The 55,129-nt window shown below is 59.1% G+C and carries 56 protein-coding genes and 4 tRNA genes (2 of these 60 cut by a window edge); 27 read left to right on the top strand and 33 right to left on the bottom strand.

The genetic code is table 11. The features are described from left to right. Positions 1-895, top strand: partial view of a LysR substrate-binding domain-containing protein gene (locus AC2CGQ_RS10820; RefSeq protein ID WP_033633413.1) — the 3' portion only. Its footprint begins 35 nt before the window's first position; only the last 895 of its 930 coding nucleotides appear in the window; the start codon falls outside the window, past its left edge; it ends in the stop codon at positions 893-895. Positions 896-902: 7 nt separating this feature from the next. Here the strand turns inward: AC2CGQ_RS10820 and soxR are convergent, their stop codons facing one another. Further along, complete coding sequence (soxR, locus tag AC2CGQ_RS10815) at positions 903-1,373, bottom strand: redox-sensitive transcriptional activator SoxR (protein WP_033633412.1); 471 nt, start codon at positions 1,371-1,373, stop codon at positions 903-905. A gap of 144 nt (positions 1,374-1,517) precedes the next feature. Here soxR and AC2CGQ_RS10810 point away from each other — a divergent pair, with 144 nt between their 5' ends. The 3 genes from AC2CGQ_RS10810 to AC2CGQ_RS10800 are packed head-to-tail and all read left to right on the top strand — an operon-like array spanning position 1,518 to position 6,119. Then, positions 1,518-1,946: a DoxX family protein gene (locus AC2CGQ_RS10810; protein ID WP_033633411.1), complete on the top strand. Its 429-nt coding sequence runs from the start codon at positions 1,518-1,520 to the stop codon at positions 1,944-1,946. Next, on the top strand, positions 1,943-3,028 hold the full coding sequence (locus AC2CGQ_RS10805) for an efflux RND transporter periplasmic adaptor subunit (RefSeq protein ID WP_336954835.1): 1,086 nt from the start codon (positions 1,943-1,945) through the stop codon (positions 3,026-3,028). The genes AC2CGQ_RS10810 and AC2CGQ_RS10805 overlap by 4 nt, the downstream gene beginning before the upstream one ends. A 10-nt stretch (positions 3,029-3,038) precedes the next feature. Continuing rightward, a complete protein-coding gene (locus AC2CGQ_RS10800) occupies positions 3,039-6,119 on the top strand; it encodes a MexW/MexI family multidrug efflux RND transporter permease subunit (protein ID WP_004928056.1) in 3,081 nt (1,026 codons plus the stop codon). Between the two features lie 49 nt (positions 6,120-6,168). Here the strand turns inward: AC2CGQ_RS10800 and AC2CGQ_RS10795 are convergent, their stop codons facing one another. The 5 genes from AC2CGQ_RS10795 to AC2CGQ_RS10775 all read right to left on the bottom strand — a co-directional run bounded on the left by AC2CGQ_RS10795 (position 6,169) and on the right by AC2CGQ_RS10775 (position 10,560). Next, the gene (locus AC2CGQ_RS10795) at positions 6,169-6,969 is read right to left on the bottom strand and encodes a DNA/RNA non-specific endonuclease (protein WP_015377376.1); all 801 of its coding nucleotides are present in this window, start codon (positions 6,967-6,969) and stop codon (positions 6,169-6,171) included. Positions 6,970-7,122: 153 nt separating this feature from the next. After that, positions 7,123-8,583 carry a TrkH family potassium uptake protein gene (locus AC2CGQ_RS10790; RefSeq protein ID WP_033633682.1) on the bottom strand — a complete coding sequence of 487 codons (1,461 nt, stop codon included), beginning with the start codon at positions 8,581-8,583 and terminating at the stop codon, positions 7,123-7,125. A 131-nt stretch (positions 8,584-8,714) separates the two neighbouring features. Next, on the bottom strand, positions 8,715-9,029 hold the full coding sequence (locus tag AC2CGQ_RS10785) for a hypothetical protein (protein WP_004928047.1): 315 nt from the start codon (positions 9,027-9,029) through the stop codon (positions 8,715-8,717). A 235-nt stretch (positions 9,030-9,264) separates the two neighbouring features. Then, the gene (gene wrbA / locus AC2CGQ_RS10780; RefSeq protein ID WP_015377377.1) at positions 9,265-9,864 is read right to left on the bottom strand and encodes an NAD(P)H:quinone oxidoreductase; all 600 of its coding nucleotides are present in this window, start codon (positions 9,862-9,864) and stop codon (positions 9,265-9,267) included. 78 nt (positions 9,865-9,942) lie between these two features. Beyond that, a complete protein-coding gene (locus tag AC2CGQ_RS10775; protein ID WP_076740359.1) occupies positions 9,943-10,560 on the bottom strand; it encodes a LysE family translocator in 618 nt (205 codons plus the stop codon). A gap of 68 nt (positions 10,561-10,628) precedes the next feature. On the opposite strand from AC2CGQ_RS10775, the gene AC2CGQ_RS10770 reads away from it, so the two are divergent. Next, positions 10,629-11,552, top strand: coding sequence for a LysR family transcriptional regulator (locus AC2CGQ_RS10770; RefSeq protein ID WP_088381451.1), 924 nt, complete (start codon positions 10,629-10,631; stop codon positions 11,550-11,552). Here the strand turns inward: AC2CGQ_RS10770 and AC2CGQ_RS10765 are convergent. Together AC2CGQ_RS10765 and AC2CGQ_RS10760 are read right to left on the bottom strand one after the other, a co-directional pair. Next, the gene (locus AC2CGQ_RS10765; RefSeq protein ID WP_033633407.1) at positions 11,536-12,006 is read right to left on the bottom strand and encodes a helix-turn-helix domain-containing protein; all 471 of its coding nucleotides are present in this window, start codon (positions 12,004-12,006) and stop codon (positions 11,536-11,538) included. The two genes, AC2CGQ_RS10770 and AC2CGQ_RS10765, sit on opposite strands and share 17 nt — an antisense overlap. A 117-nt stretch (positions 12,007-12,123) precedes the next feature. Continuing rightward, the gene (locus AC2CGQ_RS10760; RefSeq protein WP_015377381.1) at positions 12,124-12,699 is read right to left on the bottom strand and encodes a helix-turn-helix domain-containing protein; all 576 of its coding nucleotides are present in this window, start codon (positions 12,697-12,699) and stop codon (positions 12,124-12,126) included. A gap of 67 nt (positions 12,700-12,766) precedes the next feature. On the opposite strand from AC2CGQ_RS10760, the gene AC2CGQ_RS10755 reads away from it, so the two are divergent. Next, positions 12,767-13,690, top strand: coding sequence for a DMT family transporter (locus AC2CGQ_RS10755; protein WP_484593663.1), 924 nt, complete (start codon positions 12,767-12,769; stop codon positions 13,688-13,690). A gap of 49 nt (positions 13,691-13,739) precedes the next feature. Here the strand turns inward: AC2CGQ_RS10755 and cycA are convergent, their stop codons facing one another. Next, complete coding sequence (gene cycA, locus AC2CGQ_RS10750) at positions 13,740-15,140, bottom strand: D-serine/D-alanine/glycine transporter (protein WP_021504871.1); 1,401 nt, start codon at positions 15,138-15,140, stop codon at positions 13,740-13,742. A 350-nt stretch (positions 15,141-15,490) separates the two neighbouring features. Here cycA and AC2CGQ_RS10745 point away from each other — a divergent pair. Then, a tRNA-Lys gene (locus AC2CGQ_RS10745) sits at positions 15,491-15,566 on the top strand. 220 nt (positions 15,567-15,786) lie between these two features. Here AC2CGQ_RS10745 and AC2CGQ_RS10740 read toward each other — a convergent pair. Next, positions 15,787-16,290, bottom strand: coding sequence for a DedA family protein (locus AC2CGQ_RS10740; RefSeq protein WP_015377384.1), 504 nt, complete (start codon positions 16,288-16,290; stop codon positions 15,787-15,789). Between the two features lie 74 nt (positions 16,291-16,364). Then, the gene (locus AC2CGQ_RS10735; protein ID WP_484593720.1) at positions 16,365-17,603 is read right to left on the bottom strand and encodes an MFS transporter; all 1,239 of its coding nucleotides are present in this window, start codon (positions 17,601-17,603) and stop codon (positions 16,365-16,367) included. A gap of 453 nt (positions 17,604-18,056) precedes the next feature. Here AC2CGQ_RS10735 and AC2CGQ_RS10730 point away from each other — a divergent pair, with 453 nt between their 5' ends. Continuing rightward, positions 18,057-18,359 (top strand): putative quinol monooxygenase, encoded by a 303-nt coding sequence (locus tag AC2CGQ_RS10730; RefSeq protein ID WP_044032099.1) that lies wholly within the window; start codon positions 18,057-18,059, stop codon positions 18,357-18,359. Positions 18,360-18,470: 111 nt separating this feature from the next. On the opposite strand, the gene AC2CGQ_RS10725 is transcribed toward AC2CGQ_RS10730, so the two are convergent. The 7 genes from AC2CGQ_RS10725 to AC2CGQ_RS10695 all read right to left on the bottom strand — a co-directional run bounded on the left by AC2CGQ_RS10725 (position 18,471) and on the right by AC2CGQ_RS10695 (position 25,563). Next, a complete protein-coding gene (locus AC2CGQ_RS10725; RefSeq protein ID WP_484593662.1) occupies positions 18,471-19,031 on the bottom strand; it encodes a hypothetical protein in 561 nt (186 codons plus the stop codon). Beyond that, positions 19,015-19,581 carry a GNAT family N-acetyltransferase gene (locus AC2CGQ_RS10720; protein WP_015377388.1) on the bottom strand — a complete coding sequence of 189 codons (567 nt, stop codon included), beginning with the start codon at positions 19,579-19,581 and terminating at the stop codon, positions 19,015-19,017. The genes AC2CGQ_RS10725 and AC2CGQ_RS10720 overlap by 17 nt, the downstream gene beginning before the upstream one ends. Positions 19,582-19,704: 123 nt before the next feature. Beyond that, positions 19,705-20,424 carry an enoyl-CoA hydratase-related protein gene (locus tag AC2CGQ_RS10715; protein WP_004928009.1) on the bottom strand — a complete coding sequence of 240 codons (720 nt, stop codon included), beginning with the start codon at positions 20,422-20,424 and terminating at the stop codon, positions 19,705-19,707. Then, positions 20,417-21,589: an MFS transporter gene (locus AC2CGQ_RS10710; RefSeq protein WP_015377389.1), complete on the bottom strand. Its 1,173-nt coding sequence runs from the start codon at positions 21,587-21,589 to the stop codon at positions 20,417-20,419. The genes AC2CGQ_RS10715 and AC2CGQ_RS10710 overlap by 8 nt, the downstream gene beginning before the upstream one ends. Beyond that, positions 21,586-22,797, bottom strand: coding sequence for a 5-aminolevulinate synthase (gene hemA, locus AC2CGQ_RS10705; protein WP_088381459.1), 1,212 nt, complete (start codon positions 22,795-22,797; stop codon positions 21,586-21,588). The genes AC2CGQ_RS10710 and hemA overlap by 4 nt, the downstream gene beginning before the upstream one ends. Positions 22,798-22,812: 15 nt before the next feature. Continuing rightward, entirely contained in the window at positions 22,813-24,024 is a 1,212-nt protein-coding gene (locus AC2CGQ_RS10700) for an acetyl-CoA C-acyltransferase (protein ID WP_033633400.1), read from the bottom strand. 9 nt (positions 24,025-24,033) lie between these two features. After that, positions 24,034-25,563, bottom strand: a complete 1,530-nt coding sequence (locus tag AC2CGQ_RS10695) for a 3-hydroxyacyl-CoA dehydrogenase NAD-binding domain-containing protein (RefSeq protein ID WP_033633399.1) — start codon at positions 25,561-25,563, stop codon at positions 24,034-24,036. A gap of 335 nt (positions 25,564-25,898) precedes the next feature. Between AC2CGQ_RS10695 and AC2CGQ_RS10690 the strand changes: the two genes are divergently transcribed. The 3 genes from AC2CGQ_RS10690 to AC2CGQ_RS10680 all read left to right on the top strand — a co-directional run bounded on the left by AC2CGQ_RS10690 (position 25,899) and on the right by AC2CGQ_RS10680 (position 28,082). Then, entirely contained in the window at positions 25,899-26,615 is a 717-nt protein-coding gene (locus AC2CGQ_RS10690; protein ID WP_484593661.1) for a LuxR family transcriptional regulator, read from the top strand. 180 nt (positions 26,616-26,795) lie between these two features. Continuing rightward, a complete protein-coding gene (locus AC2CGQ_RS10685; protein WP_004927993.1) occupies positions 26,796-27,224 on the top strand; it encodes a universal stress protein in 429 nt (142 codons plus the stop codon). A gap of 177 nt (positions 27,225-27,401) precedes the next feature. Further along, positions 27,402-28,082 (top strand): hypothetical protein, encoded by a 681-nt coding sequence (locus AC2CGQ_RS10680; RefSeq protein WP_004927990.1) that lies wholly within the window; start codon positions 27,402-27,404, stop codon positions 28,080-28,082. Positions 28,083-28,127: 45 nt separating this feature from the next. Here AC2CGQ_RS10680 and AC2CGQ_RS10675 read toward each other — a convergent pair whose 3' ends face one another. From AC2CGQ_RS10675 to AC2CGQ_RS10660, 4 genes are read right to left on the bottom strand one after another with little or no spacing between them, the layout of a single operon-like run. After that, positions 28,128-29,141 (bottom strand): Ldh family oxidoreductase, encoded by a 1,014-nt coding sequence (locus AC2CGQ_RS10675; RefSeq protein ID WP_031300116.1) that lies wholly within the window; start codon positions 29,139-29,141, stop codon positions 28,128-28,130. A gap of 19 nt (positions 29,142-29,160) precedes the next feature. Then, positions 29,161-30,726 carry an APC family permease gene (locus tag AC2CGQ_RS10670; protein ID WP_015377394.1) on the bottom strand — a complete coding sequence of 522 codons (1,566 nt, stop codon included), beginning with the start codon at positions 30,724-30,726 and terminating at the stop codon, positions 29,161-29,163. A gap of 44 nt (positions 30,727-30,770) precedes the next feature. Then, positions 30,771-32,387: an aldehyde dehydrogenase (NADP(+)) gene (locus tag AC2CGQ_RS10665; protein WP_484593660.1), complete on the bottom strand. Its 1,617-nt coding sequence runs from the start codon at positions 32,385-32,387 to the stop codon at positions 30,771-30,773. Between the two features lie 54 nt (positions 32,388-32,441). Next, positions 32,442-33,362: a dihydrodipicolinate synthase family protein gene (locus AC2CGQ_RS10660; RefSeq protein ID WP_015377396.1), complete on the bottom strand. Its 921-nt coding sequence runs from the start codon at positions 33,360-33,362 to the stop codon at positions 32,442-32,444. Between the two features lie 29 nt (positions 33,363-33,391). On the opposite strand from AC2CGQ_RS10660, the gene AC2CGQ_RS10655 reads away from it, so the two are divergent. Next, positions 33,392-33,538 carry a hypothetical protein gene (locus tag AC2CGQ_RS10655; protein ID WP_154612852.1) on the top strand — a complete coding sequence of 49 codons (147 nt, stop codon included), beginning with the start codon at positions 33,392-33,394 and terminating at the stop codon, positions 33,536-33,538. A gap of 31 nt (positions 33,539-33,569) precedes the next feature. On the opposite strand, the gene AC2CGQ_RS10650 is transcribed toward AC2CGQ_RS10655, so the two are convergent. After that, positions 33,570-34,424, bottom strand: coding sequence for an AraC family transcriptional regulator (locus tag AC2CGQ_RS10650; RefSeq protein ID WP_015377397.1), 855 nt, complete (start codon positions 34,422-34,424; stop codon positions 33,570-33,572). A gap of 389 nt (positions 34,425-34,813) precedes the next feature. On the opposite strand from AC2CGQ_RS10650, the gene AC2CGQ_RS10645 reads away from it, so the two are divergent. From AC2CGQ_RS10645 to AC2CGQ_RS10630, 4 genes are read left to right on the top strand one after another with little or no spacing between them, the layout of a single operon-like run. Next, a complete protein-coding gene (locus AC2CGQ_RS10645) occupies positions 34,814-35,761 on the top strand; it encodes a 4-hydroxyproline epimerase (RefSeq protein ID WP_015377398.1) in 948 nt (315 codons plus the stop codon). Further along, positions 35,761-36,885, top strand: coding sequence for an NAD(P)/FAD-dependent oxidoreductase (locus AC2CGQ_RS10640; RefSeq protein ID WP_484593659.1), 1,125 nt, complete (start codon positions 35,761-35,763; stop codon positions 36,883-36,885). The genes AC2CGQ_RS10645 and AC2CGQ_RS10640 overlap by 1 nt, the downstream gene beginning before the upstream one ends. Next, complete coding sequence (locus AC2CGQ_RS10635; protein WP_075684801.1) at positions 36,882-37,142, top strand: (2Fe-2S)-binding protein; 261 nt, start codon at positions 36,882-36,884, stop codon at positions 37,140-37,142. The genes AC2CGQ_RS10640 and AC2CGQ_RS10635 overlap by 4 nt, the downstream gene beginning before the upstream one ends. Further along, entirely contained in the window at positions 37,135-38,403 is a 1,269-nt protein-coding gene (locus AC2CGQ_RS10630; RefSeq protein WP_015377400.1) for an FAD-dependent oxidoreductase, read from the top strand. The genes AC2CGQ_RS10635 and AC2CGQ_RS10630 overlap by 8 nt, the downstream gene beginning before the upstream one ends. 40 nt (positions 38,404-38,443) lie before the next feature. On the opposite strand, the gene AC2CGQ_RS10625 is transcribed toward AC2CGQ_RS10630, so the two are convergent. Next, entirely contained in the window at positions 38,444-38,803 is a 360-nt protein-coding gene (locus AC2CGQ_RS10625) for a hypothetical protein (RefSeq protein WP_004927961.1), read from the bottom strand. A gap of 544 nt (positions 38,804-39,347) precedes the next feature. Here AC2CGQ_RS10625 and AC2CGQ_RS10620 point away from each other — a divergent pair. Next, positions 39,348-39,662, top strand: coding sequence for a hypothetical protein (locus AC2CGQ_RS10620; RefSeq protein WP_033633390.1), 315 nt, complete (start codon positions 39,348-39,350; stop codon positions 39,660-39,662). A 171-nt stretch (positions 39,663-39,833) separates the two neighbouring features. After that, entirely contained in the window at positions 39,834-40,265 is a 432-nt protein-coding gene (locus tag AC2CGQ_RS10615) for a hypothetical protein (RefSeq protein ID WP_028128013.1), read from the top strand. A 17-nt stretch (positions 40,266-40,282) separates the two neighbouring features. Here AC2CGQ_RS10615 and AC2CGQ_RS10610 read toward each other — a convergent pair whose 3' ends face one another. Next, positions 40,283-40,624, bottom strand: a complete 342-nt coding sequence (locus AC2CGQ_RS10610) for a GlpM family protein (protein ID WP_004927953.1) — start codon at positions 40,622-40,624, stop codon at positions 40,283-40,285. 123 nt (positions 40,625-40,747) lie between these two features. Then, a complete protein-coding gene (locus AC2CGQ_RS10605) occupies positions 40,748-40,972 on the bottom strand; it encodes a DUF2594 family protein (protein WP_004927950.1) in 225 nt (74 codons plus the stop codon). A gap of 704 nt (positions 40,973-41,676) precedes the next feature. On the opposite strand from AC2CGQ_RS10605, the gene uvrY reads away from it, so the two are divergent. From uvrY to AC2CGQ_RS10575, 6 genes are all read left to right on the top strand, one after another. Further along, positions 41,677-42,333: a UvrY/SirA/GacA family response regulator transcription factor gene (gene uvrY, locus AC2CGQ_RS10600; RefSeq protein WP_004927947.1), complete on the top strand. Its 657-nt coding sequence runs from the start codon at positions 41,677-41,679 to the stop codon at positions 42,331-42,333. Beyond that, positions 42,326-44,158, top strand: coding sequence for an excinuclease ABC subunit UvrC (gene uvrC, locus AC2CGQ_RS10595; RefSeq protein ID WP_015377403.1), 1,833 nt, complete (start codon positions 42,326-42,328; stop codon positions 44,156-44,158). The genes uvrY and uvrC overlap by 8 nt, the downstream gene beginning before the upstream one ends. A 58-nt stretch (positions 44,159-44,216) precedes the next feature. Continuing rightward, positions 44,217-44,765, top strand: a complete 549-nt coding sequence (gene pgsA / locus AC2CGQ_RS10590) for a CDP-diacylglycerol--glycerol-3-phosphate 3-phosphatidyltransferase (RefSeq protein ID WP_004927937.1) — start codon at positions 44,217-44,219, stop codon at positions 44,763-44,765. Between the two features lie 144 nt (positions 44,766-44,909). Next, positions 44,910-44,985, top strand: a tRNA-Gly gene (locus AC2CGQ_RS10585). A gap of 712 nt (positions 44,986-45,697) precedes the next feature. Then, positions 45,698-45,771: transfer RNA gene (locus tag AC2CGQ_RS10580), tRNA-Cys, on the top strand. 10 nt (positions 45,772-45,781) lie between these two features. Beyond that, positions 45,782-45,867, top strand: a tRNA-Leu gene (locus AC2CGQ_RS10575). 163 nt (positions 45,868-46,030) lie between these two features. Here AC2CGQ_RS10575 and AC2CGQ_RS10570 read toward each other — a convergent pair. Then, positions 46,031-47,371: an anaerobic C4-dicarboxylate transporter gene (locus AC2CGQ_RS10570; RefSeq protein WP_261438388.1), complete on the bottom strand. Its 1,341-nt coding sequence runs from the start codon at positions 47,369-47,371 to the stop codon at positions 46,031-46,033. Between the two features lie 237 nt (positions 47,372-47,608). Between AC2CGQ_RS10570 and AC2CGQ_RS10565 the strand changes: the two genes are divergently transcribed. From AC2CGQ_RS10565 to AC2CGQ_RS10555, 3 genes are all read left to right on the top strand, one after another. Then, positions 47,609-48,061: a PaaI family thioesterase gene (locus AC2CGQ_RS10565; RefSeq protein WP_004927931.1), complete on the top strand. Its 453-nt coding sequence runs from the start codon at positions 47,609-47,611 to the stop codon at positions 48,059-48,061. Positions 48,062-48,202: 141 nt separating this feature from the next. After that, the gene (locus AC2CGQ_RS10560) at positions 48,203-48,484 is read left to right on the top strand and encodes a hypothetical protein (protein ID WP_004927927.1); all 282 of its coding nucleotides are present in this window, start codon (positions 48,203-48,205) and stop codon (positions 48,482-48,484) included. Next, entirely contained in the window at positions 48,450-49,001 is a 552-nt protein-coding gene (locus AC2CGQ_RS10555; protein ID WP_004927924.1) for a hypothetical protein, read from the top strand. The genes AC2CGQ_RS10560 and AC2CGQ_RS10555 overlap by 35 nt, the downstream gene beginning before the upstream one ends. A gap of 57 nt (positions 49,002-49,058) precedes the next feature. Here the strand turns inward: AC2CGQ_RS10555 and AC2CGQ_RS10550 are convergent, their stop codons facing one another. The 6 genes from AC2CGQ_RS10550 to etsA all read right to left on the bottom strand — a co-directional run. Next, on the bottom strand, positions 49,059-49,328 hold the full coding sequence (locus tag AC2CGQ_RS10550; protein WP_004927920.1) for a hypothetical protein: 270 nt from the start codon (positions 49,326-49,328) through the stop codon (positions 49,059-49,061). A gap of 96 nt (positions 49,329-49,424) precedes the next feature. Next, complete coding sequence (locus AC2CGQ_RS10545) at positions 49,425-49,562, bottom strand: hypothetical protein (protein ID WP_162138956.1); 138 nt, start codon at positions 49,560-49,562, stop codon at positions 49,425-49,427. Positions 49,563-49,697: 135 nt separating this feature from the next. Beyond that, positions 49,698-51,200, bottom strand: a complete 1,503-nt coding sequence (proP, locus tag AC2CGQ_RS10540; protein WP_015377406.1) for a glycine betaine/L-proline transporter ProP — start codon at positions 51,198-51,200, stop codon at positions 49,698-49,700. Positions 51,201-51,614: 414 nt separating this feature from the next. Then, positions 51,615-52,982 carry a macrolide efflux RND transporter outer membrane subunit EtsC gene (gene etsC, locus AC2CGQ_RS10535; protein ID WP_160125321.1) on the bottom strand — a complete coding sequence of 456 codons (1,368 nt, stop codon included), beginning with the start codon at positions 52,980-52,982 and terminating at the stop codon, positions 51,615-51,617. Positions 52,983-52,985: 3 nt separating this feature from the next. Beyond that, positions 52,986-54,923, bottom strand: a complete 1,938-nt coding sequence (locus AC2CGQ_RS10530) for a MacB family efflux pump subunit (protein WP_166445016.1) — start codon at positions 54,921-54,923, stop codon at positions 52,986-52,988. Further along, positions 54,920-55,129, bottom strand: the final stretch of a protein-coding gene (gene etsA / locus AC2CGQ_RS10525) for a macrolide efflux RND transporter periplasmic adaptor subunit EtsA (protein ID WP_015377409.1). 981 nt of this gene lie beyond the right edge of the window; the window shows 210 of its 1,191 coding nt (coding positions 982-1,191); its start codon lies beyond the right edge, outside the window — the gene reads right to left on this strand; its stop codon occupies positions 54,920-54,922. The genes AC2CGQ_RS10530 and etsA overlap by 4 nt, the downstream gene beginning before the upstream one ends.

The following is a 55,129-nucleotide window of genomic DNA, read 5'->3' as shown; positions in this document are numbered from 1 at the left end:
GGTGGTGAGACATGGCGGTTTCGCCGCCGCGGAGCGGGCGAGCGGCGAGGCCAAATCCAAACTCAGCAAACGCGTGGCTCGTCTGGAGGCGAGTTACGGTGCGCGGTTAATCGAACGTTCGACGCGCAGTTTCCGCGTCACGGATATTGGCCGCGATGTGTATCGGCAGTGTGAGGCGATTATCGAGCGATTGGAGGCGGCCGATGCCATTGTCGCCCGTGCGCGTGCCGAAGTGAGCGGTTGCCTGCGCATCAGTTCACCGCCCGGTTTGATGCAGTATTATAATTCCCATCTGCTGTTGGATTTTATGGCGCGTTATCCGGACGTGCGCGTGCAACTGTTGATCCATGAGCGCCATGTGGATCTGATCAATGAAAAGATCGATGTGGCGTTTCGCATTACGAGCCATTTCGACCAGGATCAATCATTGATTAAACGCGATCTTGGCGTGCGGCAACGCATTTTGGTCGCCGGCGCGCAGCTGGTGGAGAAAGCCGGCGGCTTGCCGCAGTCGTTCGAACAGCTGGCCAGTTTGCCGACGTTGTCGATGGGAGAATGGCTGGATCGCGATCGCTGGGAATTCGAGGACAATGCAGGCAATCAACGTACGTTCGTACATGTACCCCGGATGTGTTGCGGGGATTACAGTACGTTGCATAGTGCGGCGATTGCCGGGATCGGCGTAGCGTTTTTGCCGATCCATTTGTGTGCCAACGAATTGCGGACGGGTCAACTGCTGCGCCTGCTGCCGCAGTGGCGTGCGCCGAACAGCATTGTTCACCTGGTGTTCACCAGCGGCAAAGGCCTGTTGCCGCCGGTGCGGGCATTTATCGATCACAGCGTCGCGGTATTCGCCGAAGCCAATCGCCGCCTTTCCATGATGCCGGTTGCCTAGCCGCTTATCATTGCCCATCCGGGTGTTCGAAAATATGCGCGCCGGCCCCTTGCCGGCCCAATATATCGTTCGGGTTGCGCAGCGGGCAGTCGGTGAGCGACAGGCAGCCGCAGCCGATGCAGCTGTCGAGATGGTCGCGCAGCACCGTTAGCCGTTGAATACGCTCATCCAGCGTTTTGCGCCAGGCGGAGGACAGCACTCCCCATTGTTCTGAGGTCAGCTTGCTGCCGATGGGGAAGCGGCTCAGTGCGGCGCGGATTTCTTCCAGCGGAAGGCCCGCGCGCTGCGCGATCTTGATCACCGCGATATAGCGTAATACCACCGACGGATAACGCCGCTGATTGCCGGCGTTGCGCGTCGCCTGAATCAACCCTTTACTCTCGTAGAAGTGCAGCGCGGATACCGCCACGCCGCTGCGTTTCACCACTTCCCCGACGGTCAATAGCCGATTGGCGTCAATCGGTTCATTTCTTGCCATTTTATCTTTCCTCAACTTGACCTCAAGTTAACCTGAGGTTTTATAGTTCAGCCTGCCGGGCTTGGCAACCGGCATCTCTCAAGACCTGCCCCCGTCTTATCGGGGAGAAGGATGGCTCGGCTGTAAAATCAGGAAGAAACCGTTATGCAACGCTTTATCAACACCGCTCTGGACAGTTATTGGCTTTGGCTGCTCGCACGTCTGTGCTTGATGGTGATTTTCATCTCGTCGGGGCTCGCCAAGCTGTTCGACATCGAAGGGAGCCTGGCGGAGATGCGCGCCGCCGGTTTGCATCCGGCCTGGCTGTTCAACCTGGCGTCGGCGTCGGTGCTGCTGACAGGTTCGGTATTGATCTTGCTGAACCGCTGGGTGTGGCTGGGCGCCGGCATGCTGTCGGCGTTCCTGATCCTGACTATCGCGATCGTACACACCTTCTGGAATATGTCCGCTCCCAACATGCAGATCTCCCTCTACTTCGCGCTGGAACACATCACGGTGATCGGCGGGCTGTGGGTGACGGCCATCGCCAGCCGTTTGCGTCAACGGCTGGCCAACACGCGTGAGGCTGCATGATGAAACGATACCTCATTATTGCCGCGCTGCTGGCGGCGCTCGCCGTCGCTGCGGTAGCGATGCGATCCACCGCGCGGCAAAGCGAAGGCGCGCCGGCCTATCCGCCGGTGAAAGTGGCGCTGGCGCCCGCCCTGCGTGAACAGGCGGCGCGCAGTTACGCCGGCGTAGGCGAGCTGGAGGCGGCCAGTCAGGTGGAAGTGGCGGCAGAGACCAGCGGCCGCATCACGCGCATCCTGTTCGAATCCGGCCAAACGGTACGGCAGGGGCAACTGCTGGTGCAGCTCAACGATGCGGTCGAGCAGGCTGAGCTGGTGCGCCTGCAGGCGCAGCTGCGCAATGCCGATCTGCTGCTGACGCGCATGCGCAAGCTGATGAACCTCAACGCCACCGCGCGGCAGCAGTTGGACGATGCGCTGGCTGAACGGGATATGGCGCTCGGTGCGGTGCAGGAAACGCAGGCCAAAATCGCGCAAAAGGCGATCCGCGCGCCGTTCTCCGGCGTCATCGGCATTCGTCGCGTGCATGAAGGGCAATACCTCAACGCCGCCGAGGCGGTGGCCAACCTGGTGGATGCCGATACGCTGCGCGTCAATTTCTCGCTGGACGAACAAAGCAGCGCCGGACTGGCGTTGGGGCAGGCGGTGTCGGTGCAGGTCGGCGCCTATCCCGAGCGCGCTTTCCCCGCCGTTATTACCGCTATCGACCCGATGATCGGCAAATCCCGCACCGTGCAGGTGCAGGCGACGTTGACTAACCGCCAGGGATTGCTGAAGGCCGGCATGTACGCCGGCATTCGCGTCACGCAGCAACAGCGCGTGGCGGTGCTGACGGTGCCGGAAACGGCGCTGACCTATACGGCGTACGGCGATACCGTGTTCGTCGCGCAACAGGGTGAAAAGGGCATGACGGTCAAGCGCGTCTCGGTCACCGTGGGCGAACGCAATGACGGGCGCGTCGAGATCGTCAGCGGCCTGCAGGAAGGCGAGCGGGTGGTGACCTCGGGCCAGCTCAAGCTGAGCGACGGCATGGCGGCCGAGCCGGTGGCGCAGGATGCTCTGAACGCCGCCCAGGCCGGTTCCTGAGGAGAGACCGATGACATTTACCGATCTGTTCGTGCGCCGGCCGGTGCTGGCGCTGGTGGTCAGCACCTTGATTCTGCTGTTCGGCGCGCTGGCGCTCAGCAAACTGCCGATCCGCCAATACCCGCTGCTGGAAAACTCTACCATCACCATCAGCACCGACTATCCCGGCGCGTCGTCCGAGCTGATGCAGGGCTTTGTTACGCAGCCGATCGCCCAGGCGGTGTCCTCCGTCGAGGGCGTTGACTACCTTTCTTCCTCCTCGGTGCAGGGGCGCAGCGTGGTGACGGTGCGCATGGCGCTGAACCGCGACTCCACCCAGGCGCTGACCGAAGTGATGGCCAAGGTCAACCAGGTGCGCTATAAGCTGCCGGAGCAGGCTTACGATCCGGTGATTGAGCGTTCCGCCGGTGAAGCTACCGCCGTGGCCTATGTCGGTTTTTCCAGTAAAACGCTGTCCACGCCGGCGCTGAGCGAATACCTGACGCGGGTGGTGGAACCGATGTTCACCACCATCGACGGCGTCGCCAAGGTTGAAGTGTTCGGCGGGCAAAAAATGGCGATGCGCCTGTGGCTGGACAGCGATCGGCTGGCCGGCCGCGGTCTGACCGCTGCCGACGTGGCCGATGCGGTGCGGCGCAACAACTACCAGGCGGCGCCGGGCAAGGTGAAAGGGCAGTATGTGGTTGCCAACGTGCGGGTGAATACCGATCTCACCAGCGTAGAGGAGTTTCGCAATCTGGTGGTGCGCAACGACGGCAACGGTCTGGTGCGCTTGAAAGACGTCGGCACCGTGGAGCTGGGCGCCGCAGCCACGGAAACCAGCGCCTTGATGGATGGCGAACCGGCGGTGTTCCTTGGCGTCTTCCCTACGCCGACTGGCAACCCGCTGGTGATCGTCGACGGCATTCGTCACCTGATGCCGGCGATCGACAAGATGCAGCCGCCGGGCGTGAAGATGGCGCTGGCGTTCGAGACCGCGCGCTTTATTCAGGCCTCGATCGATGAAGTGGTGCATACCCTGCTCGAAGCGCTGGCGATCGTTGTGGCGGTGATCTACCTGTGTCTGGGGTCGCTGCGCACCGTGTTGATCCCGGTGGTGACGATTCCGCTGTCGATACTTGGCGCCGCCGGGCTGATGCTGGCCTTCGGCTTCAGCGTCAATTTGCTGACGCTGCTGGCGATGGTCCTGGCGATCGGTTTGGTGGTGGACGACGCCATCGTGGTGGTGGAGAACGTGCATCGCCATATCGAAGAGGGGAAAACGCCGCTGGCGGCGGCGATGATCGGCGCACGCGAGGTGGCCGGGCCGGTGATCGCCATGACCCTGACGCTGGCCGCGGTCTATGCGCCGATCGGCCTGATGGGCGGGCTGACCGGCGCGCTGTTTCGCGAATTCGCGCTGACGCTGGCCGGGGCGGTGGTGGTGTCCGGCGTGGTGGCGCTGACGCTGTCGCCGGTGATGAGTTCACTCCTGCTGCCGGCCAAACAGAGCGAAGGGCGCGTGGCGCACGCCGCCGAGTGGTTCTTCGGCGGCCTGACGCGGCGCTATGCGCGCGCGCTGGATTTCTCGCTGCATCACCGTTGGCTGACCGGCACGCTGGCGCTGCTGGTGATGATCAGCCTGCCGCTATTGTACCTGATGCCGCAGCGCGAGCTGGCGCCGACCGAGGATCAGGCCATCGTACTGACCGCCATCAAGGCGCCGCAGCAGGCCAACCTGAACTATGTCGAACGCTTTGCCTACAAGCTGGACGAGGTTTACAACCGCATGCCGGAAACCGAAAGCCGCTGGATCATCAACGGCAGCGACGGCACGGCGTCCGGCATCGGCGGCATCAACCTGACGCTGTGGCAGGCGCGCCAGCGCTCGGCGTCGGCGGTGCAGGCCGATCTGCAACGGGCGGTGAACGATGTTGAAGGCACCAGCATTTTCGCCTTCCAGCTGCCCGCCTTGCCAGGCTCCACCGGGGGGCTGCCGGTGCAGATGGTGCTGCGTACGCCGCAGGACTACCCGCAGCTGTACCGCACCCTGGAGGAGGTGAAACAGAACGCCAGAAACAGCGGCCTGTTTATGGTGGTGGACAGCGATTTGGACTACAACAACCCGCTGGCGGAGGTGCACATCGATCGCGCCAAGGCCAACAGTCTGGGGATACGCATGAGCGACATCGGTGAATCGTTGGCGGTGCTGGTGGGAGAGAACTACCTCAACCGCTTCGGGATGGACGGGCGTGCTTATGACGTTATCCCGCAGAGCCTGCGCGAACAACGGCTGACGCCGCAGGCGCTGGCGCGGCAATATGTTCGCGCCCAGGACAATACGCTGGTGCCGCTCTCCACCGTGGTATCGGTGGCCGTTAAGGTCGAACCGAACAAGCTGACCCAGTTCAACCAGCAGAACGCCGCCACCCTGCAGGCGATTCCCGCGCCCGGCGTTTCGATGGGCGAAGCGGTGGCTTTCCTCGAACGGCAGGCCAATGCGCTGCCGGCCGAATTTAGCCACGACTGGCAGGGGGATTCGCGCCAATACACCCAGGAGGGCAGCGCGCTGGCGTTCGCGTTCCTGGCGGCGTTGGTGATCATTTACCTGGTGCTGGCGGCGCAGTACGAGAGCCTGAAAGATCCGCTGATTATCCTCATCACCGTGCCGCTGTCGATCTGCGGCGCCTTGCTGCCGCTGGCGCTGGGCTACGCCACGATGAATATCTATACCCAGGTCGGTCTGGTGACCCTGATCGGGCTCATCAGCAAGCACGGCATTCTGATGGTGGAGTTCGCCAACGAGCTGCAGATGCATCAGGGGCTGACGCGGCGCGCCGCGATTTTGCAGGCGGCGCAAATTCGTCTGCGGCCGGTTCTGATGACCACCGGGGCGATGGTGTTCGGTTTGATCCCGCTGCTGTTCGCCAGCGGCGCCGGGGCTGCCAGTCGCTTCGGCCTGGGGCTGGTGATCGTCTCCGGCATGCTGGTGGGCACGCTGTTTACCCTGTTTGTGTTGCCGACGGTGTATACGCTGTTGGCGCGCGATCACGCGGTAGCCTCACCTCGTCAGCGTGAGTTGGCCGCCGCGCAAAAGGCGCTGACGGAATAATCCGCCGGCGCCCGCGTGAAGAATAAACCCGCTTCGGCGGGTTTTTTCGTCAGTTTTTGCAGCCCATCAACTCCGGCAGAACGCCCGGTTTGCTCTTCAGCGAAGCCTGCACGTCGTCCGGCAGACCGGCCCAGATGATCAGGCCGGTGCGTTTCTCGATCTCGTCCACCGTCACGCGGAATTGGCAGAAATCGGCGCCCTTCGGCGTGTTCTGGTCGAACAGGAAGGCGGCATAGTGGTTCACCGCCGGGCTGTTGTTGATGAAAATCACCTTCCAGTAGGCGCTGGGGATGGTGTGCGCTTTCTGGGTGCCCGGCAGTTTGCCCATATCGCGCTCATACAGCGGCCCGGTCACGGTATAGACCGAGGAGATATCGGCGCGATCGATCAGCTTGCGTTCCTGATCTTCCAGCCGCGCCCAGGCGCCCTGGTTCAGATCGGACTTTTGCGGCGTGATGTTGGACAGGTAGTTCAACGATTCCCAGTCGGAGACGCCCGCCAGCGAGGCCAGCGGCGCCTGATGACCGCGATCGACCTTCAGCGCGGCGTTGGCGCCGGTGTAATCGGCGGGCGCCAACGTATCCGCCGGGTTGAGCGCCGGATCGGTTTTCCAGTTGCGTGTCTTGCCGCTGGCCGGCGTGTCTTTGGTGATGTGATAGGCCACCCAGTTGGCGAACTTGGTGGTGCTGTTGTTGTTCAACGTATAAGCATGACGCACGATAGACACGTTGCTGCTGCCGCCGGTCGGGCAGCCGACCGCGCAGTTGTCGATGGATTCGAGCGTGTCGGCCGACGCCTGCGCGGCGAACAGCAGGGCGGCCAAGGCCAACATCTTGTTGTTAAAGCGCATATTCATATCCTCAATAAGTTAAAAAAATACTGTATATATTTACAGTAAATTAAACTTATCGCAGTGAAACGAATACAACAATGCAACATATTCATGTTGTGAATGTGTCAGTCATGGCAAAACGAAACGGCATCCTGCGCATTGTTAGGCGGATCAAAAACGCCAAAATGCGCGTGAACAAAGGATCAACATCGGGTAGATCTCGAGGCGCCCGAGCAGCATGGCGGCGCACATCAGCCATTTTGCCGCATCATTTAGCGTGCCGAAACCCGCGGCGGTTTCCCCGTATCCCAGCCCCATATTATTGATGCAGGCGGCGACGGTGGCGAAGGCGGTGACCAGATCATAGCCCATTAGATTCAGCAGCCAGATAAACAGGCAGGTGAACAGCACGTAGAGAAAGAAAAAGCTCCAAACGGAGCGCAGCACCCGATCCTGGATCGGCGCATTACCGACCTTGATGGTATATATGGCGTTGGGATGCACCAGTTGATTGATCTCAAGCCGGCTTTGCTTGTACATGATCAGAAAACGCAGCGCTTTAATGCCGCCGCAGGTAGAGCCGACGCAGCCGCCGAAGAAACTCGCCGCCAGCAGCAGCATGATGGTATGGGACGGGATCTTGATGTAATCGGCGATCGCCAGGCCGTTGTCGGTCATCATAGAACTGGTGAGGAAAAAGCCATGTACGAAGGCGTCTTTGACGCTGTACATGCCCGAACGGTAAAGCTCGATACACACGATCGCGACGACGATGGACAGAATCAACAGGAAAAAGCGCAGCTCTGGGTTACGGTACAGCGGTTTCACGCTGCGGCGGCCGATGGCGACGAAATAGAGCGTGAAGTTCACCGCCGCCAGAATAGAGAAAATGCCGCCGACCATTTCCACCGCTGAGCTGTCGTAGTATCCCAGACTTTCATTGCGGGTGGAAAATCCGCCGAGTGAGACGGTAGAGATGCCGTGGCACAACGCATCGAACCACGGCATGCCCGCCAGGCGAAAGGCGACGGTGCAGGCCAACCCCAGTCCAAGGTAAATCAACCACAGATTTTTCGACGTATCGGCCAAGCGTGGCGTCAGCCGTTCTTCTTTGAATGGGCCGGGCATTTCCGACTGATAAAGTTTGGCGCCGCCGATGCCCAGCAGCGGTAGCACGGCCACCGCCAACACGATAACCCCCAGACCGCCGATAAAATTAAGCTGCGAACGATAGTAGAGGAATGATTTGGGCACGCTGGAAACGTCGTTCAGCACCGAGGCGCCGGTGGTGGTGATGCCGGAGACACCTTCAAACATCGCGTCAACCAGCCGGACGTTCAGCGTGTCATCCAGCCACAGCGGCAGGGCGCTGATCGCGGAAAACAACAGCCAGAACATCACGATAATCAGAAAGCCGTCCTGGGTGCGCAACTGCACTTTTGACTGCCGGGTGCCGAGCCAGCCTAATCCGCCGAGCGTGGCGGCGAGCACCAGAGTATAGAAAAACGAGAAGGCGCTTTTTTCTTTATACAGCAGGCCCATCAGCAGGGGCGGGATCATTGAAAGGCTGTAAAGAAGGACTAAAAAGCTGCAAAGATGAATAACGACCAGTATTTGTTTGGTTTTGACCATGCTGTTGCTCGGAGTGCCCGCCGACGATGCGTCAATTTTTTGAAGTGTATCAAGCATAAAACAGGCGATATAAAAATAACGTAAAAATTCATATCGCCGAATAAGCATGGCGTGGAGGGGCGGGGAGAACGCTATTCCAGCAGATCGTTGACCGTGCGGCGAACATAGTGCGTCATCTGCGCCAGATCGCCCGGTGACACCGGGCCGCCGCCGGCGCGCACCACCTGCTGTTCGATCTGGGCGATTTCCTGTTCGACCTTGTTGGCGATCTGCACTTTGACTATCTTGTCCACCGAAGACAGCAGCACCTTCAAGACGACTTTCAGCGCGATGTTTTCGCAGAACGAGTCGTAGTGATGAACCGGCGGCGGCGGGGCCGGAGCCGGCTCGGGCGCGCGCGGAGCCAGAGCCTTGAAGCTGTCTACATTTTCAATAATAAGATCCATGTCTCTTATTAGTTCATCAAAATCTTTAGACACTGACTTATTCCCTTCGCTGTGCGCAAAAAACAGAACGCCCGTCCTCGGGCTGAAAGCGGATGAGCGACGGGCAGAACGAATTCGGGCCTGGCCTTCAGACGTTGAATGGCCGGGGGAGGGGCATTCTAACCTTGCGGCGGGTCGGCAACAAGATGGGGCCGTGCGAATGCGCGGCCCTTTGGATCACGAGGCTGGAGGGCGCTTAACTTTTCAGCTTGGCGGTGATTTTGGCCACGTGTTCGCCCTGATAACGGGCAATGGTCAGCTCTTCGTTGCTCGGCTGCCGCGAACCGTCGGCGCCGGCGATGGTGGTGGCGCCATACGGGGTGCCGCCGCGCACCTGTGAAACGTCAAACAGCTCCTGCGTCGCATAGCCGATCGGCACGATGATGAAACCGTGGTGTGCCAGCGTGGTCCAGGTCGAACTGATGGTCTGTTCCTGGCCACCGCCGGTGCCGGTGGAGGAGAAGACGCTGCCTACCTTGCCGTACAGCGCGCCGGAAGCCCACAGGCCGCCGGTCTGATCGAGGAAGGTGCGCATTTGCCCGGCCATATTGCCGAAGCGGGTCGGCGTGCCGAAAATAATGCCGTCATAGTCCGCCAGCTCTTGCGGGGTGGCGACCGGCGCCTGCTGGTGTTGCTTGCCCCCGGCCTTGGCGAAGGCTTCCGGCGTCATGGTTTCCGGCACGCGTTTGACCGTCACGTCCACGTTATCGACCCGATTCGCCCCTTCGGCCACCGCCTGCGCCAGGCGTTCGATGTGGCCGTACATTGAGTAATAAAGCACCAACAGTTTCGTCATGTTCCGTACTCCCGCTCAGATGATTAACAAAAACCCCTGATAAGCATAGAAGCGAATGACGAACTTGGCGTTACGACGTTACCTGATGCCGGCGATCGCCAGCAGGGCGCCAAAGGCGATCAGCAGCCCGCCAAAGGTACGATCGATGCCGCGGCGCAAACGCAAAAAGCGCGCATTGACGCCCGGTGCGGAAAATAGCAGCGCGACGGCGGCAAACCAGAAGATATGGACGGCGGCGATAAAAAGACCATAGCCGATTTGCACGCCGAGCGGGGTGTGCGGAGAAACCACCTGCATGAACAGGCTGACGATGAAGATGGTGGTTTTCGGGTTTAACGCGTTGGTGAGAAAGCCGGTTTTCAAGGCGGCGAAATCGCTGATGGCGGCCGGCGCTGTTGTGGGGGCTGCATCATGGTGCGCCGCGTTGCGCAGCAGCGTAACGCCGAGGTAGATCAGGTAGGCGGCGCCGATGGCTTTAAGCAGGTTAAACAACCAGGGCGACTGTTGAATCAATACGCCGACGCCAATCAGCGTATAGCTGACATGGACCAGCACCCCGGCGCCAATGCCGCAGGCGGTCAAGACGCCGGCGCGGCGCGAAAGCAACAGGCTATTGCGCGAGACCATGGCAAAGTCCGGCCCCGGGCTTATCACGGCGAGTAAAGTAATGGTGACGACAGCGATGAGTTCAGTCATAGTTATCCTTGCGATGTTTATCAATAGAGTGACTGATTTATAAGAGTAATTTTTCTCGGTGACAAACGATGAATAGTGACAGTATCGGTGAGAAAAACTCACGCAAAACCGGCAGGCCGTTGCCGTTGGGCGGGCTGCGTTGCTTCGAGGCCGCCGCGCGGCTGGAAAGTTTTACGCAGGCGGCGCAGGGGCTGAATTTGACGCACGGCGCCGTCAGCCGGGCGGTGCGGGCGCTGGAAGAGGAACTGGGCGTGGCGTTGTTTGAGCGCCGCCATCGGCGGGTTCTGCTCACGGCGGCGGGGCGCAAGCTGTTTCAGGCGACGCAGCAGGCATTCGGCATTCTGGATCATACCGCGCTGGAACTGCGCCAGCAGGCGCTCGACGCGCCGCTGGTCTTGTCCTGTGAACCGACCTTGTTGATGCGTTGGCTGATCCCGCGCCTGCCGGCTTTTCAGCAGGCGCACCCGGATATCAACTTACAGCTGGTGGCCGGTGGCGGGCCGTTTTCGTTCCATGACGGCATTACGGCGGCGATCAGGCGCAATGACTTCGATTGGGGAAAGCAGGTGCATAGCCTGGCGCTGTTCAGTGAAAAGGTTGGGCCGGTGTGCCAACCCGAGGCGTTGGCAAGGATGACGATCGCCGAGGGCAGCCTGCGGAGTTTGCGGCCCGGCACTAAACTGCTGCATTCTGCCACCCGGCCGGATGCCTGGCGGCACTGGGCGCAGCAGCAGGGGATGGCGTTGGCAGGGCATTCGGAGCAGCGCTTTGATCATTTCTATTTCAGCCTGCAGGCGGCGGTCGCCGGTCTTGGCATCGCGATCGGCCCGTGGTTACAAGTGCGAGACGATCTGGCCGCCGGTTTGTTGAGTGCGCCGTTCGGTTTTACGCCCGACGGCAGCGGCTATTACCTGCTGTCGCCGCAGGCGATCGTGCCGGGCAGCGCGTTGGCCCGGCTGGCCGAGTGGCTAACGCTCACGGCAGACGCCTGAGTTTTTGCGCCAGCCGCTGTTCCTGCCAGCGGCTGAAGACGTTGCGCAGCAGCAGAGTGCGCACCGCCCGCATGACCAGCGCGAGGCTCATGCCGCCGATCGCCCACAGCGACCAGAGATAGTGCGGGTGGGTAAACCAATTAATGGCGAACAACATCACGCCAATCACGGCGAAACGCACCGCCATGCTCAGCAGTTTGCCTTCTGCCGCGACCTGGCTACGAAGGCGCTGTTCGTCAGGCTCCTCCTCCTCCATTGTCTGTTGCGGCTGTGCGTTGAGATCGCGGACCTGCACGCCCAGCGCGGCGGCGATTGCGGTCAAGGTTTCCAGGCTGGCCTGTTCGCCGTTTTCAATCCGCTGTACGGTGCGGGTGCTGAGGCCGGCGATGGTCGCCAGCTGCTCCTGCGACCAGCCTTTTTCCAGACGTAACGGCCTGATGCGGTACTTTTGCATGATGCACTCCCGAGTTCGCTGTCACTGTCATCCAGTGTAGGAGGCGCGGGGTGGCGGCGCCACGACAGCGGCACGACAGCGACACGACATCCGCCGCCGGCGCGGGCTGGCGGGCAGTCAGAAGGCGACGTTGCGAATAAAGCGCAGCGGGAGATCGCCGTGGTTGGCGTAAGCGTAACGTTGATCGCTGTTGAAGGTTTGCGCGGCGCCGGCGGAAAGGGTCAGCGTGCCTTGTTCCAGTTCCAGCGTCAGGGTGCCGGCAATCACATAGATCATCTCGCTCCAGCCTTCGGCGTCCGGCGCCGAGTCATAGCGCTCGCCCGGCATCAGCGTCCATTCCCACAGCTCGGCCCGTTGGCGCGCCGGCACGCTGGCGGCGAACAGCGCCTGGCTGCCCGGCTGTGCGCCTTGCCAGGCCAGTTCCCCTACCAGATGGCTGCCGCGCGCTTCCGGCGCCTGGATCAGATCGGTAAAGGAAATCGCCAGGGCGGCGGCAATCTTGTCGAGCACCGCCAGGCTGACGTTGCGATCGCCGGCCTCGATGCCCGCCAGCATGCGGCGGCTGACGCCGGAAAGTTCGGCCAGCGCCATCTGGCTCAGGCCCGCCTGTTGGCGGTAGCCGCGCAGATTGCTGCTCAGGTACTGCAGCACTTTGGGGGGATCGGTTTTCGCGTTATGCGCCGTATTGCTCATCGCCGGACTTTATCTCATACTGGCAGGATCTGTGCATTATATTGCACTCAGCAGGAAGGGCAAGCCGGTGTCAGCAGCAAAAAAATCCTTTATTTCCGCCGTGGTTCCGAAGATCAGGCTGCCGGAAGCGGTGTTGATTTTCATCACCATGATCTGGGGTGGCACCTTTTTGGCGGTGCACCATGCGATGCAAGTCAGCGGGCCGTTCTTTTTTGTCGGCCTGCGTTTCGCCACCGCCACGCTGGCGTTGACGCTGTTTTCGCTGCGCGTGCTGCGCGGCCTGACCCTGTATGAACTGAAGGCGGGCGTGCTGATCGGGCTGGCGATCATGTTCGGCTATAGCATGCAAACCGTCGGCCTGCAGACCATCACCAGCAGCCAGTCGGCGTTCATCACCGCCATGTATGTGCCGATCGTGCCGCTGTTGCAATGGCTGGTGCTGGGGCGGTTCCCCGGCATCATGTCGTGGATCGGTATTCTGCTGGCCTTTACCGGCCTGATGCTGCTGGCGGCGCCGAGCAGCACCGACATGACGCTGAGCCTCGGCGAAATTCTGACGCTGGCCGGCACGCTGGGCATGGCGGCAGAGATCATCCTCATCGGCGCTTTCGCCGGCAAGGTGAATATCCGCCGGGTGACCATCGTGCAGCTGGCGACCGCCTCGCTGGCCTCGTTTTTGATGATGGCGCCGACCGGCGAGTCGCCGCCGCCGTATTCGGATTACCTGCTGTACAGCGCCATAGGGCTGGGGCTGGCCAGCGCGTTGATTCAGCTGACCATGAACTGGGCGCAGCGCAGCGTTTCACCCACGCGCGCTACGGTGATCTACGCCGGTGAACCGGTCTGGGCGGGCATCGTCGGGCGGCTTGCCGGTGAGCGTTTACCGGGCGTGGCGCTATTGGGGGGCGCGTTGATCGTGATTGGGGTGGTGGTCAGCGAGCTGCGCGTGCGACGCAAGGATAAAGCGGCGGTGGCGACGGAGGCGGATTAGCTCAGAGGCGTAAAAAGAAAGGGGGCGGAGAGATCCGCCCCTTTTTGCATCACGCGATTTTCTTCTTGCGCAGGAACACGTAAGACAGGCCGAGCACGATGAACCACAGCGGAGTGACGATCAGCGCCTGACGGGTGTCTTCGCGCAGCGACAGCAGCACCAGCACGAACACGAAGAACGCCATGCACACCCAGCACATCAGTTTGCCGGCAGGCATTTTGTAGATCGATTTCTGGTGCAGCGCCGGGCGTCGTTTACGGTAGACCAGGTATGAGCACAAAATGATGGTCCAGACGAACATGAACAGAATCGCCGATACGGTGGTCACCAGAGTGAAGACCGTCATCACGTTCGGGATCAGGTAAATCAGCACCACGCCGCCCAGCAGGCAGATACAGGAGAAGGTGAGGCCGTTGGCCGGCACCGCGCGCTTGGACAGGTTAGCGAACGATTTCGGCGCGTCGCCTTCCTGCGCCAGCCCGAACAGCATGCGGCTGGTGGAGAACACGCCGCTGTTGGCGGAAGAGGCGGCGGAGGTCAGTACCACGAAGTTGATTACGCTGGCCGCGGCCGGCAGGCCGATCAGCACGAACAGCTCAACGAACGGGCTCTTGTCAGGCACCACGGAGTTCCACGGCGTTACCGACATGATGACGATCAGGGCGAACACGTAGAACATGATGATGCGGATCGGAATCGAGTTGATGGCGCGCGGCAGCGACTTCTCCGGATCCTTGGTTTCCGCGGCGGTGGTGCCCACCAGCTCAATGCCGACGAAGGCGAATACCGCGATCTGGAAGCCGGCGAAGAAGCCGCTGATGCCTTTCGGGAACATGCCGCCGTCATTCCACAGATGGGTGAATGAGGCTACGGTGCCGGTCGGCGACTGGAACTGCATGGCGATCATCACCAGCCCGGCGACGATCAGCCCGACGATGGCGACGATTTTAATCATCGCAAACCAAAACTCCATTTCGCCGAACATTTTCACCGTCGCCAGATTAAGGCCGAGCAGCAACAGCACGCACAGCAGTGAAGCGATCCACTGTGACAGCTCGGGGAACCAGAACTGGGCGTAGGCGGTGATCGCCACGACGTCGGCAATGCCGGTGACCACCCAGCAGAACCAGTAGGTCCAGCCGGTGAAGAAACCGGCCCACGGGCCGAGCAGATCCGCGGCGAAATCGCTGAACGATTTGTACTCCAGGTTGGACAGCAGCAGCTCGCCCATGGCGCGCATCACGAAGAACAGCATAAAGCCGATGATCATGTACACGAAGATGATCGAGGGGCCGGCCAGGCTGATGGTTTTACCGGAACCCATAAACAGGCCGGTGCCGATGGCGCCGCCGATGGCGATCAGTTGAATATGTCGGTTAGTGAGGTTTCGCCGTAGATGATCTTCTGAAGCGGGCGTCGCGTCAGTCGCTATTTTAGAGTGATCTACCATCTGATGATGTCCTGTTTTACCTGTCATTAGTGAAGTCGCGAGCTCTGAAGTGGCTCTTTTTTATACATTTATCCGGTTGATCCGGCTTTAGTAAGGTAGTGCAATAACGCCACCTTTGTGCAACATGTTTACAACATTTATACGCGGGATAAAAGTCGATCAATCTTTACACGAGAGGAGGCAAATCGGACGTTCAGGGAGCGGAAGATTACTCTTCAAACGGTGGGATTAACAGACCTTATGCGGCTTATCTCGTTGATTAAACAAAGGGTTGTAAAATTCGCATGAGAAAAAGTAATGGGTGTAAGCGTTTGACAGCGCCGCCGACGAGGAGGACAATTTACCGCGTTGGGTCGTTAGCTCAGTCGGTAGAGCAGTTGACTCTTAATCAATTGGTCACAGGTTCGAACCCTGTACGACCCACCAACCAAATCAGCGTGTTACGCTTAGACTTTTCTTCGTTTCTTCCCGCATTGCGCCGTTTTAAGCGCGCATTCTGCAAAAAAATTCGCATTTTTCGACTGATGTTCAGAAAGGTGATCTGGCGCAAACTGCAATGTTGCACCGTACTTTATACGGCAAGGGAGGCTGTGCGCTGGCGCAACGTCGGCGTAGGGGCGGGCCATTTGCCCAAGAATCTTTCAGGTCAGGAAACGGGGAATAAATGCGCCGTCGACATCAAAAGCAGCGCCCAGACGGCGGCCGAGAGCGCGGCGGTGGCATAGACGCGCCGCGCCGGCAGTTGCAACATGCCGGCCATCAGCGGCACGGTGTAACGCATCACCGCCAGAAAACGCGAGGCGAACAGCAGCGGCAGCCCGCGCTTTTGCAAGGAACGTTGCGCTTTGCGCAGCGGGGCGTGGAAGCGTGCCGGCAGCCGGCGGCCAAGATCGCGACGGCATAGCAGCGCGCCGAAGTGGAAAGACAGGATCGAGCCCAACGCGGCGCCGAGGGCGATGGCCGCCCAAACTGCGCCGAAGGGCAGCGCGTGCTTGCCCGCCACGATGCCCATCAGCAGCGTCACCGAGGCGGGCGGCAGGGCGGAAGACACCACGATCACGGATTTTCCCAGCGCGAACAGGAAAATCAGCAGCAGCAACATCTCCGGTTCCGGACTGTATTTGGCGATAATGTGCGTCAATTCATCCATTTAACACCTGCGGGCGAGAGGGCTGAGTGCCAGTGTCCCATCCGCAGGTTCAATAAGGGTTAAATAACGCGCCGCTATCCGGCGATCTCCGCGTCTTGCTTGCTCACGTCGGTGCGCTGGTTTCTGAGCGCCCACAACAGCGTGGCGCACAGCAGTGAAAAGGCGGCCAGCACCAACGGCCCGGCATGCGGGCTGTGAAAACGCTGTTCCGCCTCGGTGCGGATCAGCGGGGCTAAAAAGCTGAATGCGGCGCCAAGCGTGGTGCAAAAACCGATGCCGGCCGCCAGCGCCGGGCCGGTCAGCACCTGGGCGGGAAACGTCCAGAAAATCGGCTGTACCGCCAGAAAACTCACTGCGCAACAGCTCAGGGCGACGATGGCGAGCAAAGGGCCGGCATAGGAAGACACCACCAAACCCAGCGCTGCCGCGACCATGCAGCCGACGGCGATCGGTAATCGTCTGGCGGTTTTTCTGTCGGCATAGCGCGGCAGGAAATAGACGCCCAGCGCGGAGAACGCCCAGGGAATGGCGGCCACCAGCGAGGCCTTGAAGCCAAGATGGGTGCCCATCAGCGAGGCGACCTGCGACGGCAGGAAAAACATCAGGCCGTAGACGCCGATCTGCAGGGTGCCGTAGATCAACGCCAGATGCCAAACTTTGCCGCTGCTCATCGCCGCTTTGACGCTGCTGGTTTCGGTCTGCTGCTGTTCATCGGCCAATTGTGCCACCAGCGCCGTGCGTTCTTCCTCGGTCAGAAAGCGCGCCTGCCGTGGATTATCGTCGAGATAGAAAAAGGCGAAAACGCCGAGGACGACGGCCGGCAATCCTTCCAGCACAAACATCCAGAACCAGCCGGGTTTACCCAACACGCCGTGCATCTCCAGCAATGCCCCCGATAGCGGTGAACCGAGCGTCAGCGCCGCCGGCACGCCGAGCACGAAAATGCCAATCACCGAGGCGCGCACCTTATTGGGAAAATAGATCGACGCCAGCAGCAGGATGCCGGGGTAAAAGCCGGCTTCGGCGATCCCCAGCAGAAACCGCAGGACGATAAATTGCTGTTCATTGGCCACCAGCCCGGTGCAGGCCGACAGCGCCCCCCACAGCGCGGTGGTGGCGCTGAGCCAGCGTTTGGCGCCCCAGCGGTTCATCAGCAGGTTGGCCGGGATGCCGAACAGCGCATAGGCGGCAAAAAATATCCCGGCGCCCAGGGCAAAGGCGGATTGCGACAGCGCGATATCGATGGCCATTGCGTCCTTGGCAAAGCCGACGTTAACCCTGTCGATAAAGGCGATGAAGTACATGGCGAACATCAAGGGCACCAGTCTGCGCCAGGTTTTGCGAATGGCGGCGTTGAGCGCAGGAGCGGCATAGGTGGCGTGATTCACTGGCGGTAACCTCTCTTCTGAGAATGACAAGCGTCGGTCATAAGGACCGTCCTGGCGCCGTTGCCCTCAACACGACGGTAACAGCGGACTTTTTTCGCAAACACTAAAGGTCTAATGGTCAGGCCTTTGGGGGGTAAAAAAAATGCCGCGTATCGGGTCGGCAGATTGATGCAGACATCACCATGGTGAATGGTGTGTTGCTTTTTTGTTAATTGAAAGTTCACACAGGGCCAGGACGCGTTCAAGCGCTTTGATCGAGATCTGTGTGCGCTATCACCGAATTGGCAACCCGGTGACAGACACTGGAGAGTGGCGCTTTCGTCTCGCGAGGGAGGACGATAAGGTGAGGCACGGCAAAACAGAATGCAGGAGCGCAACATGCTGAAGGTCATCGCTGAAGATTTTATCCACCCGGAACACATTGACACCGTTATGCCGTGGTATCGCGAGCTGGTGGAGAAAACCCGTCAAGAGCCGCTGTGCATCAGCTATGAATTGTGCATCGACCAGCAGGATCCCGGGCATTTTATTTTTATCGAAAGCTGGCCGGATCGCGCCGCCCTGGATGTGCATTGTCAGACCGAGCATTTCACCCGGCTGGTGCCGCAGATAAATCAGTATCAGCGCAAGCCTTGCGCCTTCCTGTTTATGCAGGCGTTCCCTGAAACAGGCGATAAATAGGCGAAAAAATCCCCGCAGGGGGCGGGGTTAATGGCTTCTCAACACTATCTTGTTGTGATTAAAAAATAGGCTGATAATGATTTTCATTCTCTAAGAATGCTCTTAAATTAATCAATCTGGTGAATGATTCGCCGTCTGCTTTTCGCTGGCGGTTTTAATGGCGCGCAGCATGCGGCGTCTTATCAATCCACTCACCAGGCGAATCGCATACCAGTAGGGGGTAAACCGCCGCCGGCTGGCGCTGTCGGGGCAGAAGATGCGCGTTTCCGTTACCAGACGGCAGCGCCCGCCCTCCAGCGGGCTCGCGGCATACCCCAGCGCCAGTTTGGCGACGCCGGGCTGAGCGAAGGCCTGAAAGTCTGCCCCGTCAGCGACCGTCACCAAACCGTATTCCGCCTGCCAAAACCGGCCGATCAGGCCATAGACCAACGCGCTTTCATCCTGCTCAAGCAGGCAAAAGTTTTGCAGGCCAAACGGCGGCGGGCTGGGTTTATCGCGTGGCATCAGTCGCGCGGGCAATTCGCGCAGCGCTATCATGCTGCGGAAAAAACGATCGTGCCTGGGATCATAAGCGGCCACGGCCTCCAGGATCCGCGCCTGCGGTGCGGTGATGGCGATCGCATGCCGCTCCGAGAACTGGTATTGCCCAAGGTATTTATTCAATAGCGTCATGCTTTGCATTCTCCCGCCATTCGTTTTGCAGCAGGGCGAAACCGAATTCGTCGCCCCACGCGCCTTTGAAAAACACGTTTTGCCGCCAACAGGCCTCACGGCGAAAGCCCAGCTTACTGAACAACGCGGCGGCGCGAAGATTACGCGCGTCCACCACGGCGGTAATGCGGTGTTTCGCCAGCGGCCCGAACAGCAGGGCGATGACGGCGCTTAGCGCCTCGCGCGCTTGTCCTTGCCGCTGATGAACCGGATCGAAGGTCACGCCCAGTTCAGCCTGACGCCCTTCATCGAAAAAATGGACCGCGACATCGCCCAGCAACGCGCCGTCTTCGCGGCGCTCGACCGCCAGTTGAAACCAGCTGTCGTCACGGTTGAATTCGAGCTGCCGTTGCTGTGCGAAAAAGGCCTGTGCCTCGGCGGCGCTGTAGTCGCTCCAGCTTTGATAGCGCGCCACGTCTGGGTGGCTGCGGTAGGCGGTAAAGTGGGGCAGATCGTCGGCGGTGAACGGGCGCAGGATCAGTCTGGGGGTTTGTAGAGGCAAATGGCGCATTGTTTTTCCTTATCAGCGCATTAGGGCTACCGGCAGTGTAGCCCAGCGCCGACAGGCAGGCTGTGTAAAATGAGCGGTGGAGGACAAACGGGAAATGCCGGTTCAGGCGAACCGGCAGGGGCATTATCGACGGGCGGCAGCCTGACGCAGGCGCTCGACCGGGCCTTGTTGAAAATCGAATGAGGGGGCTTCTTGCCGCGCCAGCCCCTGACGCACGATGGCCTTAACCGCCTGGCTGGCGGCAAGATCTTTTCCGGCGATCTGTTCGGCGATGCGCAACGCTTCTTCCCGGGCCGAACTTGCGCTGATGCGGGAAATGGCGCCGTGTGACAACGCTTCCTGTGCGCCGACGGTTCTGCCGGTCAGCAGCCAGTCGAGCGCGACATAGGGGGAAATACGCGCCGGCAATCGCGCGCACCCGCCTTGTGCGGCGACTAACCCGAGCCCGGTTTCGGGGAAGCTGAAGCGTGCGTTCTGGCCGGCGACGATCAGATCGCACGCCAGGGCCAGCTCAAATCCGCCCCCGTACGCGATGCCGTCAACGGCGGCGATGATCACCTTGGCGATCTGTGCATGGATCAGCCCGCCAAACCCCTCCGGCGTGACGATGGGCAGTTCACCCTGATGAAAGGCGTTGATATCCATGCCGGCGGAAAATACCGCCGGTTGACCGGCCAGGACGATCGCTCGCACCGAGTCATCGTTATCTGCCTGCCGCAGGTAGGTGCGGATCAGCTCGGCCATCTGCAGGTTGATGGCGTTCTTTTTTTCCGGCCGATTGAGGGTGATGACCGCAACCTGCGCGCCATAACGTTCGTAAAGCACCGGCGGTGATTCACTCATCGCTGGCCTCCCCGCGGAAAAAGATCAGCGTCAGCAGCAGGGCGATGGCGCCGAGCGGCAGCGAAAACAGCGGCAGGTAATAGGCCGGCAGCGCATAGAGCGCCAGGCCGCCCAGCATGCCGCCTGCCGCGATGCCGGCGTACAGCACCGAGCTGTTGAGCGATACGGTCAGCGCGCCAAAGCGTTTCGATAGCGACAACAGGTGATGCTGGATCGGCACCAGATACATCCAGCCGGTGATACCCCAGACCAGAAAGATGGCCAGCACCCACCAGGGGGAAGTGACATAGAAGGCCAGCAGAAACAGGGACAGCGTCTGGATCGCCACGGAAAACAGCAGCACGAACTTGCTGCCGAGGGCATCGGTTAACGCGCCGGAGGCAAAATTGCCGATCACCGCGCCAATGCCGAATACCAGCAGCGCGAGGGGCAGGATCGCCTGCGGGCCGAACTGGGTGTTTTTCAGCAACACGCTGACGTAGCTATAGACGATGTGTTCCGAGCAAACGGCAAAAAAGGTGATCAGTAGCGTGGTCAGCACCGCCTTTTGCCGCAGAGGGGCGAGCCGCTCTTTCAGCGAATGCTTGCCCGGTGGCGCAATGGCCCGCAGCGCCAGCGACAGGCCCAGCAGCGCAATTGCCCCCAGCAGGGCGATGAACAGGAAGATTTCTCGCCAGCCGATCAGTTTGGCGAGAAAGGTGCCGAACGGAATACCGAGCGCAATAGCCAACGTCATACCCCCATAGACGATGGAAATGGCCAGGCCGCGGCGTTTTTCCGCCACCAGCCCTACCGCGGCGGCGGCGGCCTGCGGCGTGTAACAGGCCGCCCCCAATGCCGCCAGCACTCTGCCGAACGAGATCTGCAGGTAGCTGGTGGCCCAGGCGCAGGCCAGGTTGCCGGCGATGAACAGCACCAGCGCCAACTGCAGGATATGCTTGCGGTTGACGTTGCCCAGCAGCCAGGCGGTGAGAGGGGCGAACAGCATATAAGCCAGCGCGAATACCGATATCAACTGCCCCGCTTGCGCGGGGCTGACGGCAAAGGTATCGGAAATGTCGCTGAGCACGCCGGCGACGATAAAGGCGTCGGTGCCGATGGCGAACGTGCCGGTCGCCATCAGACAGAGCGTGATCAGATGGCCGTTATAATCCGCTAACTTCATCCCGCCCTCCGCAGATCGTTCGCCGCCCAGACTCGTCCCAGCGCCGCCAGGAAGGTCTCCACGTCGGCATGGGAGTGCGCCGAGGTCGGCGTCACCCGCAGCCGCTCGCTGCCTGCGGGCACCGTCGGTGCATTGACCGGTTGCACGTAAATATCGTGTTCATCGAGCAGCACTTTACTGATGTGTTTGTTGCGGTGCGGATCGCCGACCAGCAGCGGCAGGATATGGCTGTCTGCCGACACCAGCGGGATGCCGGCGGCGCGCAGGCCGGTTTTCAGGTGATCGACGATCGCCAGCAGGTGTTTGCGTTGGGTGTCATGCTCGAGGTTGTATTTAAAACTGGCCAGCGCGGCGGCCACCACCGGCGCCGGCGACGAGGTGCTGAAGACGAATGCCGGGGCCCAACTGCGCACCGCCTCCACCACCGAACGGGGCGCGGCGATATAGCCGCCCGCCGCACCGTAAGATTTGCCGAACCCGCCCTGAATAATGGTGATTTTATCCAGCAGGCCCAGTTGTTCGGCGTAGCCCAGCCCCCGTTCGCCATAGACGCCGGCGGAGTGGATCTCGTCGAGATAGGTCAGCGCCTGGTACTGCTCCGCCAGCGCCACGATCTGCGCCAGGGGGGCGAAGTCACCGTCCATGGAATACAGCGACTCGAAAGCGATCAGCTTTGGCCGCGCCGGATCGGCGGCCTGCAGCAGCTCGGCGAGGTGTGTCACATCGTTGTGGCGGAAGATTTTTTTCTCCGCTTTGCTGTAGCGGATACCGTAAATCATCGAGGCGTGATTCAGCTCGTCGGAGAACACGATCAGATCGGGAATGGCGTCGCACAGGGTGGATAAGGTGGCGTCGTTGGCGCCGAAACCGGTGGTGAACAGCAGCGCCGACTCTTTGCCATAGGCGCTGGCCAGCAGCGTTTCCAGCTCGCTGTGGTAGACCGAGGTGCCGGAAATGCTGCGGGCGCCGCAGGTGCCCAGCCCGACCCGATTAACCGCATCGGTGGTGGCCAGCAGCACTTTGGGGTGGTGGCTCATCGCCAGATAGTCGTTCGAGCACCAGACGTTGAGACGGCGCTCACCGTGATGGCCGTGGCTGGTGGCCCAGGGTTTGTCCTGCACGCCGCGTTCAAGGTTGAGGAACTCGCGAAAACGCCCCTGTTTTTTGGTTTCCGCCAGCTTTTCTTCAAGAATGTTCAGTACGCTCATCGTATGTTCCTTGTGTTAAACGGCTTTAAGGTTTAATGACAGCCCCTGACCGACGCCGACGCACATCGTCACCAATGCGTTGTTCGCCTGTTGGTCGCGTAATTCCAGCGCTGCCGACAGCACCAGGCGCGCGCCGGACATCCCCAGCGGATGACCGAGCGCGATGGCGCCGCCGTTCGGGTTGACCCGCGCGTCGTTGGCGCCGATACGCCAGTGTTTCAGCGCCGCCAGAACCTGTGAGGCGAACGCTTCGTTAATCTCGATGATGTCGAAGTCGTTCAAGGTGAAGCCGCCGCGCTGCAGCAAGCGCTCGGTGGAGGCGATCGGCCCCAGCCCCATCAGCGCCGGTTCCACGCCGGCGGCCGCGCTGTCGCCGATCTCCGCCAGCGGTTGCCACCCCTGGCGCTTCACGTAGCGACCGGAAGCCAATAGCAGCGCGGCGGCGCCGTCGTTGATGCCGGAAGCGTTGCCTGCCGTGACCGAACCGCCGGCGGAGAACGCCGGTTTCAGCGCCTGTAGCTGTTGCAGCGTGCTGAGCCGGGGAAATTCATCCTGCGCGAATGTGCGGGTCGTTTTACGATCGGCCGGCACGTCCACGGGCGTGATTTCCCGCGCCAGCCGGCCGCTTTCGATCGCCCGGCGGGCCTTCTGCTGCGAGGCCAGCGCGAACAGGTCCTGTTCCTCGCGTGAGATATGTTGCCGTTGGGCTACGTTTTCCGCCGTGATGCCCAGCGGATCGCTGCCGTAGCGCTCCGCCAGCCGCGGGTTGACAAAGCGCCACCCCAGCGTGGTGTCGTACAGCTTCACGCCTTTGTCGAACGGCGTTTCGCCTTTGCTCAGCACATAGGGCGCGCGACTCATGCTTTCCACACCGCCGGCCAGAATCAGTTCGCTGAGGCCGCTGCGGATTTTCGCCGCGGCGTAGATCACCGCATCCAACCCGGAGGCGCAAAGGCGGTTGAGGGTGATGGCAGGCACCGACGGATCCAACCCGGAAAGCAGCGCCGCCATGCGGGCGACGTTGCGGTTGTCTTCGCCGGACTGGTTGGCGCAGCCCAGGACCACTTCGTCCAGATCGGCTTCCGCCGCCGGATGGCGCTGCAGCAGGCCGCGAATGATCGTCGCCGCCATGTCGTCGGGGCGGGTATGCGCCAGGCTGCCGCCATAGGCGCCGATCGCCGTGCGCGTGCCGTCGATCAGATAAACGCCGTCATCTTTAATGCTCATCATGGATCCTTAAGGCGTGGTCGTCAGCGCCGGTTGCGCGGCGTGCAGAAGGGTGTAATGCGGCGCATAGCGCGCCGCGTGCAGCAGCTGCGCCAGATTGCTCAGCGTCGTCCTGACGTTTTTCTCCCCCAGTTTGCCGAGCCAGTCGAAAATGCCGCCGGCGTAGTTAACGCCCGCGACGGCGGCGACATCGATGTCTTCCCGGCTGCAGACGCCGCTTTCCACCATGATCACCGACTCATTGATCAGGCTGCTGAGGACGCGGGCGACGATAAGCGCCGGAGAGTCCTTGATAAATTCAACCTGCGGGATTGCCGTGTGCAGCAGGCGTAAAAACAGCGCCTTATTGGCCGCAGAAGCGTGGCGGCTGTGCGCCGCCACCAGATACGTGGTGTCGGCGTAGTTCAGGGCGAGATCGACCACAAAGGCATCCGCTGCCGTCTGCTCGGCCAGTTGGCTCGCCGTGCGGCCATCGGTGATGCTGACGGTGAAAGCGTCATTGATCTGGACGGCCGCTCCCAGCCCCGGTAATGCCGGCCGTTGTTCCACGCGCAGCTGTGGCCACTGAAGCGCGGCTCGCTGCTGCAACAGGGTAAAAAAAGGATGCTCGCCGTAAACGCGCAGCGTCTCGACGTCTGCATTGTTGGCGGCCGTCACCGGCGGGGCGGTTTCTTCGGCGGCAAAATAGGAGCGGCCGTTCTTTTTCCCCAACAGACCGGCATCGACCAGTGAACGCTGCAGATGACCAGGGGTATAGCGCGGGTCGTATTGCATGTCCTGCCAGATTTGCCGGCTGACCTGATAGTTGATGTCTTGGCCGATAAAATCGGTCAGCTCGAGCGGCCCCATGCGGAAGCGCCCGCCGGCCTTGAGGGCGCGGTCGATCTGCGCCGCGCGCGCCACATGTTCTTCCAACAGGCGGAACCCTTCCAGGTAGTAGGGGCGGGCCATGCGATTGACGATGAACCCCGGCGTGGCCTGGCAGACGACATCGCGTTTCCCCAACGCCGCCACCAGTTGGCGGCAGCGTTCCGTGGTGGCGTGCGCGGTAAAGTAGGCCGGAATGATTTCAATCAGCTTCATCAGCGGCGCGGGGTTGAAAAAATGCAAACCGATAAAGCGTTCGCTGTGCGTTACCGCCGTTGCCAGCTTGTTGAGCGACAGTGAGGAGGTATTGGTGGCGATCAGCGTGTCGGGCTTGACCACTGCGGCGATGGCCGCCAGCACCTCAAGTTTGGTTTGTTCTTGCTCGGCGATGGTTTCTATCACCAGCTCGCTGTCGGCGATGGCCTCAAACACGGAAGTGAACATCAGATTGGCCAGCACCGCGTCTTTATCCCGCAGCGCGATCTTGCCCTGTTCGACTTTCTTATTCAGGTCTTGCGCGATATATTCGCGAGCTTGATTGAGGGTATTGCCGTTGCGATTATAAAGCATCGTGGGAATGCCTTTTTGCGCGAAAAGATAAGCGATGCCTCTGCCCATCGTTCCCGCGCCGATAATCGCAGCCGATTGAATTGCCGCATTACTTTCTGCCATAGAAAATCCCCGTCACTGTATGCCATGCGAAATTCGCAAATGCTTATTATCTCTTTGGATTTACGGCGGCACTGGGTGCCTGTCTGGAAAGTAATTGGTGGTGTCCTGGCTGTCTAACGGTAGAAATGACAGGTTTACGTGTCGAGGAGAGTATGCTATTCGCGTAGTTTTCCTGTTCGGCGCAATAAAAAGGCTTATTTTAAGGGGAATAGCTGTTTTCGTTATAGCGTTGGTATTTTTTATTATATGAAACGGCTACTGGCGCCGGGCGGCGATATTCTATAGTGAATCTGACCTATCGATAAATCGGCATCGCTATCTGGAGAACCTGCGTTATGGATACCCGCACTCAACGGCTCATGGCGGAGGTGATTGGCAGCCTGGCCGATCGCGAATGCTTTCTGACGCAGCTGGGGCCCTGCGCCGAGGCGTTGGGGTTTGATTATTTCTCCTACATCGTGTTTTCCTGTTATCCGGCCAGCAGCCCCAAGATGCTGATCGAAGGGAATATTTCAACGAACTATCTCGAGGATTATCGGCGGCAGCGGGTATATTTGCAGGATCCGGTTATTGAGCGTGCTCACCATTCCACGCTGCAGTTTCAGTGGGACGAAAGCTTTTATCATGAGCGGCCGACGCTTTGGCGGCGTATGGCGCAATTCGGCTTGTGCGCCGGTTGGTCGCAGTCGGTCAAGGATTGCTATGGCAGGTTGGGGATCCTGACGTTTGCCGGTAAAGCGCTACCTGAGCAAACGCCGCAAGCGCGTGCCGCAAATGAAACTTTTTTCCTTTGGCTGGCGCAAAGCGCCCATAAAACGCTGCGGGAGGCCTTGATATCGGTGAATGATGACGCGATAAAAGATGTGCTGACGCTGCGCGAAAAAGACATTTTACGCTGGAGCAGCGAAGGAAAAACGGCGGAAGAGATCGCGTTGTTGATGGGGGTGAGCGAGCGCACGATCAATTTCCACATCGGCAACTCGATTAAAAAGCTTTCTGTCGCCAATAAGACCGCCGCTACCGCCAAAGCGGTTTATTTACAGCTAATTTAATCTCGAGTAATAAATAATTAATCGCCTATCCGTTATCGGTGTAATGTTTATATTTTGTTAAATTAAAAACTATCCTTGTCAGTATTTACCCCTCGATCACAAAAGCGTGATAAAGCGATTCACCGCGCCCGTGCGCGGCAGTATTCTGTTGGCACCCGGTTTACATAGAAAGGACGTGATATGTACAAGACTATTTTAGTGCCGATCGATATTGAAGAGGATCTGTTGACCGAGCATGCGCTGAAGCATGTGGAATATTTGGCGAAGATGTCCGGCGCTAAAGTGCATTTCTTCCATGCGCTGCCGGATGCCTCGGCTTTTGTTACTGCCTATTCGTTCGGCCTCAAGGAGTTTGAGAATCAGGCGGAGGTGAAGGCGGTGGATAGACTGAAGAAAATCATGTCGGAAATCGATCTGCCGTTGGATCGCCTCAATTACACCGTCAGCTTCGGTTCTGCACGCGATCAGGTGTTGGAACTGGCGGAAGAGATCGACGCCGATCTGATCATCATCGGTTCGCGTCGCCCGAGCGTGAAAACCTATCTGCTGGGGTCCAATGCCGCTGCTATCGTTCGCCATGCCAATATTTCGGTGATGGTGGTCAGATAATTCATCTTAAACTCACCGTTTTCGGGCACGTTCTGCGGTTACCGACCGGCTGCAGAGCGTGCTTTGCGTTTTATTGCCATCCCAGTCTGAACTGCTACGATTTTAGCTGACGTTTTTATGCCAACCGGGCCACCGGCCTTGCGCATATTTTTCATTTCAGCCAGAAGAGGGGCAGCTATGCCATTAGAAGTCGATGGGATTATCAGAGGCGATCGGGGCAGTGAACCGAGCCGTTGGCAACATGCGTCAACCAAACCGCTTATCACGCTAACCTGGCACCACACCATTCCCTGGAACTGTTTGCGTAATGTCTGGAATGGTTTGGTGGCGGGGCAGCATTGGAACGCGCTGGACGAGTTTATGAATCTGATCGGTGTGCCAAACCGCGCCGCGGTGCTCAAACAGATCCAGAATAAAAACCTGCAGGATCGCGATGGATTACACACTCTGGTGACCTGGCAAGGATGGAATATCGTCGAGGGGCCAGGTAATGAGTATCGCGCGCAGGGGGACGATCCCGGTGAAAACTTCGACGGTTGGTCGGGTAAGGGGATGAGCACTAATCAGCAAGCGACGCTGCAGCAGGTCAACGTGTTGTATCAGGTGATGGCTCCGCTGGGAAGCCGTGCGCTGGACGCCGCCAGACAGGCGCCGCCCATTACTGCGGAAGAAGCAGACGTCTTGCAACGGACGATTAAACAGACCCGCCCAACGTTGCGAGGAAAGGAACCGATCCGGTGGCAAGAAGACATGTGGCATCAGGTGCAGCCGGGTAAAGAGGCGAAACACTTTGCACGCTGGGACACCAAACCGGTATGGCGCAAGCGCCTGCACAGCGACATGGCTCAGGCTGGATAAGCCTCTCCCCGCGCCGGGTTGCCGGCGCGGGGCATAAATCCAGCGTTAATCGCACAGCGCCACTATTTCGTCGTACAACGCCTTGGGGATTTCCACGCCGTATTGCTCGCTCTGGCGCCGTTGCCGATAACGGCGTTCGCCGGGGATGCGGGCGCCTTGCGCCTGCATATCGGCAAACATCGCCTCCGCTCCGACGAAATATTTCGCCTTATCCGCACCGAGAAAACGCTCGGGATCCAACGCGATGACCAGCTCACCACCGTAAGGCGACGAACCGGTGCCATCGTCATAGGCCAGCGATTCCTTGCTGGTCATATCGCCGATCAGCGGCCCTGCCAGCAATTCAACCATTGCCGCCAGCGCCGAGCCCTTATGCCCGCCGAAGGTCAGCATCGCGCCCTCCAACACGCTGGCGGCATCGGTGGACGGGTTGCCTGCCTTATCAATGCCCCAGCCTTCAGGCAGCGGGGTGCCGGCGCGGCGGTGTAATTCGATTTCGCCGCGCGCTGCCGCGCTGGTGGCCATGTCGAACAAAAACGGCGGCCGATCCGGACGCGGCCAGCCGAAGGCGATGGGGTTGGTGCCGAAGAGCGGTCGCGAACCGCCGGCCGGCGTCACCCAGGCGTGGCTGGGCGTGCAGGCCAAGGCCACCAACCCCTGCTCGGTCAGCGGTTCGATATCGGCCCACAGCGCGGAGAAATGCACGCAGCGGTTGATCGCCAGCGCGGCGACACCGTTGGTGCGCACTTTCTCGATAAAGGCCGGCAGAGCGGTGCGGTAGGCCAGCAGGGAAAACGCACCGCCGGCGTCGGCGCGCAAGATGGCCGGCGCCTGGTCGAGCAATCTGGGCATCGCATCGGCAGAAACCTTGCCTGCCCGCAGCGATCGCACGCAGCCCAACAGCCGGTACAGCCCGTGAGAAGCGCAGCCGTCGCGTTCGCCCTGGGTGACATTTTGCGCCACCGCCTCGGCATGCGCCTGATTGAAACCGTTGCTGCGCAGCGTACGCAACGCCAGTTGATAAGCCTGTTCCAGCGACAGCACATGCATGGATGTCATTTCGATCTCCTCCCTGGGTTCATTCTTCTTCATCGCCGATAAAATTGGCCTGGGGTAAACAGGTATAGGCGCCCCAGTAGTAAATCGCCAGCGCAATCACCGCCATGGTGAGGGTGTCCCATGGATGAGCAATAGCGCCGATGCCGCCGAAGCTGCTGAGGTAGGAAAGCCCGATCACCAGCGCATAGAAGACGATCAGCCACAGCGAGGACCAAATTTGCTGCCTGAGGCTAACGGCGTGGGTCGGCACCTGATTCTTGAACAGGATGTAGATGAAGAACATCAGGATCTGCAAGCCGAGCAGCCAGGAGACGGTGTCCCAGCCGGACCAGAAGACGATCAGCGCCGAAATAATAAACGACAGCGGGCCGAGCACGCAAAAACCGCGGACCCGGAACGGACGCGGCATATCGGGCGCATTGCGCCGCAGCCCGGCGGCGGTGACCGGGGCGATGGCGTAGCTCAGCACCAGTGCGGCGGACACCACGCCGATCAGTTTTTCCCAGGATGGGAACGGCAGCGTCCAGAATACCGAGAGAGCGAAGGTCAGCCACAGCGCCGGGCGAGGAATACCTGACTCGCCATCCACCCGGGTGAACAGTTTGAAGAAGGTGCCGGCGCGCGCCCAACCGTAGATCACGCGAGGCGTGGCGTTCATATAGATATTGCCGGTGCCGCTCGGCGAAACGATCGCGTCGCTGACCACCAGAAACGCCAGCCATCCCATGCCCAGCGTGATGGCGATGTCGCGGAACGGCAGGGAGAACTGTTGGCTGATGCCGGCCCAGCCGCCGCTCAGCATCTCGCTGGGGATGCTGCCGAGAAACGCTATCTGCAGCAGCACATAGATGATGGTGGACAGCACCACCGACAGGATCAGCGCGATGGGAATGGTGCGCTGCGGCCGTTGCACCTCGCTGGCGACCGAAATGATCGGCGTCAGGCCGAGGTAGGCGAAGATGATGCCGCCGGCGGAAATGGCGGCCTCAACGCCGGCGGAACCGAAGGGAGCAAAGCCCTGGCTGTGCAGGTTTTCCGGTTTGAAAAAGCTGAACAACACCACGATCACCAACAGCGGCACCAGAAACTTCAGCACGCTGATCAGGTTATTGGATTTGGCGAAGGTTTTGACGCTGTAATAGTTGAGCGCGAAGAAAAAGCACAGCAGCGCCAGCTGCACCAGCCAGCCGATCGCGGTTGGATCGCCGGAACCCGGCTGACTGAGGAACGGGAACCAGGCGGCGGCGTACTGCCGGGCGGCGACGACTTCGATGGCGATCAGGCTGGAGAAGGCGATCAGCGTGATAAACCCCAGCAGATAACCCATCAGTTCGCCGTGCGAGAATACCGGATAGCGAATGATGCCGCCGGCGCGCGGCAGGGCGGCGCCCAGCTCGCAGTAAACGATGCCGAGCAGCAGCACCGCCAGGCCGCCGATCAGCCAGGAATAGATGCCGGCCGGGCCGGCGATGGAGGAGACATGGCTGGCGGCGAACAGCCAACCGGAGCCGAAGATGGCGCCCAGACCGATGAACGTCAGGTCGGTGAGCGTAAGCTGCTTCTTGAATTTGCCTTGGGTTGTCATGGTATTACCCTTTTGTTATTGAATGGCAGGCAGATGCGGCCGGGCTAATTTGGGGCAGGTGAAACCAGGGGGGCTCGGGTGTAAACGCCGTTCACCAGCCGCAGCAGGTTGAGCGGGTTGGCGTCCTGCAGCGCCGGCGGCAACAGCGCCGCAGGGGTGTTTTGCAAACAAACCGGCCGCAGGAAACGCTCGATGGCCAGCGTGCCTACCGAGGTGCCGCGTGCGTCGCTGGTGGCCGGGTAAGGGCCGCCGTGCACCATGGCGTCGCACACTTCCACCCCGGTCGGATACCCGTTGAACAGCACCCGACCGGCTTTGCGCGCCAACAGTGTCGTCAGCCCGGCGGCCACATCGAGATCGTCGTCGTCTGCCAGCAGCGTGGCGGTCAACTGGCCTTGCAATGCCGTTAGCGCCGCATGCAGCTGCGTTTCGTTATCCACCGCCACCAGGATGCTGACCGGGCCGAAGACCTCTTGTTGCAGCAGCGGGTCAGCCTGCAGCAACAGCGCCTCTTCCGCCTGATAAAGCTGCGCCGCCGCCCGAAGCGTGGGCGTTTCGCTTCGGCCTGCGAGACGCCGCATACCTGGATGGGCATCGAGGGCCGCCAGCCCGTGACGGTAGTGCTCCAGCGTGCCGGCATTCAGCATCGGCTGCGGCTCGGCGGCGTTGACCAGGGCGCTCATCGTTTCGGTTAACCGCTCGAAGGCGGCGCCGCGCAGCGCGACGATCACGCCGGGCTTGGTGCAGAACTGACCGCAGCCGAGTGTGAAGGAAGAGACCAGTTCCTGCGCAATGCGCTGCCCGCGCCGCGCCAACGCCTTGGGCAGGATCACTACCGGATTGATGCTCGACATTTCTGCGAAGACCGGGATAGGTTGAGGGCGTTGCATCGCCAGATCGAAGAGCGCCCGGCCGCCCTGCAGCGAGCCGGTGAATCCCACTGCCTGAATCGCCGGATGTTGTACCAAATCGGCCCCCACGCGGTTGCCGAAGATCATGTTGAAGACGCCGGCGGGCATCCTTGTGCGTTCCCGAGCGCGCTCGATCGCCTGAGCGGTCAGCTCGGCGGTGATCATATGGCCGCTGTGCGCCTTGAACACGACCGGGCAACCGGCGGCGAGCGCGGCGGCGGTATCACCGCCCGCGGTGGAAAACGCCAGCGGGAAGTTGCTGGCGCCGAAGACCGCCACCGGGCCGAGCGCCGTGCGGTATTGACGCAGATCGGGGCGCGGCAGGGGGGAACGCTGCGGCAGCGCGCAGTCGATGCGCACGCTCTCGACGTCGCCGCGCCGTAGCAGCGTGGCGAACAGCCGCATCTGGCCGCTGGTTCTGGCGCGTTCGCCGCTCAACCGCGCAGGCGGCAAGGCCGTTTCCTGCATGGCGAAGGTGAAGAAAACATCATCCAATGCGTCTAACTCTTCGGCGATGGCGTCGAGAAAGTTCGCGCGTTGCTCTGCACTGAGCTGTGAATAGGGCGCAAAGGCTGCTGCGGCGGCTTCTGCGGCGGCGGCGGTTTCTGCCGCCGTGGCCTGGTGGAAGCGGTAGCCGGTTGGCTGACCGTCGTCGGCGCGCAGGCTACACAGCGACGCTTCCCCTTCGGCGAGGCGTTGGCCGCCGATAAATTGTTGGCCGCTGATGGCGGCGTAGCGATCGTTGGGCATCGGTTCCCCCGGTAGATAAAGCATGATGCCCGGCATGGCCGGGCGGTGAAGGCGTCACAGGCCGACGTTCGGCAGCGCAGGGCGGGTGGCCAGCGCTTTATCGATCACGGCGTTGATCTCGGTGAGCGTTTCTCCCTGCAGCGCCAGGCGCGGAGGGCGAGTGACAGCGCTGCCGCGGCCGACCCGCTGTTCGCAGAGTTTGATGCACTGCACCAGATCGGGGCGGGCATCGAGGTGCAGCAGCGGCATAAACCAGCTGTATAGCGCCAACGCTTCCTCATAGCGTTTTTCCTTCGCCAGCCGGAACAGGGTTTCCCCTTCGCGCGGGAAGGCATTGGACATGCCGGAGATCCAGCCTTGCGCGCCGACGGCGATGCTTTCCAGCACCACATCGTCCAATCCGGCGAACAGCACGAAGCGATCGCCGACTTCATTGCGCAGGTCGATAAAGCGGCGGGTATCGCCCGACGAGTCTTTGAAGCACACGATGTTCTCGCAGTCGACCAGCGAGGTCAGAATGTCGGGCGTGACGTCATTTTTGTAAATGGGAGGGTTGTTGTAGACCATTATCGGCAGATCGGTCGCGCCAGCGACGCTGCGGAAGTGCGCGGCGGTTTCGTGCGGTTTGGCGGAGTAGACCAGCGCCGGCATCACCATAATTCCGTCGACGCCGGCCTTTTGCGCTTCACGCGCCATGTTCTGCGCGAAGGCGGTGGTGAACTCGGCGATGCCGGCGATCACCGGCACTTTACCGTCGGCGGCGTCTTTCGCCACCTCGATCACCGCCAGCTTTTCCTGCACTGTCATCGAGGTATTTTCACCGACGGTGCCGCACACCACCAGGCCGGAGACGCCGTCGCGCACCAGGTTTTTGATCACCGTATGGGTGGCGTCGAGATCCAGAGAGAAATCGTTGCGAAATTGGGTCGTCACCGCCGGGAATACGCCGCTCCAGCTTAGGGTTTTATGGCTCATCGTGTTTGTCCTGTCGTCCGAAAGTGTTAATGAAAAGTGAATCTTTGGTAAGGCTCACCGACAGATTGACCGGTATTGCGCAGGGAGGCTTGACGCTTTTCGCCGATTGCCGCGACGAAATTGGCACAATAGCGGCGGAAAGCGGGCGTGAAAAATCGGGCGTCGGTACGCCGTGAGAAGAGAGGGTTAACGGGGTAAATCAGCGCGTTAAGCGGAAAGCGTCAGGCGAAAATCGCGCGGCGTGGAGCCGGTCATCGCTTTGAACTGACGGCTGAAGGCGCTGTGATCGGTATAGCCGCACTGCAGCGCGATGTCCGTGATCGGCAGATCGCCGGCCAGGAGTTCCGTGGCCTTTTCCAGCCGCACTTTGTGGATCATCTGGCGCGGGGTGAGGTGGAAGATACGTTTGCAGTAGCGTTCGATCTGCGCCACCGATAACCCGGTCAGCGCCGTCAGCTCTTCAAGCGCGATCGGTCTGGCGTAGTGGCGGCGGATATGCACGTCGATCGCCGCCAGCCGCTGGTAGGCCGGATGATTGGCTCTGGCCTCCTGCAGATCGTGAGAAATACCCGCCATACCGATGATTTTTCCCTGCGCGTCATACAGTGCCAGCTTTTGCGTCAGGCACCAGCCGGTTTCTCGGCCGTTGTACAGGTGCATTTCCAGCTGATCCTGGATCAACACGCCGTGGCGCAATACCCGCAGATCCTGCTCGGTATAGCCGGATCCGAGCTGAGCGGGAAAAACGTCGGCGGAGGTTTTGCCCAGCAGCGGCGTCACGGTTTTGAAACCGCAGCGCCTGGCCAGCGTCAGGTTAGCCAGCAGGTAGCGAGCCTGGGCGTCTTTGATAAAGAACACCACGTTGGGGATCGCGTTCAGCAACGGCGCGATCAGCGCCAGCGTATTCAGCAGATCGCGCAGGTTGTTCGGGCGCTGCTGCGCCAGCCCGTCGCACAGGCGCGACAAATGTTCGACGGCGAAAACGTCCTCCTGATCCGGCAGCCCCACCAGGGCTGGCGGCGAGAGAGAAATCTGATGTTGATGGTCTGAAATGGATCGCATAGCAGTCCCTTTTCGGTCGTTAGCCGGAAAAACAGGCGAGCCAGATTGGCGCTTTCGCATCAATATTAACTTTTTTGTAACGAAGCAAGCGCTATTTCCGGCGGGCTGCCAAATATGCGGATTGCCGCATACTTTTGCCGGACGGTGATTGGCGGTTGCTTGAAAACTGAGGCGTTTCTCGCTACACAAGGGTTTAGCATGAAAATAACGACATGATAAATAAGTCATTATTATGACAACCGTTAAACTCATACCCGCGACGCGTCAGGCCTGACGTTTGTCACTGTGCTGATTTCTTCATTCGCTGCGCCGAAATGCATCAAGCCGTCATGCTCACATTCGTTCAGGCTAATGCCATTGGTAACATCTCATTAACCCAGGAGACGCCGATGGCACTTTCTGCGCATATCACCGCTTTGCGGGCGATCGATTCTCATACCGGCGGAGAGCCGACCCGCCTGATCGTGGAAGGTTTTCCCGATCTCGGCGAGGGTAGCATGGCGGAACGGCGGGCGCGTTTCGCACAACATTATGACGATTGGCGCTGCGCGGTGATGCTCGAACCGCGTGGCAATGACGTGCTGGTGGGGGCATTGCTGTGCCGCCCCTGCTCGCCACAGGCCACCGCCGGGGTGATCTTCTTTAACAACAGCGGCTATCTGGGCATGTGCGGGCACGGCACTATCGGGCTGATCGCTTCGCTGGCTCATCTGGGGCGCATCCACGCCGGGCGCCACCTGATCGAGACCCCGGTCGGCCCGGTAAGCGCCACGCTGCATGATGACGGCAGCGTCACGGTGGAGAACGTGGCGGCTTATCGCTACCGCCGCCAGGTGCGGCTTGAGGTTGCCGGTCACGGGCCGGTGACGGGTGACATCGCCTGGGGGGGCAACTGGTTTTTCCTGATCGGCGAGTCACCGTTGCCCATCGATAAACACAATCTGGAGGCCTTGACCGCGTTCACCTGGGCGGTGCGACAAACGTTGGAACAGGCGGGCATCCGCGGTGAAGACGGCGGAGCGATAGACCATATCGAACTGTTCGGTGACGATCCGCAGGCCGACAGCCGCAGCTTCGTGCTGTGCCCCGGCAAAGCCTATGACCGTTCTCCGTGCGGTACCGGCACCAGCGCCAAACTGGCGTGTCTGGCGGCGGACGGCAAACTGCCGCCGGACACGCAGTGGCGGCAGGCCAGCGTGATCGGCAGCGAATTCCAGGCCTATTATCGTTGGAACGGCGATCGCATTGCCCCCTTTATTCGCGGGCAGGCCTATGTGTGCGCCGATAGCCAACTGCTGCTCGACGAACGCGATCCCTTCGTCTGGGGGATACGCTGATGGGCGCCGAGCGGGGAGCCGATGTCATCGTGGTCGGTGCCGGTATCATCGGCGCCGCTTGCGCCTGGCGGCTGGCGCGGGAAGGGTATCGTGTCTCGGTGGTGGATGATCGCCGCGCCGGCGCCACCGCCGCCGGTATGGGGCATCTGGTTTGCATGGACGATAATCCTGCCGAGCTGGCGTTGAGCGCTTATTCGCTGCGGTTGTGGCGCGAAGTGACGGGGCGCATGCCGGAAACCTGCGCCTGGCGTGGCTGCGGTACGCTGTGGTTGGCGGATCAAGCGGATGAAATGGCCATCGCCGAGCAAAAGCGGGCGCGGCTGGCGGAGCAGGGCGTGGCCGCGGAACTGCTGACGGCAGAGCAGATCGCCGTCATGGAGCCGATGCTGCGGCACGGCCTGGCCGGCGGACTGCGGGTGCCGGGCGACGGCATTCTGTATGCGCCGCTCGCGGCTCGCTGGCTGTTGACCGACCGTGGTGCGGCAATTGACGTGGTGCATGGTGAAGCGACAGCGTTGGAAGAGGAAGCCGTGCGGCTGGCGGACGGCAGACGTCTGGCCGCGCCGGTGGTGGTCCTGGCCTGCGGCCTTAGGGCCAATAGCCTATTACCGCAGACTTTGCTTCACGCCAAGAAGGGCCAACTGGCGATCACCGATCGCTACCCGCCGCGGGTGCGGCATCAACTGGTGGAGCTGGGGTATGGCGCCAGCGCGCATGCCAGTAACGGCACGTCGGTGGCTTTCAATGTGCAGGCGCGGCCCACCGGACAATGGCTGATCGGCTCTTCCCGCCAGTTCGACGCCGTCGATTCGGCGTTGGACATGCCGCTGTTGGCGGCAATGCTTACGCGTGCACAGCATTTCTTGCCCGCACTGGCGCAGATGAACATCATTCGCTGCTGGACCGGGTTGCGCGCCGCCTCTGCCGACGGGCTGCCGCTGTTGGGCGTGCATCCGCGGCATTCCTGGCTGTGGCTGGCGCTGGGGCATGAGGGATTGGGCGTCACGACTGCGCTCGGCAGCGCTGCGCTGATTACTGCGCAGATTGGCCGGCAAACGCCGGAGATTGACGATTCCCCGTATTTGGCTGCGCGGGCGTTTGCCGCCGAGGAGTTGCCTGTATGAATGAAAGACAAAATACGATCGCGTTGATCATCGATGGAGAACACCGGCGGGTGCCGGTTGGTCTCAGCGTTGCTGCGGCGCTCAGCCTGTGCGGCGACGATCGTTGTCGGTTATCTGTTTCACACCAACCGCGGGCTCCCTTTTGTGGCATGGGCGTTTGTCAGGAGTGCCGGGTGACCATTAACGGCCTGCGTCGGCTGGCGTGCCAAACGCTGTGCCAAGCCGGCATGCGCATAGAGAGGAACGATGATGAGTAACTTCAGTTGTGAGGTGCTGATCGTCGGTGCCGGGCCGGCCGGCATGGCGGCTGCGCTGGCCGCTGCGGAAAGTGGTGGCCAGGTGCGAATGATTGATGATAATCCGCATCCCGGCGGGCAAATCTGGCGCGACGGGATGCAGGTGGCTTTACCTGAAACGGCGAACCGCTATCGGCAGGCGGTGGCGGCGCGGGAAAATATTGCGCTGCAGTCTGGCTGCAAGCTGGTGGCGCAGTGTGGCGCTAACCGATTGGCATATGAAGACGCCGAGGGCTGCGGCGTGATTCGCTATCAAAAGCTGATTTTATGCAATGGCGCGCGTGAATTGTTGTTGCCGTTTCCCGGCTGGACGCTGCCGGGGGTGACCGGCGCCGGTGGTCTACAGGCGCAAATCAAGCAGGGGTTGGCGATCCGCGGCGAGCGAGTGGTGATCGCCGGCAGTGGTCCGCTGCTGTTGGCGGTGGCCGACAGCGTGAAACAGGCCGGTGGAGAGGTGGTCATGTTGGCGGAGCAGGCGCCGCTTTGGCGGTTGGCGGCGTTTGCCGGCGGCCTGTGGCGCTGGCCGGCCAAGCTGCGTCAGGCGTTTTCTCTGATGCCGCATCGTTACCGTGCCGGTAGCCGGGTGCAGGCGGCGTTGGGGCAAGCACGTTTAACCTCGGTGCGTGTCAATAACGGCGGGCGGGAAAGAACGATCGCCTGTGACAGGTTGGCCTGCGGTTTTGGTCTGGTGGCGAACATTGAGTTGGCGATGCTGCTGGGGTGTCGGATAGAGCATGACGCCGTAGCGGTGAATCATTGGCAGCAAACCAGCCAGGTGCAAATTTTTGCTGCCGGGGAGTGTACCGGCATCGGCGGCAGTGAATTGGCGCTCACTGAAGGCGCCATTGCAGGTTATGCCGCCACCGGGCAGCGGGAAAAGGCAGAGCGCCTGGCGGCGCAGCGGCGGCGGTGGCGGCGTTTCGCCACGGCGGCGGCAAGTGCCTTCGCACTCGATGAGCGCTTGAATTCGCTGGCCAATCCGCAAACGTTACTGTGCCGCTGCGAAGACGTTACGTTGGAACAGGTACGCCATCAGCCGGATTGGAACACGGCTAAGATGAACAGCCGCTGTGGTATGGGGGCATGCCAGGGTAAAGTCTGCGCAACGGCGGCGAGGCAGCTTTTGGGCTGGCCTTTGCCGTCGCCGCGTGTGCCTTTAACGCCGGTCAGGACAGAAACGCTGGTTGCGCTGGGGCTGAACCGATGTGATGACGATGGTTGAATGGGTTAGCGGCATCTCGCCCCAGGCAAACGCCGCCACATTACCATTGCGGCCAATAGTAGGTTTTCTCCCGCCAGCCTTTGCCGTACATACAGGCTTCGATGGTGGCGTCTCGGGCGGACTGATTGCGATCGGTCTGCACTGTTTTAATCGACGGCTCCTTGTCGTAGCGGTATCCCGATGGACAGTCTTTCTTATTCTTCTCGCAAGGAATGTATTTGTTTTCGTAGCTGAACTCCACGTCCCGCACCACGTCCGGGGGGAAGCGATCGTATCCGCGGCTGCGGCATTCGGCATATTCGGCATTCCGGGTACTCTCAACCGCGCCAGGCCTTTCCCATTGGGTGCAGGCGGTCAACATCAATAACGGCAAAACAATCAAACAACGGCAATTCTTCATGGTGTCCCTAACTCTTTCTCTATCCTGAGGCTCGCAGCCTAGGAATGTTCCTAACTGACGAGGTGGGAAAGTGTAATAAACTGGCGGAACAATTGGAAATGATAATGGTTATTGTTTAGGTGTGATTGAGGAAGTGCCGCGTTGAGAGAGGATGTGGTGCATTGAGGGCAGTCTGTAAGGATCCGCGACCTCACGGCGAGGGCTGGACGATGTGGCATTGATTTTATTCATTCTCTTTATGCCGCAATGATCCGACCGCAATTGCATCGTTTTAATGAGGGAAATAATATGCAGGCTAAGTATTTTCTTATCCGGTATGACTATTATTTTTATTTAGGATATTTACCCATACCAAGGATTTAATGCTCAGTATTAATACCTTATTTTTTTATTTCTGTTTTTTTATTGGGGTTTTATTTTCAGGTTTTTTCTGGGGAAGGCTTTTTGGTTACAGGGAATTCATTTGCATTTTAAATTTGGATTTTTTAAATTCATTTTAGAGGAAGGATAACCGTACGCGACAGAGTCAAAAAAGGAGTTTATTTTGTCTGGGATAAAGAAAACGCCTGAAAGTCATGACGGTTTACCTTCACCATCAGAGGATTATGATACTTTTAAGCACCTCTCCGATGTTGGCGCCGTGTTGGGATATGGGCGAACCCGCTTTTATCAGTGGTGCCGTGGGCGCGGATTTCTAACCCCGATGAACGTTCCGTCCCATGAAATGATCAGCCTGGGATATATGGTGGCGGTGTTATCAGAGACCGGTCATACCCGGGTTTATGTCACGCAGGATGGTTTCAGTTACGTCAGTGGTGCTTTTGCGGCAGATATCCAACGTGGCATGATCAAGTTTTAAATCTGCAAGAATCGCCTTTATTTCAATGGCTTTAATGCGGAATCTTCTTATCCCTGCAGGTCCGTGATAGGAGTGGGAAGTTATCCGATTTTTTCGTCTCTGCGGTATGAAGGCTACTGGAGACAGCTATTCTCTTGCTACGATAAGCATTATTTTCTTCAGGAGCCAAGGATGAAGCATTACGCCGCGTTGTTATTTGCCTCTGCACTGCTGACGGGGTGTGCGACTCAAGCCGTACCGCCGCAACAGGCTGAGTTGCCCCCCCCAAGCCGTCTGATGCTCTATCAGAATATCCCGGATACGCCTTACGCTACGGTGGTCGTGGTGCGCGACAGCGGAATGCTGGCGGGCAGCTGCCGCACTGGCGTCTATGTGAATGGGGAGTTTGCCGCTTCACTCGAGGCAAAAGAAAAAGCAGAGTTTCGCGTGCCGCCAGGCAATATTTCGGTCAGTATCGGGCAAGATATGATCGAGAACTCTCTATGTATTTGGCGTGAAACCAGCGGCAGCGTGCCGATGACGCTGCGCGCCGGTGAAAGCCGCTATCTGCGCATCGCCGGCGATCGGCAGCGAGGCTTCGTGTTGCAGGCAGGGCGGCCGTAACAGCCCAGGCAAGGGCGTTAACGCCCTTGCCACCATCCCCACAGCGTAATTAATAGCCACGCCGCCGCAATCCAGCACAGTACCGCCGCCCCCAGCGCTAACGACAGCCGCAGGCTGTTAATCAGGAAATACAGCGAAATCAAATATACCAGGTAGGGCAATACCGCCCACATGCCGAAAATCAGCGTCGTTTTCAGTGCCGCAATTGAACGTTCGCTGCCGACAATGTAATGCGCAATCAGGGCGAAAGTGGGAAAGAGCGGGACTAAACCGGCGATATAATAGTTGCGCGTTTTGGCCAGCAGGCCGATTAGAACCACGACCAGCGCGCCGATCAGCGCTTTGACAAGGATGCCCATAACGGTCTCGGGTGTGGGGGAGAAAGTCAACACACTGCCCGAAAGCACGTGCAAGATCAATGGAGTGTGGCGCAGCGTGGTGAAAAGCAGACCCACAAGAAGTGCGGGTCTGGGGCGCAACGCTTACTGACGGTAAGCGTGCTTGATTTGCTGAATGCTGTTCTTGAAGATTTCTGCCTGAGTCGGATCTTCAATCTGCGCGATGAAACGTTCCATGTTGATGATGACTTTCCCGGCGTCGGCCTGGCCGATCGACTTCAAGATCAGCGTCAGCGTAGCTTTGAGGCAGGCAACCTCGGTCGCCAAGATTTCCGGGTTTGCAGACGTAGTGAAATCAACGTTGCTCATTTTCTCTCCTGATTTTTTGAGGCCGTAGCCTGATACAAGCTGCTTTGGCGCACCGCGCGCGGGCTAAAAAGTAGCCCCGGGCGCGGCGGCGAATTTAACTGGGCGCGGAGTATAGCATAGCATGAGTCTGTCATCTGCACCGGGCTTGCTCAGGTCTCGCGGGTGGGCAACGTTCGCTCATTGCCTGTCTGAATCATCTACTCTTGGCAAGTTATTTCGAGGTGGTTAACAAGTATTTTTCCGGTACGTTATTGTTGAACAATCGGGGTTATTATAATTATTGGGGGCGGAGGCGCCGATTTTACCGGCGTTTGCCGGGAATAATAGTTTCGACCGAGGGTTGCCGGACCCACGTTGGCCGCAGATTTTGTTACGCCTTTAAATATCAAATGATTACAAACAGCCAACAGCCGTGTTAATATTATTCATGTCGTGATTGCTTACACAGATTTCTCCCTCGCGGCATGATTGTCGCGCTATCCTGTGTCAGACGCAGCGCGACGAAATTATTTTCGTCGCCCGATCTTTTCCGACGTGACGATTTATCGGCGGCATAGACGGCTAAAATTGAAAAATCAGCTCTGCTCCGCAAAGTTATTCGGAAGTATGTATTAATCTGTGTTCATTCTTGTCTGAAAAACAAGTAATATCTCTGGCGAAAACAGAGGCCGATTGCGTTACTCCCTTTTTTTGGAGATTTTTCCTTGATTAGCGTTCTTCTTGTTGATGACCACGAACTGGTGCGCGCAGGGATACGACGCATTCTTGAAGATATCAAAGGTATAAAAGTTGTCGGTGAGGCTCAGTGCGGTGAAGACGCCGTAAAATGGTGCCGCGGCAACGCTGTCGATATCGTGCTGATGGACATGAATATGCCGGGCATTGGCGGGCTGGAAGCCACGCGCAAGATTGTGCGTTATGCACCCGACGTCAAAGTCATCATGTTGACCATCCATACTGAAAACCCTTTGCCCGCGAAGGTGATGCAGGCGGGTGCCGCCGGTTACCTGAGCAAGGGCGCCGCGCCGCAGGAAGTGATTAACGCCTTGCGTTCCGTGCATGCCGGGCAGCGCTATATCGCGTCTGATATCGCACAGCAGATGGCCCTGAGTCAGTTGGAACCGCAGGCTGAAACGCCGTTCAGCTGCTTGTCTGAACGCGAGTTACAGATCATGTTGATGATCACCAAAGGCAAAAAAGTGAATGAGATCTCGGAACAACTGAGTCTCAGCCCGAAAACGGTGAACAGCTACCGTTACCGCATGTTCAGCAAACTGAATATCAGCGGCGACGTCGAATTGACTCACCTGGCCATCCGACATGGATTGTTCAATGCGGAGACGTTGTTAAGCAGTGAATGACCGTTTTGATGCCAAAGCCTTCCTGAGTACCGTCACCAGCCAGCCCGGCGTCTACCGTATGTATGACGCCACGGGTACGGTGATCTACGTCGGTAAAGCCAAAGACCTGAAAAAGCGTCTCGCCAGCTATTTTCGGCAGCAGGTCAGCAGCCGTAAAACCGAGACGCTGGTTAAAAATATCGCGCAAATAGACGTAACGGTTACCCACACCGAGACAGAAGCGCTGCTGTTGGAACATAACTACATTAAATTGTACCAACCGCGATATAATGTTCTTTTGCGAGACGATAAATCTTACCCGCTGATTTTTCTCAGTGCGGATACCCATCCCCGTTTGGCTGTGCATCGCGGCGCCAAACACGCCAAAGGCGAATATTTCGGGCCTTTCCCTAACTCTTACGCCGTGCGCGAGACGCTGGCGCTGCTGCAGAAGCTGTTCCCAATCCGCCAGTGCGAAAACAGCGTGTATCGCAACCGTTCGCGTCCGTGCCTGCAGTATCAGATCGGCCGCTGTTTGGGGCCTTGTGTTGCCGGGCTGGTGAGCGAAGAAGAGTACCGGCAGCAGGTGGATTACGTGCGGCTGTTTCTTTCTGGCAAAGATCAGCAGGTATTGCACCAGCTGATTGAGCGTATGGAAGAAGCCAGCAAACTGCTTAATTTCGAAGAAGCGGCGCGCATTCGCGATCAAATTCAGGCTGTGCGCCGCGTCACAGAACGGCAGTTCGTGTCGGGCGACAGCGACGATCTGGACGTGATCGGCGTGGCGTTCGATGCCGGTATGGCGTGCCTGCACGTGCTGTTCATCCGTCAGGGCAAGGTGCTGGGCAGCCGCAGCTATTTCCCTAAAGTGCCGGGCGGCACGGATATGGGTGAGGTGGTGCAGACCTTTGTCGGCCAGTTCTATCTGCAAGGCAGCCAGGCGCGTACGCTGCCCGGCGAGATCCTGCTGGATTTCAGCCTGCCGGAAAAAGACCTGCTTGCGGAATCGCTCTCCGAGTTGGCGGGGCGCAAGATCCAAATTCAAAGCAAACCGCGCGGCGATCGCGCCCGTTATCTGAAACTGGCGCGCACCAACGCGGCAACGGCGTTGACCACCAGGCTGTCGCAACAGTCGACGATCCATCAGCGGCTGGCGGAATTGGCCAAAGTGCTGAACCTGACGGAAATCAACCGTATGGAGTGCTTCGATATCAGCCATACCATGGGTGAGCAGACCGTGGCTTCGTGCGTGGTGTTCGACGGAAACGGCCCCGTGCGAGCGGAGTATCGGCGTTACAATATCAGCGGCATTACTCCTGGCGATGACTACGCGGCGATGACGCAGGTGCTGAAGCGCCGTTACGGCAAGGCGCTGGAAGAGAAAAAGATCCCGGATGTCATCTTCATCGACGGCGGTAAAGGGCAGCTCGGCATGGCGATCGACGTATTCAAATCGCTGAATGTTACCTGGGACAAGAATAAGCCGCTGTTGATCGGCATCGCCAAAGGCGCCGACCGCAAGGCAGGGTTAGAAACGTTGTTCTTCGTGCCGGAAGGTGAAGGGATTTCTCTGCCGCCGGATTCGCCGGCGCTGCATGTGATCCAACACATCCGCGACGATTCGCACAATCATGCCATTACCGGTCACCGGCAGAGAAGGGCGAAAGTCAGGAATACCAGCGCATTGGAGCTGATTGAAGGCGTAGGGCCGAAACGGCGCCAGGTGCTGTTGAAGTATATGGGCGGACTGCAACCTTTGTTGAACGCCAGCGTGGAGGAAATTGCAAAAGTGCCGGGTATTTCACAAGCATTGGCAGAAAAGATCTACAATGCATTGAAACACTGAGGGCAATGTAGCAACATACTCTTAATTTCCACTCTAGCCAGATAGTTACCGTAGCATTATGCAATTGAATATACCGACTTGGCTTACCCTGTTTCGCGTAGTTCTGATCCCATTCTTTGTGCTGGCGTTTTATCTGCCGTTCAACTGGGCTCCGATGGTTTGCGCCGTTATCTTTGTGTTTGCCGCCGTCACCGACTGGTTTGACGGCTTCCTGGCACGTCGCTGGAAACAAACGACGCGCTTCGGGGCGTTTTTGGATCCGGTCGCGGACAAAGTGATGGTGGCGGTGGCGCTGGTGCTGGTGGCGGAGCACTACCACAGCTGGTGGATCACGCTGCCGGCGGCCACTATGATCGCCCGTGAAATCATCATTTCGTCGCTGCGCGAGTGGATGGCGGAAATTGGCAAACGCAGCAGCGTGGCGGTGTCCTGGATCGGCAAAGTGAAAACCATGGCGCAGATGATGTCGCTGGTGGGCTTGCTGTGGCGGCCGGATCGTTCCGTAGAGTATGTGGCGATTGGCTTGTTGTATATCGCGGCGGTGCTGACTTTCTGGTCGATGTTCCAATATTTGAACGCGGCACGCAACGATTTGCTGGAACCGTGATCGATACGCTGCAAAAAGCGGCAAACGATCGTGGTGTGCCAACAATTTTATTGACTCATCACGTCAGGTAAGTAGAATGCATCGCATCAGACGACAACGATGAATTGCCGAAAGATAGCAAAGAAATCAGTAAGTTCTGGTAATGCGGGAATAGCTCAGTTGGTAGAGCGCAACCTTGCCAAGGTTGAGGTCGCGAGTTCGAGCCTCGTTTCCCGCTCCAAACATTAGCCTGTTGAATCTTCGTGATTCGGCAGGTAAGAAAAAGGGGCTTCGGCCCCTTTTTCGTTTTCTATTCCTTTGCCGTCCGGCGAAACCTTTCTTCATCTTCCTGCATCGATTCTTGTCCCTATATCTCCTGCCATTTTCATACCGCAGGATACTCCTGAAAACAGGCACATTTGATTGGATATCATGTCGATGCTCTGTGGGGTATTGATGCCGAGCCATCGTGCAGCGTACAACGCGATGTGAGTCTCCAGTTCTGCAGTTGCGTTGGTCGTTCAGGGCGGTGGCACCGAAGATTGCGCGATGTCCCCATGATGATGCTTTGCCCGGTACCCCATGATCGTAAGCAAATGAAAAGCCGGGGAGGGCACGGGTAAGCGATTCCTGTCGAGAAAAAAGATCCGATTTGCCCGTGAATCCCTAAGCCGATGCATATAAAATCAACATTCCGCTTGCCTTTCCGTTGGCATTGTGAACAGTGCGCCCACAAAATAAGCAGTTGAAAGCGTTAGAGAACTTTTTGCTATTTCGGGGGGTTGCCAAGGTGGGGGGTTTAGTCCATAATGCAGTCCATCGATTCGGCGGTGACGAAATAAATTACTTAAGAATCAGATGATTAAGATAAGCGATTTCAACATCGCGATTGAAAAGAACAAAACGAAGTGGGTGAATCACCGGCTTTGGCCTGAAAAGGCAAACAGAATAAAGGCGCGTTAACAAAGCGGTTATGTAGCGGATTGCAAATCCGTCCAGTCCGGTTCGACTCCGGAACGCGCCTCCAACTTTCCCGAGCCCGGGTGGTGAAATCGGTAGACACAAGGGATTTAAAATCCCTCGGCTTATGGCTGTGCGGGTTCAAGTCCCGCCCCGGGTACCAGGGAACAAAAATACCGAATAATCAAAGCAATAAGTAGTAATGTCGTAAACCGCCGAGAGGCGGTTTTTTTGTTTTTGTAATTCGCGTTACGCCTGCATTTTTTCCTTTCTTGTCATGCCGCTACCCTGCCTGCAGGGAGCCCCGCAGGGCTCCGAAGTACAACTCATAAGAAACCGAACGCCGCAGCGAGGATCCAGCCGAAGACGCAGGAGACGCTGACGCCAATCAGGCCGGGCAGAATAAAGCTGTGGTTGATCACGAAGCGGCCGATGCGGGTGGTGCCGGAGCGGTCGAACTGAATTGCCGCCAGATCGCTGGGGTAGGTCGGTAAAATATAATAACCGTAGCAGGCCGGCGCTGAAGCGACGATATAGGCCGGGTTGACGCCGATCGCCAGCGCCACCGGCACCAGCGCCGCCAGCGCGGCAGCCTGCGAATTGACGAATTTCGACACCAGCAGCAGGATCAGCGCATAGGCCCAAGGGTACTCTTTCACCAGCACGCCCAGCGTGGCTTCTATCTGCGTCAGGTGCGCGCCGAACATGGTTTCCGCCATCCAGGCGACGCCATACACCGCCACGATGGCAATCATGCCGGAACGGAACACCTCGTTTTTAGAGATAGACGCCGGGTTGGTGCGGGTGATGATAACGATCAACGCCCCGGCCATCAGCATGCACATCTGGATCACCAGAACCATGGAGAGCGGCTTGCCGCCGAAGCTGGGCCGCAGGCCGGAAAAGGCCCCCAGCACCGCCACCAGGGCGATGGTGGCGAGGAAAATCCACATGGCGATCCAGTTGCTGCACGGCAATACCCGGTCCAGCAGGGTAGCGGCGTCGCCGTAGACATAGCGATGGTTCTCCGGCACCGAGATGAACTTCTGGAACTCCGGATCTTTGTCCAGGTCTTTGCCGCGGAACCAGCTGAAGATGCCGATCGCCAGAATGCCGCACAGCGTTGAAGGGATGGTGATAGACAGCAGATCGAGGAATTCCAGATGGCGGCCATTGAAGGTGTAGCTGCTGAGCATTGCCACCAGTGACACCACCGCCACCGAGACCGGGCTGGCGATAATGCCCATCTGCGCGCCGATCGAACTGGCCGCCATCGGCCGTTCCGGGCGGATATTATTTTTGATCGCCACGTCATAGATGATCGGCAAGATGGTATACACCACATGGCCGGTGCCGCACAGGATAGTGAGAATACAGGTGACGAAGGGGGCGATGATCGAGACATAACGCGGGTTGCGCCGCAGCATCCGCTCGGCGATCTGCAGCATGACGTCCAACCCGCCTGAGGCTTGCAGGGTGGCGGAGGCCGCCACCACCGCGATGATCACCAGCATCACGTCTACCGGCGGTTTGCCGGGCTGCAGGTGAAAGCCAAACACCAGGATCATCAAACCGATACCGCCCAGTAACCCCAACGCAATGCCGCCCTTACGCGCCCCATACAGCAGGCATGCCAATATAACCGTTAATTGCAGAAAGAAATCCATGATAGATACGCCTTAATAATGTTGAACTTAACTGCGTTCAGTTTCCGGCGGTGTTTACAGTAGAAAGTTGTTTTAAATCTAAAGGCGCTAAAAAATTGTGGTTATTAGCTCTAAAGAGTGATGACGGTCACGTTCAGAGAATCTGAAGAGCAGGCGGCTGACGACATCAGCACGAAAAAGCAAGTTAAGAGGTCAGACCTCTCCTATATAACCGGTTTACCACCAGAGGAGAGAGCAATGGATCCGACAAAAATGACCGGGCTGGCGTTATTACAGGCTGCGATGGCTGGCAAGATCCCACCGGCCTCGATCGCTGAAACCGTGCCCATGAAACCGGTCGCGGTGGAAGAGGGGTATATCCGCATCGCGGCGCGGGCCGACGGGCGCCATCTGAATCCACTGGGGGGCGTACATGGCGGTTTCGCCGCCACGGTTTTGGACTCGGTGACCGGTTGCGCGGTGCACAGTACGCTGGGCGCGGGGATTGGCTATGGCACCGTCGATCTGCAGGTTAAAATGTTGCGCCCTGTGCCGAAGGAAACTGATCTGATCGCCGAGGGGCGTCTGGTCTATGCGGCGAAGAACGTCGCTTTTGCTGAAGGCACGCTCAAAACGGCGGAAGGGAAGCTGCTGGCTTCGGCAACCGCCACTTGCTTTATTATTCGCCCCACCGAACAAGCACCGCAATAACCTGCTTTTTATCGGGCTTCGGGCTATCAACCCGGAGCCGGATGCATTTATCTTCGGCTGCATGCCTTGCTGCGCTACGATGGCAGGCGCGATACGCCATTGTGGTCTAGTATTCTTGGGTGAAAATTTATCGGGGTGATTATGCAGCCGTATAAAGAGGTTGAGTTTGATCATGAGCTTTGTCTGGCGATCGGCAAAGCCGTATTAGACGTGGTGGCGCAGGGGGAAGAAACCAGCGCTCCGGCGGTGATGAACGCGATTGAGCGGTCGGTGGCGCAGGGTCTGAATGACGACGAAACCGCCATCGCCGACGACGCCCTGGATGTGATGGCTCGTCTCATCCACGGTTTCAGATTCATTAATCTCGCGGGTGAAGAGGATACTCCCCATGCATTGGTTGAATTTCAAGCGCTACAAGAGTGACGTTGCCAAACAGGCCGTGCCGCCGCATTTGAATGCGGCTGAATTTGCGCGGCATTACGCCGACAAGCCGCAAGCCGATACGGAAGAGTACCTTTCGTTGAGCGGGGAGATGTGCTGGGATGCGGTGGTGCTTTGCGCTCACCGTTCAGGTGCGCTCAGCAAGGCGAAATACAAGCAGCTGTGGCTGACGGTGTTCGATAAGCAATATAAACATTTCGTCAGCCCTGATGATACCGAGATCCGCACCATGGCGGATATGCTACGCGCGCCGCAGGGATGTTTTATCGGTATATTTTCCATGCGCGATGCGGCGGCGCCCCGATTGCTGCATGCCATGATCGGCACCGGTGCGGGATTTGCCGCGGGCAATAAAAATCTTTGCATCGGCGTGGGCGGCGCGGTCGGTTGGGAAAATCTCAATCTGGCGCGCGATCTGCGCTGGCAGCCGGAAGGCGGTTTTTTACGCCAGGGCGACAACGAAGTGCTGCGCATTTTTTATCGGCCTTTCCCCGCCTGAACCACCGGCCGCAGGCTTTTTAGGATAAAAGACCGCCGCCCGGCGGTTTTTTGTTGCTTACTTAAACCCGCCGTTGCGTATGAACTCGAGACCGGCGGTGGTGATCCGCGTTTGGTGCGGATCGATATCATAGTTGTTCTCGTCGATGTCGCTCATCACATAGGCTTGTATCAGCCCCTTGGTTTTAAGATAGGCGAAGGGATCGGCGAAGGCGTGCGGGCTGGTGGCGTCCTGCTTCCACAGTTCGTAGGTTTTTTCATCCAGCGTGCCGGGGTGATTGGCGGCCAGGTGGGTCAGGATCTGATTGTAGAACTCATAGTCGGTCATGATGCGGTCCTCTTTATCGCGAGCGACAGTCTCGGAAAATGGCGTAACGTCTATCAATCATAGCCGAAGTTTCCCACCGCCTGCGGCGGCGTCGGGTTAGCCGCGTTGGCTTTCAATCCAGTGAAACAGACGTGAAATGCTGAAGGTGATATCGCCAATGTTGAAAAGCGCGCCGAGCCACAGGGTCAGCATCACCAGGATGCCGATAATGATGGGAAGGTCCATTTTGCTCATGATCATGTTCTTCATCAATAAAGAGTGTGCGGCAAAGCGTACCACCAATCCTGATTGTCATAAAAATGCGCTGCGCATTATTTCTTTTGAAATCAAAGTAAAAAAGCCACCCAAACGGGTGGCTTTCAGCGGCGATCAGTCCAGCTTGGGGTGCTGGTCTATCAGGATCTGCTTTTTCTTTTCCAGCTCGGCGATCTGCGCGTTGATGTCCTCGACTTTCTGTTCGATGTTGTCGTAGGTCTCCTGCAGCAGTTCTTTCGCTTCGGTACGGTCAGAAGCGGCCGGCGTCGCGCCGCGCAGCGGCTTGTTGGCGGTCTCTTTCATGTACAGACCGGTGATAAGACCGATCACCGCCACAACCATCAGGTAGTAGGCCGGCATGTACAGGTTGCCGGTCGCTTCGACCAGCCAGGCAGCGACGGTCGGTGTTGCACCGGCGATCAGTACCGAAATGTTGAACGAAATCGCCAGCGCGCTGTAGCGGATGTGTGTCGGGAACATTGCCGGCAGAATCGAGGCCATTACCCCGGTGAAGGAGTTGAGCAGCACCGCCAGCACCAGCAGGCCGACGAAGATCAGGCCGATGACGTTGCTGTTGATCAAAATGAAGCACGGGATCGCCAGCGCCAACAGGCCGATGCTGCCGCCGATGATGAACGGCTTACGACCGATACGGTCGCTGGTCAGGCCGATTACCGGCTGCACGAACAGCATGCCGATCATGATGGCGATGATGATCAGAACGCCGTGATCCTCCGAGTAGTGCAGGTTATGCGACAGGTAGCTCGGCATGTAGGTCAGCAGCATGTAATAGGTCACGTTGGTGGAGATCACGATACCGACGCACACCAGCAAACTTTTCCAGTGTTTGGCCGCGATCTCTTTGAACGAGGTTTTCGGCGGATTTTCGATGGCGTTGCGGTCCTCTTTCTCCATCTTGTCCACGTGCTGCTGGAACGCCGGGGTTTCTTCCAGCGCATGGCGCAGATAGAGACCGATCAGGCCCAGCGGTGCGGCGATGAAGAACGGAATGCGCCAGCCCCAGTCGAGGAAGTTGGCTTCACCGACGATGCTGGAGATCAGCACCACCACGCCGGCACCCATCACAAAGCCGGCGATGGAGCCGAAATCCAGCCAGCTGCCCATAAAGCCGCGTTTGCGGTCCGGTGAGTATTCGGCGACGAAGATCGCCGCACCGGAATATTCACCGCCGACGGAGAAGCCCTGCGCCAGTTTGGCCAGCAGCAGCAGGATCGGGGCCCAGATGCCGATCGACGCATAGGACGGGATCAGGCCGATACAGAAGGTGCTGACCGCCATGATGATAATGGTGACCGAGAGAACTTTTTGCCGGCCGAACTTGTCGCCCATAGCGCCGAAGAACAGGCCGCCGAGCGGACGCACCAGGAAGGGCACGGAGAAGGTCGCCAGCGCGGCGATCATTTGTACGCCGGGAGAGGCGCCGGGGAAGAAGACCTGGCCAAGCGCATAGGCGACAAAGCCGTATACGCCGAAGTCGAACCACTCCATCGCGTTGCCCAGGGCCGCCGCGGTGATCGCCTTCTTGAGTTTGCTGTCATCGATGATGGTGATGTCGTTAATGTGCATCGGTTTATGTCGTTTTTTTCTTAACTTCATATAATCATCCCTTAATGAATTATTCGTTGTTCGTGAAAGCGTCATCTCCGTTCACTGTTGTTTTCGAGTTATCAAATCGGCTAATAGAATCGCGATTCAAAACGATTCATTATCCACATTTAAGTTGGGATGTGGATCACAAAATATCGTCGTTTATGCCAAGATTATGTCATTTAGGTGACTAATTATTTTGCATCTATAGCTTAACGTTATATCTTGCGGCGATCAAATCCAGCAGTTTAACTTAAGTATTTGCACCGATTTGGTGCGAGAATAGTCTAATAATTGTGCTATTTGACGGTTTTTCGTCTGATTGATGATGTTTCAAGTATAGAGAGTACGGGAGATAAAACAGGAAAAATTGATGTGTTCGTCGCTAAAAAAACGCCTGACCAACTGGCCAGGCAGTTTGGATTAGGGCGCCGACGAACCGCCGAACTCCAGATAGATTTTCGCCAGGTTCTGGTACTGCGCGAAGCGGTTTTCGTCTACCGCCAGTTCCGCCTGACGGCGTTGCTCCTGAGCGTTTAGCCAGTCGGTAATGGTGACGGCGCCCTGCCGGTAGCGCACCTCGTTCAGCCGCTCCGATTTGCGCGCCAGCGCCAATGAGGCGCGCAACTGCGTCTCCTGCGCCAGCAGCTGCGTGCGCAGTGACAGCGCATTGTTCACATCGCCCATCGCTTTGTACAGCGCCTGCTTGAAGGCCAGAACTTGCTGTTCATAGTCGTTGCGGGCGATCTTGATCTCCACGCCCATTTGCCGCCACTGCAGGAACGGCAGCGTCAGGCTGGCGCTGAGGCTGCCCGTCGGGTTGCGCAGGAATTCCAGCAGCGCGCTGCTGCTGGCGCCCAGTGAACCGGTCAGGCTGAACTCGGGATAGTATTGCAGACGTTTTTCATCGACGTTGGCCAGGGCGGCGCGCAACCGCAGCTCTTGAGCGCTGAGATCCGGGCGACGGCTCAGGACGCTGGCGGGAATGCCGGTGTTGATCTGCGGCATCGCCGCCGTCGGCAGGCGTGCGGGCGCGATGGTGGCCTGGCCCGAAGGCGCACCCAGCAGCACCGCCTGTTCGTTCAGCGCCTGTTGGCGTTCGTGCTGCAACGCCAGCAGTCGGCTTTCCTGCGTCAGCAAGCTTTGCTCCGCGTTCACCACGTCCAGCGCCGAGATGCTGCCGGCCTGATAACGGGCGTTGGCCAGCCGTAGCGTCGTTTTGGCATAGGCGATGCTCGCCCGGCTGACGTCGATCTGCTGATTGAGGAAGCCGATGCGCCAGTAATTCGTGGCGGCGTCGGCCAGCAGCGTCAGGCGCGCCGTTTGCAGATCCTGCTCGGAAGCCTGGCTGGCCCACTCGGCGGCGTCGCGCTGGCGTGCCAGTTTACCCCACAGATCGACTTCATAGCTCGTAGAGAGTGTCGCGTTGCTGGTTTTATTCCACGCGGAGGACTCGGACAGCGGGCGATTAATGCTGCTGCCTAATGAGGCGCTGACGCCGGGCGCGGTGCTGATGCCGACGCGTTCCGCCTCGAGCCGCGCGCGGTAAACGCGCAGCACGGCGGCGGCCAGATCGTTATTGCTCGCCATCACCAGTTGCAGCCAACGATCGAGCTCGGGATCGTGGAAATCGCGCCAGTCGAACGGCGTCGGCGCGGCGTTGTCGGCAGCGTATTGCCACCCCGCAGGATAGTTGACCTGCGGCGCCTGGTAGTCGCTTTTCAGGGCATTGCCGCAGCCGGCGGTGAGCAGGGCGGCGAGGCTTAACGCCAGGGGAGATAAAATTTTCATGGGTTACTCGCTGGCCAATGAAACGACCGGATCCATCCTTGCCGCTTTGCGGGCGGGGAGATAACCGAAGATCATGCCGATTAAGGTTGAACAGAAAAACGCCGTGGCGGCGGCTTGCCAGGAATAGATGGCGGTGAACATGCCGCCCGCCAGCGAGGTGAACAGCGACCCGGCGGCGAACGATAGCGCGATGCCCAAAGCACCGCCGATCAGACAGACCAGCACCGCCTCTATCATGAACTGTTGCATGATGTCGCTGCGCCGCGCGCCGACCGCCATGCGCACGCCGATTTCGTGGGTGCGTTCGGTCACCGAGACCAGCATGATGTTCATCACGCCCAGGCTGCCGATCACCAGCGCGATGGACGCCACCATCAGGATCAGCAGGCTGAAAGTCATTGACGTGCGTTCGATGGACTTTCGGATTTTATCGAAGTTGTACAAACGGAAATCTTTTACGCCATGGCGTTGGGTCAACAGCTGTGTGATAGCGGTGACGGCCGATTCGCTGGCGACATTGTCCTTTAGCCGAACGGTGATGCCGCTGAGCGTCGGTTTGCCTACCATGCGATACATCACCGTGCTGTAGGGCATCCAAACAGTAATGCGATTGGGCGCGTAGTTGCGATTGCTTTTCGCCACACCGATCACCCGTGCCGGCACCGAGCCGAGAAACACGATCTGGCCGAGCGGCTCGACGCCGAAATCGCCGAACAGCGCCTGGCGCGCATTGTCGTCGATGATCACTTCCTGCAGCGCATTACGATCGTCGCGGAAAGTCACGCCTTGTAACAGCTCGACGCCGTTAACGCGGAAATAGTCGCGCCCGACGCCGGTGATCGAGGCGGTGGCGGATTTGCTGCGAAAACGGATGCTGTCGGAAGCGTCTACTTCCGGGCTGACGCTGTCGACGAAGCTTTGCTGCGCCAGCGCGTCGGCATCGGCCGGCACCAAGGTGCGGATGCTGTCGATGGCGTCGTCGAAGAAATCGCGGCCCGGATAGATGCTTACCACGTTAGTGCCGAGATCTTTGAGGTTTTCCAGCGTGCGCTGTTTGGCGCCTTCGCCCAGCGCCACTACCGTGACCACGGCGGCGATGCCGAAGATGATGCCGGTCATGGTCAGCGCGGTGCGCAGACGATGAGCGTTCATCGCTTTCAGCGCCATGTGCAGCGATTCGCGGGTGCGGTCGATTAGGCGTTGCCAGCCGCTTTGCCGGCTGCGGTTCGGCGGCGGCAACGATGGGCCGGACGCCGATTTGCGGCCGCTGTCAGCGATGATCTTGCCGTCTTGCAGTTCGATGACGCGCTGCGCATGTTGCGCCACGTTCATATCGTGGGTGACGATCACCACGGTATGGCCGCGCTGATTCAGTTCGCTCAGGATCGCCAGCACTTCCTGGCCGGATTGGGTGTCCAGCGCGCCGGTCGGTTCGTCCGCCAGGATAATTTCGCCGCCGTTGATCAGGGAGCGGGCGATGCTGACGCGCTGCTGTTGGCCGCCGGAAAGCTGGCCGGGCTTGTGGTCTTCGCGTCCCTCCAGGCCTAACCGCGCCAGCAGTTGCGCCGCCCGCAGCCGCCGCTGATCGCGCCGGGCGTTGGCGTAGATGGCCGGGATTTCGACGTTGCCCAGCGCGCTGAGATCGGGCATCAGGTGATAGCGCTGGAAGATAAAACCGATATGTTCGCGGCGCAGGCGGGCCAGTTCGTCCGGCGACAGGTGGGCGGCGTTCTGGCCGCTGATGTAGTAATCGCCGCGATCCGGCACGTCGAGGCAGCCCATGATGTTCATCAGCGTCGATTTGCCTGAGCCGGAAGCGCCGATGATCGCCACCAGCTCGCCGGCGGCGATGGTCAGATCGATGTCTTTCAACACCGTTAACGCTTGACCGCCGTTGGTGTACGTTCGGCTGATGCCTTTTAGTTCGATGATCGCGTTCACAGGAAGATGCCATCCTCAGCCGATTTGGCGGCGGGCTGCGACAGCACCACGGTTTCACCGGCTTTCAGGCCGCTGAGGATCTGAATGTCGACATTGTTGGTGATGCCGGTGGTCACTTTGCGCGTTTCCAACCGCTGGTCCTGGGTCAGCACCTGCACCTGCTGCATTTCTCCTTCGGCTTTATGCACCGCCTGGATCGGCACCAG

Source organism: Serratia sp. DFXYC6 (assembly GCF_057196085.1).
The sequence above is the reverse complement of the archived record's forward strand: the minus strand, read 5'-3'. Positions and strand labels throughout refer to the sequence as shown.

Coding starts and splice junctions, on each gene's coding strand:
- soxR (WP_033633412.1), bottom strand. CDS start 1,373: ATGGCAAGAAATGAACCGATTGACGCCAATCGGCTATTGACCGTCGGG.
- AC2CGQ_RS10810 (WP_033633411.1), top strand. CDS start 1,518: ATGCAACGCTTTATCAACACCGCTCTGGACAGTTATTGGCTTTGGCTG.
- AC2CGQ_RS10805 (WP_336954835.1), top strand. CDS start 1,943: ATGATGAAACGATACCTCATTATTGCCGCGCTGCTGGCGGCGCTCGCC.
- AC2CGQ_RS10800 (WP_004928056.1), top strand. CDS start 3,039: ATGACATTTACCGATCTGTTCGTGCGCCGGCCGGTGCTGGCGCTGGTG.
- AC2CGQ_RS10795 (WP_015377376.1), bottom strand. CDS start 6,969: ATGCGCTTTAACAACAAGATGTTGGCCTTGGCCGCCCTGCTGTTCGCC.
- AC2CGQ_RS10790 (WP_033633682.1), bottom strand. CDS start 8,583: ATGGTCAAAACCAAACAAATACTGGTCGTTATTCATCTTTGCAGCTTT.
- AC2CGQ_RS10785 (WP_004928047.1), bottom strand. CDS start 9,029: ATGGATCTTATTATTGAAAATGTAGACAGCTTCAAGGCTCTGGCTCCG.
- wrbA (WP_015377377.1), bottom strand. CDS start 9,864: ATGACGAAACTGTTGGTGCTTTATTACTCAATGTACGGCCACATCGAA.
- AC2CGQ_RS10775 (WP_076740359.1), bottom strand. CDS start 10,560: ATGACTGAACTCATCGCTGTCGTCACCATTACTTTACTCGCCGTGATA.
- AC2CGQ_RS10770 (WP_088381451.1), top strand. CDS start 10,629: ATGAATAGTGACAGTATCGGTGAGAAAAACTCACGCAAAACCGGCAGG.
- AC2CGQ_RS10765 (WP_033633407.1), bottom strand. CDS start 12,006: ATGCAAAAGTACCGCATCAGGCCGTTACGTCTGGAAAAAGGCTGGTCG.
- AC2CGQ_RS10760 (WP_015377381.1), bottom strand. CDS start 12,699: ATGAGCAATACGGCGCATAACGCGAAAACCGATCCCCCCAAAGTGCTG.
- cycA (WP_021504871.1), bottom strand. CDS start 15,140: ATGGTAGATCACTCTAAAATAGCGACTGACGCGACGCCCGCTTCAGAA.
- AC2CGQ_RS10740 (WP_015377384.1), bottom strand. CDS start 16,290: ATGGATGAATTGACGCACATTATCGCCAAATACAGTCCGGAACCGGAG.
- AC2CGQ_RS10735 (WP_484593720.1), bottom strand. CDS start 17,603: ATGTTCGCCATGTACTTCATCGCCTTTATCGACAGGGTTAACGTCGGC.
- AC2CGQ_RS10730 (WP_044032099.1), top strand. CDS start 18,057: ATGCTGAAGGTCATCGCTGAAGATTTTATCCACCCGGAACACATTGAC.
- AC2CGQ_RS10725 (WP_484593662.1), bottom strand. CDS start 19,031: ATGACGCTATTGAATAAATACCTTGGGCAATACCAGTTCTCGGAGCGG.
- AC2CGQ_RS10720 (WP_015377388.1), bottom strand. CDS start 19,581: ATGCGCCATTTGCCTCTACAAACCCCCAGACTGATCCTGCGCCCGTTC.
- AC2CGQ_RS10715 (WP_004928009.1), bottom strand. CDS start 20,424: ATGAGTGAATCACCGCCGGTGCTTTACGAACGTTATGGCGCGCAGGTT.
- AC2CGQ_RS10710 (WP_015377389.1), bottom strand. CDS start 21,589: ATGAAGTTAGCGGATTATAACGGCCATCTGATCACGCTCTGTCTGATG.
- hemA (WP_088381459.1), bottom strand. CDS start 22,797: ATGAGCGTACTGAACATTCTTGAAGAAAAGCTGGCGGAAACCAAAAAA.
- AC2CGQ_RS10700 (WP_033633400.1), bottom strand. CDS start 24,024: ATGAGCATTAAAGATGACGGCGTTTATCTGATCGACGGCACGCGCACG.
- AC2CGQ_RS10695 (WP_033633399.1), bottom strand. CDS start 25,563: ATGGCAGAAAGTAATGCGGCAATTCAATCGGCTGCGATTATCGGCGCG.
- AC2CGQ_RS10690 (WP_484593661.1), top strand. CDS start 25,899: ATGGATACCCGCACTCAACGGCTCATGGCGGAGGTGATTGGCAGCCTG.
- AC2CGQ_RS10685 (WP_004927993.1), top strand. CDS start 26,796: ATGTACAAGACTATTTTAGTGCCGATCGATATTGAAGAGGATCTGTTG.
- AC2CGQ_RS10680 (WP_004927990.1), top strand. CDS start 27,402: ATGCCATTAGAAGTCGATGGGATTATCAGAGGCGATCGGGGCAGTGAA.
- AC2CGQ_RS10675 (WP_031300116.1), bottom strand. CDS start 29,141: ATGACATCCATGCATGTGCTGTCGCTGGAACAGGCTTATCAACTGGCG.
- AC2CGQ_RS10670 (WP_015377394.1), bottom strand. CDS start 30,726: ATGACAACCCAAGGCAAATTCAAGAAGCAGCTTACGCTCACCGACCTG.
- AC2CGQ_RS10665 (WP_484593660.1), bottom strand. CDS start 32,387: ATGCCCAACGATCGCTACGCCGCCATCAGCGGCCAACAATTTATCGGC.
- AC2CGQ_RS10660 (WP_015377396.1), bottom strand. CDS start 33,362: ATGAGCCATAAAACCCTAAGCTGGAGCGGCGTATTCCCGGCGGTGACG.
- AC2CGQ_RS10655 (WP_154612852.1), top strand. CDS start 33,392: ATGAAAAGTGAATCTTTGGTAAGGCTCACCGACAGATTGACCGGTATT.
- AC2CGQ_RS10650 (WP_015377397.1), bottom strand. CDS start 34,424: ATGCGATCCATTTCAGACCATCAACATCAGATTTCTCTCTCGCCGCCA.
- AC2CGQ_RS10645 (WP_015377398.1), top strand. CDS start 34,814: ATGGCACTTTCTGCGCATATCACCGCTTTGCGGGCGATCGATTCTCAT.
- AC2CGQ_RS10640 (WP_484593659.1), top strand. CDS start 35,761: ATGGGCGCCGAGCGGGGAGCCGATGTCATCGTGGTCGGTGCCGGTATC.
- AC2CGQ_RS10635 (WP_075684801.1), top strand. CDS start 36,882: ATGAATGAAAGACAAAATACGATCGCGTTGATCATCGATGGAGAACAC.
- AC2CGQ_RS10630 (WP_015377400.1), top strand. CDS start 37,135: ATGAGTAACTTCAGTTGTGAGGTGCTGATCGTCGGTGCCGGGCCGGCC.
- AC2CGQ_RS10625 (WP_004927961.1), bottom strand. CDS start 38,803: ATGAAGAATTGCCGTTGTTTGATTGTTTTGCCGTTATTGATGTTGACC.
- AC2CGQ_RS10615 (WP_028128013.1), top strand. CDS start 39,834: ATGAAGCATTACGCCGCGTTGTTATTTGCCTCTGCACTGCTGACGGGG.
- AC2CGQ_RS10610 (WP_004927953.1), bottom strand. CDS start 40,624: ATGGGCATCCTTGTCAAAGCGCTGATCGGCGCGCTGGTCGTGGTTCTA.
- AC2CGQ_RS10605 (WP_004927950.1), bottom strand. CDS start 40,972: ATGAGCAACGTTGATTTCACTACGTCTGCAAACCCGGAAATCTTGGCG.
- pgsA (WP_004927937.1), top strand. CDS start 44,217: ATGCAATTGAATATACCGACTTGGCTTACCCTGTTTCGCGTAGTTCTG.
- AC2CGQ_RS10570 (WP_261438388.1), bottom strand. CDS start 47,371: ATGGATTTCTTTCTGCAATTAACGGTTATATTGGCATGCCTGCTGTAT.
- AC2CGQ_RS10565 (WP_004927931.1), top strand. CDS start 47,609: ATGGATCCGACAAAAATGACCGGGCTGGCGTTATTACAGGCTGCGATG.
- AC2CGQ_RS10560 (WP_004927927.1), top strand. CDS start 48,203: ATGCAGCCGTATAAAGAGGTTGAGTTTGATCATGAGCTTTGTCTGGCG.
- AC2CGQ_RS10555 (WP_004927924.1), top strand. CDS start 48,450: ATGCATTGGTTGAATTTCAAGCGCTACAAGAGTGACGTTGCCAAACAG.
- AC2CGQ_RS10550 (WP_004927920.1), bottom strand. CDS start 49,328: ATGACCGACTATGAGTTCTACAATCAGATCCTGACCCACCTGGCCGCC.
- AC2CGQ_RS10545 (WP_162138956.1), bottom strand. CDS start 49,562: ATGAGCAAAATGGACCTTCCCATCATTATCGGCATCCTGGTGATGCTG.
- proP (WP_015377406.1), bottom strand. CDS start 51,200: ATGAAGTTAAGAAAAAAACGACATAAACCGATGCACATTAACGACATC.
- etsC (WP_160125321.1), bottom strand. CDS start 52,982: ATGAAAATTTTATCTCCCCTGGCGTTAAGCCTCGCCGCCCTGCTCACC.